Annotated in this window: 40 protein-coding genes and 3 pseudogenes; 25 read left to right on the top strand and 18 right to left on the bottom strand. The window is 45.3% G+C overall.

The annotated features are described in order from the left end of the window. Positions 1 to 78: 78 nt before the first annotated feature. From LEP1GSC194_RS03535 to LEP1GSC194_RS03525, 3 genes and pseudogenes are all read right to left on the bottom strand, one after another. Entirely contained in the window at positions 79 to 615 is a 537-nt protein-coding gene (locus tag LEP1GSC194_RS03535) for a DUF1564 domain-containing protein (protein ID WP_020772307.1), read from the bottom strand. Between the two features lie 191 nt (positions 616 to 806). After that, positions 807 to 1,708 (bottom strand): annotated as a pseudogene (locus LEP1GSC194_RS03530) (alcohol dehydrogenase catalytic domain-containing protein). A gap of 50 nt (positions 1,709 to 1,758) precedes the next feature. Continuing rightward, on the bottom strand, positions 1,759 to 2,541 hold the full coding sequence (locus tag LEP1GSC194_RS03525) for a crotonase/enoyl-CoA hydratase family protein (RefSeq protein WP_020772314.1): 783 nt from the start codon (positions 2,539 to 2,541) through the stop codon (positions 1,759 to 1,761). A 121-nt stretch (positions 2,542 to 2,662) separates the two neighbouring features. On the opposite strand from LEP1GSC194_RS03525, the gene LEP1GSC194_RS03520 reads away from it, so the two are divergent. Further along, positions 2,663 to 3,280: a TetR/AcrR family transcriptional regulator gene (locus LEP1GSC194_RS03520; protein ID WP_017809061.1), complete on the top strand. Its 618-nt coding sequence runs from the start codon at positions 2,663 to 2,665 to the stop codon at positions 3,278 to 3,280. 482 nt (positions 3,281 to 3,762) lie between these two features. On the opposite strand, the gene LEP1GSC194_RS03515 is transcribed toward LEP1GSC194_RS03520, so the two are convergent. After that, a complete protein-coding gene (locus tag LEP1GSC194_RS03515; RefSeq protein WP_020772315.1) occupies positions 3,763 to 4,941 on the bottom strand; it encodes a MaoC family dehydratase in 1,179 nt (392 codons plus the stop codon). Positions 4,942 to 5,005: 64 nt separating this feature from the next. Then, positions 5,006 to 5,617, bottom strand: a complete 612-nt coding sequence (lsa23, locus tag LEP1GSC194_RS03510; protein ID WP_017809059.1) for a surface adhesion protein Lsa23 — start codon at positions 5,615 to 5,617, stop codon at positions 5,006 to 5,008. Positions 5,618 to 5,765: 148 nt separating this feature from the next. Here lsa23 and LEP1GSC194_RS03505 point away from each other — a divergent pair, with 148 nt between their 5' ends. After that, positions 5,766 to 7,721: a M3 family metallopeptidase gene (locus LEP1GSC194_RS03505; protein ID WP_020772310.1), complete on the top strand. Its 1,956-nt coding sequence runs from the start codon at positions 5,766 to 5,768 to the stop codon at positions 7,719 to 7,721. 11 nt (positions 7,722 to 7,732) lie between these two features. Here LEP1GSC194_RS03505 and LEP1GSC194_RS03500 read toward each other — a convergent pair whose 3' ends face one another. After that, positions 7,733 to 7,969: a hypothetical protein gene (locus LEP1GSC194_RS03500; protein ID WP_017809055.1), complete on the bottom strand. Its 237-nt coding sequence runs from the start codon at positions 7,967 to 7,969 to the stop codon at positions 7,733 to 7,735. Between the two features lie 75 nt (positions 7,970 to 8,044). Further along, a complete protein-coding gene (locus LEP1GSC194_RS03495) occupies positions 8,045 to 8,710 on the bottom strand; it encodes a glutathione S-transferase family protein (protein WP_036041274.1) in 666 nt (221 codons plus the stop codon). Between the two features lie 386 nt (positions 8,711 to 9,096). Between LEP1GSC194_RS03495 and LEP1GSC194_RS03485 the strand changes: the two genes are divergently transcribed. From LEP1GSC194_RS03485 to LEP1GSC194_RS03475, 3 genes are read left to right on the top strand one after another with little or no spacing between them, the layout of a single operon-like run. After that, positions 9,097 to 9,882, top strand: a complete 786-nt coding sequence (locus tag LEP1GSC194_RS03485; RefSeq protein WP_020772329.1) for an SDR family NAD(P)-dependent oxidoreductase — start codon at positions 9,097 to 9,099, stop codon at positions 9,880 to 9,882. 6 nt (positions 9,883 to 9,888) lie between these two features. Beyond that, on the top strand, positions 9,889 to 11,088 hold the full coding sequence (locus LEP1GSC194_RS03480; RefSeq protein WP_020772313.1) for a sterol desaturase family protein: 1,200 nt from the start codon (positions 9,889 to 9,891) through the stop codon (positions 11,086 to 11,088). Positions 11,089 to 11,112: 24 nt separating this feature from the next. Then, on the top strand, positions 11,113 to 13,257 hold the full coding sequence (locus tag LEP1GSC194_RS03475) for a 7TM diverse intracellular signaling domain-containing protein (protein ID WP_020772322.1): 2,145 nt from the start codon (positions 11,113 to 11,115) through the stop codon (positions 13,255 to 13,257). A gap of 13 nt (positions 13,258 to 13,270) precedes the next feature. On the opposite strand, the gene LEP1GSC194_RS03470 is transcribed toward LEP1GSC194_RS03475, so the two are convergent. Continuing rightward, entirely contained in the window at positions 13,271 to 14,143 is an 873-nt protein-coding gene (locus LEP1GSC194_RS03470; RefSeq protein ID WP_020772326.1) for an LIC_11366 family protein, read from the bottom strand. A gap of 64 nt (positions 14,144 to 14,207) precedes the next feature. Between LEP1GSC194_RS03470 and asd the strand changes: the two genes are divergently transcribed. The 19 genes and pseudogenes from asd (at position 14,208) to LEP1GSC194_RS03380 (ending at position 32,643) form a co-directional block, all read left to right on the top strand. Beyond that, positions 14,208 to 16,439 carry an archaetidylserine decarboxylase gene (gene asd / locus LEP1GSC194_RS03465; RefSeq protein WP_017809481.1) on the top strand — a complete coding sequence of 744 codons (2,232 nt, stop codon included), beginning with the start codon at positions 14,208 to 14,210 and terminating at the stop codon, positions 16,437 to 16,439. A gap of 52 nt (positions 16,440 to 16,491) precedes the next feature. Next, positions 16,492 to 16,821, top strand: a complete 330-nt coding sequence (locus tag LEP1GSC194_RS03460) for a DUF971 domain-containing protein (RefSeq protein WP_017809480.1) — start codon at positions 16,492 to 16,494, stop codon at positions 16,819 to 16,821. A 144-nt stretch (positions 16,822 to 16,965) separates the two neighbouring features. Beyond that, positions 16,966 to 18,030 carry a flagellar motor switch protein FliN gene (gene fliN / locus LEP1GSC194_RS03455; RefSeq protein ID WP_020772323.1) on the top strand — a complete coding sequence of 355 codons (1,065 nt, stop codon included), beginning with the start codon at positions 16,966 to 16,968 and terminating at the stop codon, positions 18,028 to 18,030. A gap of 20 nt (positions 18,031 to 18,050) precedes the next feature. Beyond that, a pseudogene (locus LEP1GSC194_RS23530) lies at positions 18,051 to 18,225 on the top strand (flagellar biosynthetic protein FliO); the annotation flags it as partial. Positions 18,226 to 18,278: 53 nt separating this feature from the next. Then, positions 18,279 to 18,827, top strand: a pseudogene (gene fliO / locus LEP1GSC194_RS03450) (flagellar biosynthetic protein FliO); the annotation flags it as partial. A 37-nt stretch (positions 18,828 to 18,864) separates the two neighbouring features. Continuing rightward, complete coding sequence (fliP, locus tag LEP1GSC194_RS03445) at positions 18,865 to 19,659, top strand: flagellar type III secretion system pore protein FliP (RefSeq protein WP_036041268.1); 795 nt, start codon at positions 18,865 to 18,867, stop codon at positions 19,657 to 19,659. Then, on the top strand, positions 19,656 to 19,919 hold the full coding sequence (gene fliQ / locus LEP1GSC194_RS03440) for a flagellar biosynthesis protein FliQ (protein WP_020772328.1): 264 nt from the start codon (positions 19,656 to 19,658) through the stop codon (positions 19,917 to 19,919). Before fliP ends, fliQ begins: the two co-directional genes overlap by 4 nt. A gap of 6 nt (positions 19,920 to 19,925) precedes the next feature. Then, positions 19,926 to 20,708: a flagellar biosynthetic protein FliR gene (fliR, locus tag LEP1GSC194_RS03435; protein ID WP_020772312.1), complete on the top strand. Its 783-nt coding sequence runs from the start codon at positions 19,926 to 19,928 to the stop codon at positions 20,706 to 20,708. Positions 20,709 to 20,782: 74 nt separating this feature from the next. Then, positions 20,783 to 22,414, top strand: coding sequence for an EscU/YscU/HrcU family type III secretion system export apparatus switch protein (locus tag LEP1GSC194_RS03430; RefSeq protein WP_408605325.1), 1,632 nt, complete (start codon positions 20,783 to 20,785; stop codon positions 22,412 to 22,414). A gap of 9 nt (positions 22,415 to 22,423) precedes the next feature. Next, the gene (gene flhA, locus LEP1GSC194_RS03425) at positions 22,424 to 24,547 is read left to right on the top strand and encodes a flagellar biosynthesis protein FlhA (protein ID WP_017810169.1); all 2,124 of its coding nucleotides are present in this window, start codon (positions 22,424 to 22,426) and stop codon (positions 24,545 to 24,547) included. 50 nt (positions 24,548 to 24,597) lie between these two features. Continuing rightward, the gene (flhF, locus tag LEP1GSC194_RS03420) at positions 24,598 to 25,899 is read left to right on the top strand and encodes a flagellar biosynthesis protein FlhF (protein WP_020772311.1); all 1,302 of its coding nucleotides are present in this window, start codon (positions 24,598 to 24,600) and stop codon (positions 25,897 to 25,899) included. A gap of 27 nt (positions 25,900 to 25,926) precedes the next feature. Beyond that, complete coding sequence (locus LEP1GSC194_RS03415) at positions 25,927 to 26,838, top strand: MinD/ParA family protein (protein ID WP_017810313.1); 912 nt, start codon at positions 25,927 to 25,929, stop codon at positions 26,836 to 26,838. 3 nt (positions 26,839 to 26,841) lie between these two features. Continuing rightward, complete coding sequence (locus LEP1GSC194_RS03410; protein ID WP_017810314.1) at positions 26,842 to 27,315, top strand: hypothetical protein; 474 nt, start codon at positions 26,842 to 26,844, stop codon at positions 27,313 to 27,315. Between the two features lie 149 nt (positions 27,316 to 27,464). Continuing rightward, positions 27,465 to 28,265, top strand: a complete 801-nt coding sequence (whiG, locus tag LEP1GSC194_RS03405) for an RNA polymerase sigma factor WhiG (RefSeq protein ID WP_017810315.1) — start codon at positions 27,465 to 27,467, stop codon at positions 28,263 to 28,265. Between the two features lie 30 nt (positions 28,266 to 28,295). Beyond that, positions 28,296 to 30,281: a FapA family protein gene (locus tag LEP1GSC194_RS03400; protein ID WP_020772316.1), complete on the top strand. Its 1,986-nt coding sequence runs from the start codon at positions 28,296 to 28,298 to the stop codon at positions 30,279 to 30,281. Positions 30,282 to 30,289: 8 nt separating this feature from the next. Next, positions 30,290 to 30,643 (top strand): hypothetical protein, encoded by a 354-nt coding sequence (locus LEP1GSC194_RS03395; RefSeq protein WP_036041253.1) that lies wholly within the window; start codon positions 30,290 to 30,292, stop codon positions 30,641 to 30,643. Between the two features lie 49 nt (positions 30,644 to 30,692). Beyond that, entirely contained in the window at positions 30,693 to 31,793 is a 1,101-nt protein-coding gene (locus tag LEP1GSC194_RS03390; protein WP_020772337.1) for a hypothetical protein, read from the top strand. Continuing rightward, positions 31,793 to 32,074: an extracellular matrix/biofilm biosynthesis regulator RemA family protein gene (locus LEP1GSC194_RS03385; RefSeq protein ID WP_020772308.1), complete on the top strand. Its 282-nt coding sequence runs from the start codon at positions 31,793 to 31,795 to the stop codon at positions 32,072 to 32,074. Before LEP1GSC194_RS03390 ends, LEP1GSC194_RS03385 begins: the two co-directional genes overlap by 1 nt. Beyond that, a complete protein-coding gene (locus LEP1GSC194_RS03380) occupies positions 32,071 to 32,643 on the top strand; it encodes a guanylate kinase (protein WP_081605027.1) in 573 nt (190 codons plus the stop codon). The genes LEP1GSC194_RS03385 and LEP1GSC194_RS03380 overlap by 4 nt, the downstream gene beginning before the upstream one ends. A gap of 35 nt (positions 32,644 to 32,678) precedes the next feature. On the opposite strand, the gene LEP1GSC194_RS03375 is transcribed toward LEP1GSC194_RS03380, so the two are convergent. From LEP1GSC194_RS03375 to fliF, 10 genes are all read right to left on the bottom strand, one after another. Further along, on the bottom strand, positions 32,679 to 33,095 hold the full coding sequence (locus LEP1GSC194_RS03375; RefSeq protein ID WP_020772325.1) for a type II toxin-antitoxin system VapC family toxin: 417 nt from the start codon (positions 33,093 to 33,095) through the stop codon (positions 32,679 to 32,681). Further along, on the bottom strand, positions 33,096 to 33,323 hold the full coding sequence (locus LEP1GSC194_RS03370) for a type II toxin-antitoxin system Phd/YefM family antitoxin (protein WP_020772319.1): 228 nt from the start codon (positions 33,321 to 33,323) through the stop codon (positions 33,096 to 33,098). It abuts the gene before it with no gap. Positions 33,324 to 33,409: 86 nt separating this feature from the next. Further along, positions 33,410 to 33,802: a TOBE domain-containing protein gene (locus LEP1GSC194_RS03365; protein WP_020772331.1), complete on the bottom strand. Its 393-nt coding sequence runs from the start codon at positions 33,800 to 33,802 to the stop codon at positions 33,410 to 33,412. A gap of 12 nt (positions 33,803 to 33,814) precedes the next feature. Next, entirely contained in the window at positions 33,815 to 34,462 is a 648-nt protein-coding gene (locus tag LEP1GSC194_RS03360; RefSeq protein WP_020772333.1) for a periplasmic-type flagellar collar protein FlbB, read from the bottom strand. Positions 34,463 to 34,621: 159 nt separating this feature from the next. Further along, a complete protein-coding gene (gene fliJ / locus LEP1GSC194_RS03355; RefSeq protein WP_020772336.1) occupies positions 34,622 to 35,194 on the bottom strand; it encodes a flagellar export protein FliJ in 573 nt (190 codons plus the stop codon). 3 nt (positions 35,195 to 35,197) lie between these two features. Next, positions 35,198 to 36,562 carry a flagellar protein export ATPase FliI gene (gene fliI, locus LEP1GSC194_RS03350; RefSeq protein ID WP_020772309.1) on the bottom strand — a complete coding sequence of 455 codons (1,365 nt, stop codon included), beginning with the start codon at positions 36,560 to 36,562 and terminating at the stop codon, positions 35,198 to 35,200. Between the two features lie 208 nt (positions 36,563 to 36,770). Then, positions 36,771 to 37,127: a hypothetical protein gene (locus LEP1GSC194_RS22525; RefSeq protein ID WP_081605026.1), complete on the bottom strand. Its 357-nt coding sequence runs from the start codon at positions 37,125 to 37,127 to the stop codon at positions 36,771 to 36,773. Between the two features lie 24 nt (positions 37,128 to 37,151). Then, on the bottom strand, positions 37,152 to 38,075 hold the full coding sequence (gene fliH, locus LEP1GSC194_RS03340) for a flagellar assembly protein FliH (protein ID WP_020772318.1): 924 nt from the start codon (positions 38,073 to 38,075) through the stop codon (positions 37,152 to 37,154). A 3-nt stretch (positions 38,076 to 38,078) separates the two neighbouring features. Further along, positions 38,079 to 39,047: a FliG C-terminal domain-containing protein gene (locus LEP1GSC194_RS03335; protein ID WP_017808373.1), complete on the bottom strand. Its 969-nt coding sequence runs from the start codon at positions 39,045 to 39,047 to the stop codon at positions 38,079 to 38,081. Beyond that, positions 39,047 to 40,747, bottom strand: coding sequence for a flagellar basal-body MS-ring/collar protein FliF (gene fliF, locus LEP1GSC194_RS03330; protein ID WP_020772332.1), 1,701 nt, complete (start codon positions 40,745 to 40,747; stop codon positions 39,047 to 39,049). The genes LEP1GSC194_RS03335 and fliF overlap by 1 nt, the downstream gene beginning before the upstream one ends. Before the next feature lie 294 nt (positions 40,748 to 41,041). Between fliF and LEP1GSC194_RS03325 the strand changes: the two genes are divergently transcribed. Then, positions 41,042 to 41,336 (top strand): transposase family protein (locus LEP1GSC194_RS03325; protein WP_036041249.1); only part of this gene is annotated, 295 nt, incomplete at its 3' end.

Raw genomic sequence — 41,336 nt, 5'->3', positions numbered from 1 at the left:
TTGCAGTATTTCCACCTCGATCGCTCACGCGTTTTGAGGACCCGGATTTTTGTCGTTTAACGCGAGTGAGACGGTTTTTTAGAGGTCGGGTTTTGGTAAGAAATACAAATGTTCGCTCGTGATCGGGTTGGGTTCGAAGAATAGGGCCCTGGAAATTTGATTTTTTCGTAGATTTAAGGTCCAAGTCATCTTGTAGGTCCCGTGAAATTGAGGAACTCCCCGGTTCATCGTATTCACGATAGAATCCCCGACTCCGACGTCTTCCAACCAAAGAAGATAATTAAAAAGAAAACATCTGGAAACCCCGTGCGCGGCTGCCAAAGCACCCAAAACCGCCCAAACCCCCGAATTCACATGAATCGTCATCTTCTTCAACTCGCCCACGCCCCAGTTGTATTTGATCTTCCCGGCCCTCCAATGAAGGCGATCCAAGGAAGCGACATACTTCGTATATCTCTTCAGTAAAAAGGGAAGTTTTTTGGAAAGGGCCTTCTTCTGAAGCGCATCCAGCCGGTTCCAATAACTCATCGGAATCAAAAGGGAATCGGTGCCAACCGTTCCTTCATTCAAAGAGGATTGAATTTTTTTCTCGCAAGAAAGTAAAAGAAGGTCCATACCCGAAGCGGTTCCGCAACTCGGTATAACGGACGGGATTTACGAAAAAAAGTGAGAGAAGAATATTCGCCCGAAAGGCGAAATTTTTTTGTCGTTCCGATTTGTTGATCTCGCTTCAATCGCTTTCGCATCGGTTAAACCGAAGTCGCGTTAAAATAACGAAACACGAGGCGGCGAATCGATTTCAAAGTTTAAACGTCCATCTTTACGACCAATTTGATCGCGGGTTCGAACCAGGCGTCTTTCGCGTCTTCGAAGGAGCAGGTTCTGGTTACGATTTTCTCCGGTTCAATTTTTTTCTCGGCGATCTTATTTAAAATCAAAGGAATATGTTCTCTCGAATCGACCCGGCCGATTTTCAAGGTCGCGCCGGTATTATACAATTCTAAATAAGGAATTTCTAATTTATTCGTCCAGAATATGGAAGCGGTGCCGTAGATTCCTTCCGTACAAAGGGATTTTAAAGAAAAATCCATTCCTTCTTTGAGACCGTGACAGTCCGCGATCAAAGGAAATTTTTTATTCCAGGCCTTAGGGAGAGTCGTATAGGAAACGGCTGTCGCTCCCAGATTCTCCGCGATTTTCAGTCTTTCCGGATCGTTATCCAGATACAAAACTTCGGACGCGCCCATTCCGACCGCGAGAGAAGCGGAATAAAGACCGATACTCGAAGCCAACCCGCCCAGGATCATCACGGGAGAATCCGGATTTTTTCGGATAAGGCTCCGCCGAATTCTTTTGCGGAAGGCCCCATACCGTAGTGACCGTAAGGAACAGTCGTGCAGGCCTTGGAATGACCTTCCCTACAATCGGGACAGAGACCGCAGGAAATTTGAAAGGGAATGATTACCTTGGAACCTTTCGGAAATTTGTTTGCGATTTCGGGACTCGTTTCTTCGATCACTCCGACGAACTCGTGGCCGATCGGAAATCCGGGACGAAAAGGAGTGTGACCTTTTATGATGGCGAGATCCAGGTCGCAACGGGAAACGGCAATCGGTTTAACGATTGCCTGATTTTCGCCTTCGATGGACGGTTCAGGGACGTTTTCCCATTCTAAAACATTCCTTTTCTTGAATACGATTCGTTTCATAGCTCACCTTAGTTTGTAATTTAGAAAAGCAGAATCGATTTATAGAATATTCATTTTCCTTTAAATACCGCCTGTCTTTTTTCCACAAAGGAAGCGAGTCCTTCTTTCGCGTCTTCCGTATCCATCAGAGTCAAAATTTGCGGAAATAAGTCTTCCGCCGCTTGGAATTCTCCAATCCTAATGGAATCTAAGGCGGACTTTAGAGTCGCGTAAACTCCGAGCGGAGCCTGGGCTGCGATTTTTTCGGCGAACCAGATTCCTCTTTCAATCAGTTCGTTCTTTTCCACGACTTCCTGAACGAGCCCGATACGAAAGGCTTCGTCGGCCTCGAAAGCTTCCCCCGTGAGAATGTATTTCATAGCGTTTCCCCAGCCGCATTGCGCCGGCCAACGCATCGTTCCCCCGCCGAAAGGGAAAATTCCCCTTTGTACTTCCACTTGTCCGAATAACGCGCGTTTGGCGGCGATTCGAATGTCGCTTGCGAGCATAAGTTCGATTCCCAAGGTGATACACATTCCGTGAACGGCAACTACGACCGGTTTGGTTCGAATTCGGCCCGTCGTTCCCCAGGGATTAACGCTTTCCGGAGGAAGGGGAAATCTTCTCTCCTTTCTTAAAAATTCAGCGACGTTCTTAAGATCCAGTCCGAGGGTGAAATGTTTTCCGTTTGCGTAGACGAGACCGACTCTGACTTCTGGATCCGCTTCCATCTGATCGTAGGCCCGGCTCAAAGCGAAGAGCATATCGACGTTGAACGCGTTTCTTTCTTCGGGACGATTGAAAATGATATGTAAAACGTGTCCTTTTTTTTGGGTGAGAATGAGTTCCGACATATGTGACTTCCTTTGTAGACTATTTGGTCTATTCTTGATGGAATTAAAATAGACTATTAAGTCTATCATTTTTTTAGTTATTGTTGAACATTTTTCGGACTTATGGATTCTGATTTTTAGAATGGCTCAAAATTTCGACAAACAAAGTAATCCGTACGATCGCCTGATGACTTCCGCATTGGATCTTTTTTATCAGAGGGGATATTCGGGGACTTCCACAAATCAGTTGATTGCCGATTCCGGAACTCATAAGGCCAGTTTTTATCGTTACTTTCAATCCAAGGAAGAAATCGCTCTGGAATACTTAAAATTGCAAGGGGAGAATTTTGAAAACGGTCTGCAAAGGATGATGGAACGTTCCGCATCTTGGGAAGAATTCATTCATACTTGGAATTCACTTTTGTTAAAACAAGTGAAAAGCGGAAAGTTTATCGGTTGCCCGATCGCTCGTTTTTTAAACAGCGTGGAGGAAAGAAACGAAGAATTCGAACTCGTGGCCGAAAGAATTTTACATAACTGGATTCAAGTTTTTGAATCTTATTTCGAATCCGAAAAGAAAAAAGGGCATCTGGATTCCGCTCTGAATTCTCTCTCCGCAGCCAAAAAAATTCTGAAACTTTTTCAAGGGAGCTCTCAACTTTTTCGGATTACCGGGAAACACGAATACTTTCAAGAACTGAAAACGGAGATGGTGGAAGTTTTGGGCGGGAAGAAAAGTAAGGTCGCACCATCGTCTTGACGATCAGCCTTTCCAATCGGAGTCCTCATTTTTAAAATGTTGTAAAGAATCCCGACGTCGATCTAAGTGTTTGTTCCAAAACCTCAAAGGAAATTTGCAGGAGCGTTCTAGGGATCAGGATATTAGGGATCAGTGAATAGGAGTTAGATGTCAGGTGTTTTTCTGTAATTCGGGAGTTCCTGCTTTTACAACAATGTAAAGTCCTAAAATCATGTTGGCAGAAATCAGGCAGCTTGATGAACAAAATTAGGAGTTAAAAGACCTAAATGCTGGTGAAGCCGAACATTTTTGTGAAACTAAGGCGTTTTGTTTCTATTAGCGTTCGACGGATTTTGGGAAAAGTTCTTATTTGATTCTGAAAACATAAAAGCCCCCGTCTTAGACGGAGGCTTTCGATGAGAGCTGCGCAATCGCCCGAAAGAGATCGCGGTGAAAATTTCGCTCTCGATTTTTATATCCTAAAATTGAAAGCGACCGAAAAATTAACCTTTTTTCTTGATCAGAATTTTTCTTTCGATTTCGAAAATCTTTTCGGCGAGTTTTTCCTTTCCGTGTTTTTTCTTATCGTTCTCTTTTAGAAAAAGGTCCTCTCCGAATTTATCGAAAGCGTCGTTCGCCTTTATGTTTTTCAAACCGATGATTTGGAGATGAACCGCACCCGCAGGAATTCCGAAATCGTTTCCTCGGTCTTCGACTGCCAAAACTCGGGTAATCGCCGTTACAGTGTCCCCGCTGAAGGAAGGTTGGGTGTGATAACCTTCCGTGAATCCGAGATCCCAGATCATGTTTTCGGTGATATCTCTGGACGCCATTCCGCATAACCACGCAAAGACGAGACCGCCGTAGACGACCGGTTCCCCGCCCATCGGACCCGAGATTCCTGCGGAATACAATTTATCGTAGTGAAGCGGGTGTGTGTTTCCGACTCTGTAAGTCCAAGAAAAATGTTCGTCGGTGATCGTTCTTCCGTTTTGATGAATGTAGATCTGGCCCGGTTGAAAGTTCTCGAAGTAAGTATCAGACCAAGTCGAGGATTTGAATTCGGTCGGAAACTTGAGGGAAGGAAGTTCGATTACGGGGTTGTCCGTTTCGGGAAAGAAGGCTTCTTTGACAACCGGCTTCGGAGTTCCTTTCGGTTTTCCGTTGGAACGATAGATCATGATCTTTCTTTCATACTGTAGAACCAATTCTTTCTTTTGGTTCAAACAAATCGTACGGACGCTTACGATTCCGGGTTTGTCCGCGCCTTTATCATCAATTTTTAATATTTTGGTTTTTGCGGAAAGAGTATCTCCCGGATAAACGGGTTTTAAAAATTGAACGTTGTAGTAGCCTAGATTTGCGAGTGCTTTTTCGGAATCGTTTTGAACTCCGAGAGAAAGGGCGATGTTAAAAACTTGAAGCGAGGAAACCAACATATCCTGAAAGCCGTGCGCTTGCGCGTAAGCCGCGGACAAGAAAAGAGGGTTTGCGTCCATAAACACGGTTGCAAATTCCTGAGCAAAGGCTCTGTCGATCGTGATCTCTCTAGGGTGTTCGAAAATTTCCCCTTCCGTAAATTCTTCCAGATATCTTCCGTAAATATTCCGTTTTACCTGATCTTTGGAAACCGCAGTGTTCGGCGCCAACTCCGCAAAAGGTTTGTTTGGAATTTTGGTCATATAAGGCCTCTTGGTGTTTTCGATTTTTTCCAGTCTTGCGAAACTGATCTTTCGGAAAAGTGTTTTATTTTCCGGAATAAAACGCGTCGAGTTCTTCTCTGCTTCCGGTGCGGAGTTCAACCGAATCCAATTTTTTTTTGGAGAGTTCCGGATTCAGATCCTTTTCCGAAAGCATATGATTCCAAGTATTGATAAATAGAACGGGCTTCCGTTCCTCTTTCATCAGTTGTTCCGATTTCAAAACGGAATCGAAATGACGCACCGGATCTTCGGCAAATCTCTGTTCGCCGGAATAAACGTTCTTGAGATGCACCGTCGACAATTCTCCCGTTTCCGAAAAATGCAGACGAATACTTTCAATGTCTTTATGTCTGCCGTATTTAAAACCTCTATAGATTCTATAAACTTCATCCTTCCAAAAGGACGGATGTCGCTCGTCTTGAAAGACGAGACTCAGTTCGATTTTTTTTCCGGAAGGAGTTTCTCTTCGATTGCAATAGATGATTTCCAATCCGTTTCCGTCCTCGATATCCCGGGTCGGCTGGATAAAAAGAGGAAGTTCCTCCCGCGAACATTCCAAATTTTGGGAAAAGACGGGAAGTTCGTTTTTTGCGTGTGAACATCCCGCTAAAAGAAAAATGAAAAATCCGAATCGCAGAAGAGGAGAGGCAAACATAGATTCGTGTTATAAAATATAACCCGACCGAGTCAAACAGGAAACGAAACCGATCGGGCTGGAAGAAATTCGAAACAGTCCGTTCGGTTTTTTAATCTCGTAAAAAGTGGATGAAGTTTCGAAGGGTAAAAGGAAATTGGCGGAAGAAATGCTACCCGAATTCAAAACAGACGATCCCGAAAAGACTAAAAATTCCATCTTGGAAAAGATCAAAACGATTCGGGAGGAACTTCCGATTCTACTTTCCAAAAAGGAAAGAACTTACGAGCACGTTATTCGTCCTTTAAACGATCTTTTTCAAGAGATGCAGGCGGAATTTACGATTCTCGCCCATCTCAATAGCGTAAAAAATTCCAAGGAAATTCAGGCCCTTTATACGGAAGTGCTTCCGGAGATCACCGCTTTTTATTCCGATCTGGGACAAAACGAGGAGTTGAATCTCGTATATCAGGAAATTCTAAAAAACGAAGAAAATACTCTGAGCGTTCCGAGGAAAAAAACGCTTCAAGATTCCATCATACAGTTTAAGTTGAGCGGAATCGGACTTCCTACGGAAATCAAAAAAAGAATTCAAGAGATTCAGATTCGCCTTTCCGATCTGGATAATCGATTCTCCCAAAATCTGCTCGATGCGACAAACTCCTTCGAACTCGTCTTGGATCGTCGCGAAGACGTGGAGGGAATTCCCGAATCCGACTTGAACGCCGCTAGAACGGAGGACGGTAAATTTCGTTTCACCCTTCAAATGCCGAGTTACACGGCTTATATGACTCACGGACCCAATCGCTCCATTCGAGAATCCTTATATAAGGCTTATACTACCAGGGCCCCTCAGAACGGAAAACTGATCCAGGAGATTCTTGCCTTAAGGAGCGAACTCGCAAAACTGCTCGGTTATCCCGATTACGTGGAACTTTCTTTGGCGACTAAGGTGGCCGATTCCGGAAAAACGGTTCTAAAATTCTTAAGAGATCTCGCCGAGCAGGCAAAGCCGATCGCCGAACAAGAATTTGTCGATCTTTCGAACTTCGCAAAAACCCTGGGAATCGATTCTCTTCAGGCCTACGATACGGCCTTTGCGAGCGAGAAGTTGATGAAATCCAGATTCGATTTCGACGAAGAGGAAACCCGTCCTTATTTCGAAAAGGACAGAGTCGTTTCCGGAACATTCCAATTTTTGAATGAACTTTTCGGTTTGGAATTTCGTAAAACTTCCGCTCGGGTCTGGGAAGAAAAGGTTCAGGTCTACGATCTTTATAAAGCGGGAAAACTTCTTTCCCGTTTGTATGTCGATTTGGAAGCGCGCAAGGACAAACAGGGCGGGGCTTGGATGCACAACTGGCATTCCAGAAATCGGATCGGCGGCCGGGAGATTCTTCCGACGGCGTTCGTTGTCTGCAACTTTCCGGTTTCCACGAGCACGTCTCCCTCTCTTTTGAAACACAGGGACGTGATCACTTTTTTTCACGAGATGGGACACGCGTTACATCACCTTTGTACAAAGATAGAAGAACCTCCGGTCAGCGGGATAAACGGAGTCGAGTGGGACGCGGTGGAGTTTCCGTCCCAGTTTTTGGAAAACTTTGCGACTACGGCGCGCGTTTTAAAGATATTCGGAAAACATTATATAACCGGCGAGACGATTCCGGATTCCATGATCGCAAAACTCAATGAGACCAAAAACTTCCTTTCCGCGATGGGAATCGTAAGACAACTCGAGTTTTCCCTGTTCGACATCCTCATTCACGAAAAAAGTTATACGGAAGAGGAAGTTCATTCCATTCTCGGAAAGGTTCGCAAAGAGGTCGCGGTTGTGATTCCACCCGAATACAATCGTTTTCAAAACGGATTTTCGCATATTTTCCCGGGAGGTTACGCGGCGGGATACTACAGTTATAAATGGGCGGAGGTGATGAGCGCGGACGCCTTTTTTGCGTTTGTCGATAAGGATATTTTCGATCCGGAACTCAGCAACGCATACTTTACGGAAATTTTGGAAAGGGGAGGAAGCGAAAACGCGATGATTCTTTTCAAACGATTTTTAGGAAGAGGACCGGAAGTAGGATCGCTTCTGAAACTCTACGGATTCAAAAACGCGGCTTGAAAGTTTGAAGATTAGGAAAGGCTTTTTCTGAAACTTTGTAGCAGGGATTCCTTTCCCGCGAGAAGCACTTCTACCTGATCCTGATCGATGTTATAAACTACGTTGCTTCTAAGTGCGTCTTTGAATTCGTTCTGGTCGATCCGTTTTTGATCGTAATTTTCCTTTAGAAAATTATACCAACCCGCCAAGAGAACTTTGAGATGCGGAAGTTCCCGGATCGGGATCGAAATTACTTTTTCTGGTTCCATAAAGACCAGCAGGCTATTTCCCGTACCGGGAGAGTCAAATCAATTTTAAAAATCAGCGGTAAGAATTTCCGGCGTTCATTGGATTTTTACTTTGGCTCTTGCGAGAATTTTCCTGAGAGTTTGTTTTTCCTTTTCCACGAGCGCAGGGCCTTCTTTGGTTTTCATAAATTCAAGATATTCCTTACAACCTTTTAATAAATCCAACGGGTGATTGTCCGGATAAAAGGGTCGCAGTTCTTCGTCGATCACTGTTAGGTGGGCAAAACCGGAACAATCCGCCATCGTAAAAACGTCCCCGGCGATGTAGGGAGAAAATCGAACCACCCTTTGAAGAGCCCGTATTCCCCTTGTTAAAATCGGGTGAACCTCTTCGATCAGTTCGGGAGAAACTTCTTTTCCTCTTGTGGCGGGAAGAAGAACTTTTCTTGCCGGAATTTCCAGATACGTTTCTATAATCGTCGTGATTTCCCTTACTCTTGCGGCTTCCCAGGGATCGTCGGGGATGAGTTTGGGCGATTGCGGAAAAATCGTATCTAAAAATTCTAAAATAGCTCCGGACTCGAATATGAATTTTCCGTCCAGTTCCAAGACGGGAATTTTTCCCATCGGACTGATTTTTAAAAATTCTTCGTCTTGAGAAGGGGAGATTCGGAGTTGTTCGTATTCCAATCCTTTTTCTAAAATCCCCAGCTTTACTTTGTTTACGAAGTTGCTGACGCTTGCGCCGTGAAGTTTGATCATGGAAAGGAATATTATGGATTGGGTTTTTTTGGAAAAGTTTTTTTTAGGATCGGAGAAGCTATTACCTGGAAAATAGATTCTTAAAAATCGATCTTGCAACCCGGTTGGTAGAGAGCGTTGCATTGAGTTTCCCCAGATTTTGGGTGGTGGGGCGGAAGTGGAAAGGCTCGGGAGGCTTTTCTATATCAGAAAATTATACTTTTTGCAAGTAAAAAGCCGCACTCTTGCCGGAACACTTGAAAAATATGAGTTTTTGATCCTTCCGATTCCAAAATCCTTCTCAACTTGTGGGGTTGTTATCACTGCATCGGAAGAGTTCGGCGGCATAAAAAAGTCTTTCTCTCTTTTTTCCCGCGATTAATTTCGACCGCAAAAGGAAACTGGAAATGACAAAAACGGCAATCATTACGGGCGGTACGGTCGGAATCGGCTACGAGCTCAGTAAACTCATCGCGGCGGACGGTTACGATCTGATCTTAGTCGCAAGGAATGAAAAAACCTTAAAGAAGGTAAAGAAGGAAATCGAATCGTTAAACAAGGTAAAGGTGGACATTCTTTCCGTGGATCTCGCGGACCCGAAGGCCCCCAAAAAGATTTTCGACTTCGCAAAAAAATCCAAAGCGGTGGTGGAAGTTCTCGTGAACAACGCGGGTTTTGGGACGAACGGAAGATTCGATCGAATGGATCTGAAAAAGGAACTTCAGATGATCCAAGTGAACGTAACTTCCTTGGCGGAGTTGACACATCTCTTTTTACAGGGTATGGTGGAACGTAAGAACGGAAAAATTCTGAACGTGGCGTCCATCGCGGCGTTTCAACCCGGACCGAACATGGCCAATTATTATGCGACGAAGGCGTACGTGTTGTCTTTGTCGGAAGCGATCTACGAAGAGGTTTATAAGGACGGAGTGACGATCACCACTCTTTGCCCCGGACCTACAAAAACCGAATTTTTTGAAAGGGCGGAGATCACCAACTCGAAACTTTTGAGTAGTCCCATGGCTCCGATCATGAGCGCAAAAGACGTGGCTGAAATCGGGTATGACGCTCTGAAAAAAGGAAAACCGGTCGTGATCTCGGGCGCTTTGAATAAGATACTGGCTCAGAGTGTGAGGATCACACCTCGATTTATCATTCGTAAAATCGCGAAATTTTTCAATCAAAACGGCTGAACCGAAATGCAGGGATCCATCCTAGATTTAGCGGTGCCTTTTTTTCTGATCTTGATCGGACTTGAGTTTTTATATTCCAAAATCGTCGGAAAAAAAGTATATCGCTGGAACGATACGATCGCCGATTTAAGCACCGGAATCCTGTTCTCCTTGAACGGAATTCTTGTGACGATCGTTTCCCTTTGGATCTATGAGAAGTTTAGAATATACTGTTCTTTGCAAACCTTATTCGGGGTTCCCTCAATTCCTTTGGGATCTCCCGTTTGGTGGGATGATCTCGTGGGAATACGTTGGAACTTCCGGGATCTCGCGGGATGGGTTTTCGTATTTTTGATCGTCGACTTCGTTTATTATTGGTTTCATAGGGCGACCCATGAAATCAATTTTCTCTGGGCCTGTCACGTAACGCATCATTCTAGCGAAGAATTCAATCTTTCCGTTGCTCTGCGACAATCGAGCGTTCAGAGAATTTTCGAGTATATGTTTAATCTTTTGATCGCATTCTGCGGGGTTCCTTGGCAGGCGTTTTTATTGGCTCACGGAGTTTTAAAAATCTACCAATTTTGGGTCCATACGAGGTTGATCGGAAAGCTCGGATTTTTGGAAGAAATTTTAGTCACACCGGCGCATCACCGCGTACACCACGGAAGGGATCCCAAATACATCGATAAGAATCACGGAGGAATTTTGATTTTTTGGGATCGGATGTTCGGGTCCTTTGCAAGAGAGGAAGAGGAACCGATTTACGGACTTACAAAACCGGTGACAACGTTCGATCCGGTTTATACGAACTTTCACGTTTACGAAGAGATTCTTTCTTTGGCGCAAAAAGCGAAAAGTTTCAAGGAGAAAGTTCTCATTTTTTTCAAACCTCCCGGCTGGAGACCCGTGAGTTTGGGGCCGTCCGTTCTTCCGGCGGAAATAGATCGAAGCCGATATACAAAATTCGATCCGGTCGTATCCAAACAAAGGACCGTTTTAGGAGTTCTGGAATTTTTTCTTTGGACCGTTCTTTCCTTACTATTGTTGAAATTTTTTAAATCCGGAAACTTGGCTCTTTGGAAAATTTTACCCGCCGTCGTATACGTCTTTTACGGATTCAGACATACAGGCCTCGTTTTGGACGGAAGTCCCCTAAGAAGATCCCGGATCGGTTTTCTTTTGATCGGAGGAGCGATTCTTTCCTGGATTTTGTTTTTTATCTGAAACGATCCCATTTGAAATCGTGACATGGGAGTCGTGTTTCTGCGAAAAAAAACGATTTATACGTTTGTCTTTTGGATCCACTTCGTTTCCTATCCTTTGACTGCGATCGATCTCGCACAAATCGACGATTCTTCCGTCGGTTTTGGGGATTCTTTCGAATATTACGAGGATACTTCCGGAGTTTTAAGTTTTTCCCAAATCCGAACCTTGGCGGAGGAAGGTAAATTCAATTCTTCGAATATAAGTTCATTAGGATATACGAATTCTGCAGTCTGGATCCGATTGAACGTCGTGAATTCCTCGGATCGGTCGATTCGCTGGGTCATAGAATATCAGTTTCCCAACGCGGATCTCGTGGAATATTACGATTTTAAAAAGGGAGAATCCCCTTTTTATCGAGCGGGGGACGGGATTCCGTTTTCGCTCAGGCCGGTTCAATACCGGAATCCGGCCTTTCCATCCGTAGGACTTCCTAAAACGAACAAGTCCGTTTTTTTAAGAATCAAATCGGATTCGAGGATTCAACTTTCCCTTCGTTACTATTCGGCCGTCGGATTTTACAAAAAAGTGATCTTCGAACAATTCTTGTTCGGTCTATTTTTCGGTTCGATGTTGATACTTGCGTTTTACAATCTTCTTTTGTATGTGTATATAAAGGAAAAAAATAATTTCTACTTTGCCTTGTATATCTTCGGATTTTCCTTTTTTCAGTTCGTATTGGAAGGTTGGGGTTTTCAGATTCTTTGGCCGAATGCCGTAAATTGGACGAATTCGAGTATTCCTTTCTTTCTTTTGATTTCCATTTCCCTCATGTGTTTATTCGTGAACGTTTATCTGGACTTGGAAAAACGTTCCAAGATGTCCTTTCGTATATTCCAATATTCTCAAGCTTTACTTTTGTTTTTCGCCCTCGTTTCCTTGTCTCTTCCGGAAAGATTCGGAATTTGGGCGGGTATATTTTTTACTTTCGGTTGTGCGATTCTCCTTTTTATGGAAGGGATTCGAAGTCTTGTTTGGAACCGGGCCTTTTATTTTCTTTTTGCCTGGGGAGTTTTATTTTCCGGTGTGATTTTGTTTTTATTTTTACAAAGCGGCTGGTTCAAAAATTTCCCCTTGCGGTTTTGGGTGATGGAGATCGCCTCCTTGTTTCACGTGATTTTGATGGGGCTTGGTCTGGCCGATCGTGTGAAGGTTTTGTCCCAAGTTTTATCCGAAAGAATTCAGGAACTAGACATTGCAAAACTCGTAGCGGAACGATCCGAAAAACGTTTTAAAAATCTTTTCGAGGAATCGGAAGAATTTCTTTTTACCATGGATACGGGCGGAAAAATTCGAAACGCGAACAAGTCGCTCGGAAGACTTTTAGGATTCGAGCCGCAAGAAGTGATCGGATGGGATTTTTTGGACTTGATCTTTGTTTCCGGAGACGCTTCTTACTCGAAAATTTTGGCTCGGGAAAAAATCGAAGAACTTTTTAGAACGGGAAAAAGTTCGGAGTTCGCCTCGGAGTTCAGACAGAAATTCGTTTTGGAGCCGAGACAGATTCGGGTTCGCCTTCAGCTCTTGGATCTCGGGGATAAAAAGGGTATTTTAGGAAAAGCTTATGAACTAAACGAGGACATACTCGCAAAATTTATCGTGAACGAATCCATGCATTTCACCTTGAACAACTATCTCCGAAACGCGGATCTTTTGAGCCGCCTTTTGACCGTAAATCTTTCCCGTTTTGTAGGAACGGAAATCGTAATCGCGATTCGAACTTGCATCCGAGAGATCGTCATCAACTCGATCGAACACGGAAATCTTGCGATCGGTTTCGACGAAAAAACCAAGGCTCTAAACGAGGGCCGTTATCTCGAATTCATTCAGGAACGTCAGAAGGAACCGTTTTACAATTCCAGGACCGTGAAGGTTTCGTATTCTTTGAATGCCCGTAGGATCGGATTTTTGATCCAGGACGAGGGGGACGGTTTCGATTCCAAGAAAATTCTAAACTTAGACATCGAGAAGTTGAATGAAACGAGTTTGACGCACGGCCGGGGAATCGTAATGACCCGCCGAGTATTCGACATCGTTAAGTTCAACGAAAAAGGAAACAGAGTCCTTTTGATTAAGTATTTGAAAAAACCTCTCCGTTACAAACGGGAAAAAACTCCTTTCGACGTTTGAACGGAAACGTTATTTAAAACTTTCGGGCGACTCCCAAAAAGAGCGTGGTCGTCAAAACTTGAAATTCCAATTTCCGGGAGAATTGGTTTGTGACTAACATCGCGGTTTGATTCGTGGATTCCGTAAGAAGAGTCACGTTTCCGTTTTCTCTCAGATAAAAACTCGCCGACTCTCCGTTGAAGGTTCCGGATAAGGAAGGAATGTTGATCCAAGAAAGTGCGATCCCCAGTTGAAGACTTACGGACTCTGTGATCCTTCTACTGACGGTTCCCTCCAGACGAAATTCGATTCCGGTTCCCGAAAGAGAACCTTCTTGGCTGAAGGTTTCCTTTCCCGAAGTAGCGTAACCTTTGGAATCCCAATACACCTGAGACATTCCGATTCCGAGGCCGCCTTGAAAGATCCAACGTTTGTAATTCCATTCGTACCAATACGCCAAAAGGAAGTAAGGATTTGAAAGTTTAAACTTCAGATCCGTGTAAAAGGGTTCGGAAGAAAATTGTTTCAACCCGAACGTTTGCCATTCTCTATAACCGCCGATGAATCCCACCCGACTTTCGGAAGAGATATTTCTACGAAGAAAAAATTCTCCCTGAGTAGTACGTTTGGGAGGATCGAGTTCCGTTTTGGAGGCGAACCGCGGATCATACGTGTCCGTAAAACCTCTCAGAAAGGAATTGAGTCTGTCTTCTCCCTTGTAGCCGATTCCGGCTCTGAGTCCGATTTCCCAGTTCTCTTCCTCGCGGCCCGGGATTTCAAGTGCGGGTTTGGAAGAGTGGGCCTTTGTTTTTGGAAACTCGCTTTGCGCCTTTAAAACGGATTTTGGACAAAGGAAAAAAAGTAGGACACAAAATGAGATCCCGAAAATTTTGCTGGTAGTCCGCATAATAACAGGATTTCTAGCAAGGACTTCCATAAAAAGCGGATTTTCTTTCCTATCGGGTAGGGCCATGTTTCAATTTCATTATTTTCAGTTTTTCGATTGGGATTTACTCAAGTTCTTTTTCTACTTCTTGAGTTTTATCGGAATCTTCTTAACGTTCCGACTCCGGTTCCCGCAACTTCGGTTCCTATTTCTCGCCGTAAAAATTTTTTCGGGCAACATGGACTACAAAGGTTCCCGAGGAAGGTTGATTCATTCCCAGGCGTTCTTTTCCGGAACCGCTTCTTCCCTCTTACCGGGTGCGGTGATCGGATCGGCTCTGGCGCTTATGATCGGAGGACCGGGAGTTTTAGTTTGGATTTGGATCGCTTCCTTTTTTATCATGCCTCTTCGATTCGTTTCTTCCACACTCGCGATTCGTTTTAGAACCAAAACCGCATCGGGAAGATATCTTTCCGGTCCGATGTATTTCATCGAAAGCGCTCTTAAGGCGAGATGGCTCGCGGTGAGTTTTGCGATCGCGGGACTTTTGACCGTACTCGTGATGGGTGGGGCGGTCCCGATGTTGTATGTGACTCATATCGCAAACCGAGCCTTCGACGTAACGGGAATGACGGTTCCGTTTTTGTTATCGGTGATTCTCGTATTTATCGTGTTAGGCGGGGTCAGAAGGGTCGGGAAAATTTCGGCGTATTTGGCTCCGATCGGGATTTTATTGTTTTTTTCGGGATATTTCTTTTTGTTCAAAAATTCCCTAATGAATTTCCAGGATTTTCTGCGGATGACGTTTCAGGAAGCGTTTCAGCCGACGACCGCGGTTGCGGGAGGAAGTTTCGTTCTTGCAAGGATTTTCAGTATGGCTTCCGGAATCTTTTTCGTATCCACCGAAACCGGGATCGGCAAAAGCGCGGGTTTGTCCGGAGTCGTAAGAACGGATTATCCCGCCAAACAAGGTCTGGTGAGTATGCTCGCCACTTTTTTCGAAGGTTTTATCGTATCGACTCTTGTGATTTACGCGCTTTCTTCTTACGGCGCCTTTAAGATGGAAGAGCAGCTCGTGTTTTTAAACGCCTTGTTTCAAGGACATACCAATCCGGTGAACCTCGCATTTTTCGGTTCCTTTTTGCTTTTCGGAGTCGTTTCGATCACGGGTTGGTTTTACACGGGAGAACAGAACGCGCTCTACGTGTTCGGAGAAAAATTTGCGAACTTTTTTAGAATTCTTTTCTTGGTTACGATTCTTGCGGCAGCCTATCTTTATGGGAAGGATGGGGATCGGATTCTTTTCGAAGCCTTCGGTCTGGGATATTCTCTCTCAATCATAACCGCGGTTCCTGTGTTGATCTCGCTCGTGTTGCTTGAAAAGATCGCGAGAACCGAGCTGAAACGTTTTTTGACGGAGAGCGGGGCGAGATACGAGGTCTTAAAGGATTTTTATCTTCTGCTACTTTCCATTCTCCCTAAAAACTTATTATCTCGATTGTTCGGACTTCTCGCGTCTTCCCGACTTCCTCGTTTTGTGATGATCCCGATTTTAAAAGCGTTTGCGAGAATGTATAAGATCAACGTGGACGAGGCGGAACTCGAAATCCAGGAATTCAATTCTCTCAATGCGTTTTTCACAAGAGCCTTAAAGGCGGAGGCAAGAATCATCGATTCCGCCGACAACGAGATGGTTTCTCCCGTGGACGCAAGGATTACCGGTTACGGAGATATCAACCAGAGAATCATCATCCAAGCGAAAGGTGTGGATTACAATCTGAAAGAATTGCTGGGCGGAGGCGGTTCGAAATACATAGACGATTTTACGAACGGGAAATACATCACTTTCTATCTATCCCCTCAGGACTATCATAGAATTCATTCTCCCGCGTACGGAAAAATTTTGGGATATTACTACGAGCCCGGAAAATTATTTCCTGTAAACGAGCTCGCGGTTTTCGGGATTCGAGGACTTTTTCCGAAAAACGAAAGATTGATCACGTATCTTCAGACCGAATACGGCAAAGTAGCGGTCATCAAGGTGGGCGCTTCCAACGTAGGGAGAATTCGAGTGACATACGACAATAAGATCGTAACGAACACACTCATCCGCACGGCGAGAACCGTCGAATACAAGGACGTTTCGATCATGATCGATAAGGGAGCCGAGCTCGGACGTTTTGAGATGGGATCGACCGTGATTCTTCTGATGGAAAAAGATACGTTTCAATTCGATTTACTTACCGTGAACGAAAAGATTTTATACGGAACCGCGATCGGAAAATTTAAAGAGAAGAAGTGTAAACTTCCTAAGTGATCGGGAATTTTGACCGTACCGTTTCGGTATTGAAGGATGATTGTAAAAAAGAATGACACAACTCAGTTTAAAAGCGACGACGCCGGATCGGATTGATTTCGACGAAAATCAACTGAAGATCACCTGGAAGGACGGAGTCACTTCGGTCTTCGAGGCCTTGGATCTGAGAAAACGTTGTCCCTGTGTCGTTTGTAAGGGCGGGCACGGAGGAAAGGTCGGAACTACAACCGGAAACATCCAGTCGATCCGACTCTATTCCGTTAACAAAGTCGGAAGATACGCGATCAATCCGGTTTGGAGCGACAATCATCAAACGGGAATTTATTCTTACGATTCTCTTCGGATGCTCGCGGACGGGCTTGGAGGCGACCTCACACTTTAGAGGGACAGTTGAGAAGAGGATTTTTCGAAAAAAGGTTGTTTTAACCCGAAAATTGGGTGGAATCAGGTTGGGAAGAAAAAAAGGAGGTGACAAAAACCCTTTTCTTATGTCCCATTAACTAAAATTCCCGGGAGAGTTCCCAAAATGGGTGAAGGTTCCCTTTCACAGGAAGAGATTGACGCATTATTAGCCGGGGCGAGCGATTCGTTTGACCCGGGTACGGTTGCATCCGCGGCCGCACAAAAAGAAGTTCCGGGAATGTCCCCCGTGGATCGGGATATCCTGTCGGATCTTCTTTCTTCCTGTTTTCAAGTTGCCGGGAACACGTTAGGCGCCGTTCTTTCCCGTTCTTCCGCATTCTTAAATCCGAATGTGGAAACCAAGTCCCGCAAAGACGTGGAATCCGAACTGAAATCCGGGTCCTTCCTTTTGTATTCGACTCTTTCCGGAAGCGTAAACGGAAGAGTCATTCTTACCATGTCCGCGGAAAATGCGGTAAAGATCGCAAATTCTATGATGGGCGGTTTTGATTCCGGAGAATTGGACGAAGCTCAGATGCAGACTCTGCGCGATTCTCTGACTCCCGTGATGGGGGCTTTGATTTCTCAGATCAGTACAAAAACCGGGGGCGGGGTGAACGGATCTCCCTCCGAAACCAGAAACGTAACTTCACCGGCCGCGCTGGTTTTACCGGACGGGGAAACTCTGGTTCGAGTCTTTTTCAATCTTACCATCGAAAGTATTCCTTCTTTTCGAGTTCAATTCTTACTCTCTCTTTCCACTGCGGCGGATTTGTTGAACTTATACCGCCGTTCCGGAAGTTCCGGCGGCGATATGGGTGGGATGGGAATGAGTGGGATGGGCGGCATGGGAATGTCCGCCGGTTCCATGTCGGTCAAGTCGGTTGCGTTTCCGAACTTAGGAACCGCGAGCGGGGCGTCTAGTACTCCGAACTTAAATCTTTTGATGGACGTTCAGATGAGCGTCACAGTGGAACTGGGAAGAACCAAGATGTATATCAAGGATATCCTAGGTCTGGGCGAGGGTTCCATCATAGAGTTGGACAAACTCGCGGGTGAGCCCGTGGATCTTTTGGTAAACGGAAAGCTGATCGCGAAGGGAGAGGTTGTGGTCATCGACGAAAACTTCGGGGTGCGCGTAACGGATATCGTAAGCCCTATCGATCGGATCAAGCCGGAGGGTAAGTGAGATTTTTCGAAACCTTCCGAATGGATGGAAGGATCGCACTTCTTGCGATTTTCATTATATTCCATTTTACTGTTGTTTCTTTATCGGCTCAATCCGAAAGGGAGCTGATGGACGAGGCTCTCAAAAAAGAATTGGGTCAGTCTTCTTCCAAGGATGAAAGGAAAAAACCGGAAAACGATTCCGGAGAAAAAAAATCCGAGACGACAACTTCCGCTTCCGATGCAAAATCCTCCGGGGAATCGGCGCCGCCGGAATCCAATCCGGTTGCGGAAAGATATCGTCCCGCCGACGACGGACCCGGAGTTGCGGGAACTCTTTTAAGGGTCGTTTTTATACTCGGGTTACTTTGTTTAGCGCTTTATTATATTCTAAAATACGTATCTAAAAGTCGGGAAGGCAGTCTTCCGGTTCGAGGGGAGATGAACGTCCTTTCCAGTCTGATGTTGGGTCCGAACAAACAGCTTCAGATCGTGGAGGTTTCGGGAAGGTTACTCGTTCTCGGAGTCGCGGATAACGGAATCAATTTGATTACGGAAATTTCAGATGCGGAAGTGAAACATAGGATTCTGCAAAAGAAAGAAAATTTCCAACCTCCCGAAGGCGGATTTTTGGTAACGGTTCTGGAACAGATCAAGGACCTGAATTCTCGGATTTCCGGAAATCAGGAGGGTCCGCCGGAAACATACGAGAAGGGAGGGTCCGCTCGGGAAGAAAAACGAAGGCAGGCCCGTAAGAAATTGGACGAACTCAAAGAAAAAACAAGCTCGCTCGAAAGCGGGCTTTTCGATTTGAGATAGTACGGGAAAATCGGAAATTTAGGGAAAATTCCTTTTGGTGAAAATGAGACATAAAAAGTTTATCAAGAACATAACGTGGATCTTCTTGCTCGTGGCGGGTTTGTTCATAGGTTCTTCGTTGGAGGCTCAATCTTCGGGAACTCGAATTCCCATTCCGAATTTGAACTTCAACGTAAACGAGGCAAAGGGTCCGAGAGAAACGAGTCTTTCTCTGATGGTTTTGTTTTTGGTTACCATTCTTTCCTTGGCGCCCGCGATCGTAATGTCCCTGACCTCTTTTACGAAAATCGTGATCGTTTTGGATTTCGTAAGAAGGGCCCTTTCGATTCAGAACCTTCCACCTAACCAAGTGATGATGGGGCTCGCACTTTTTATGACCTTCTTTATCATGGCTCCGACTTTGAATATCGTGAACGAGAGGGCATTAACTCCGTATTTGGAAGGTAAGATTGATACGAACGCATTTTTTGAAAAGGGAATGGTTCCCATCCGTGAATTTATGATGCGTCAGATCGGAACCTCGGGCGCCAAAGACGTGGCCTTATTTTTAAAAATCGGAAAGGTTGAAAAGGTGGAATCTTTCGACGACGTTCCTTCTTACGTTTTGATTCCCGCGTTTATGTTAAGCGAAATCAAAAAGGCCTTTTGGATCGGGATCATCATCTTCATTCCGTTTATCGTAATCGATCTTGTTGTCGCCTCGGCGCTTCTTTCCATGGGTCTTATGATGTTGCCGCCCGTGATGGTCAGTCTTCCGTTTAAACTGATTCTGTTCGTTCTTGTGGACGGATGGAACCTGATCGTGTACGAACTTGTCAGGAGTTATAAATGACGGAACTCGATGCGATGACTCTCATACGGGATTCGCTTTACATCACCCTGAAGATTTCGTCTCCGATTCTTCTCACGGCGTTGGTCGTGGGTTTGATCGTAGGGATTTTACAGACGACCACCTCGATCCAGGAGCCGACGATCGCCTTCGTCCCCAAACTCGCGGCGATTTTTATCGTGATCGTGATCTTTTCATCTTGGATGATTCAGACGATGACGGATTATACTCGGAATTTGTTTTTGATGATCGAGAAATTTTAGAATATTATGGAATACTTTATCAATCATTTTCAGACGTTTCTGCTGATCCTTTCTAGATTGATGGGGTTGTTGTCCGTCGCGCCCGTATTCTCCTATCCTTCCATCAGCGTTCCTCAGAAGATGATTTTTTCTTTTTTAGTTTCCGTGATTTTATTTCCGGTGACCGCCGGTTTTTTACCTCCGGTTCCCGGAGATATGGGAAACTACGGACTTGTGGTTATCGCCGAGGCCTTGATCGGAATGTTACTCGGCTTTTTGATCAGTTTGATCTTTGCCGCCTTTCAGATGGCGGGGGAATTTTTTAACGTTCAATTGGGATTCGGTTACGCGGAGATTCTCGATCCCGTGACTCAGACCAGTTTGCCTGTGATCAGCACCTTAAAGAACCTGCTTGGGATGCTTTTATTTTTAACGTTAGGCGCTTATCGAATCATGTTCGAGAGTCTCGCGTATTCATTTGAAAAGATTCAGGTTTTGAAATTTGCTCCCGAGATTCAAAACGGAATTTACAAGGCGATGGAAGACGCGGTCGGAGCGATGTTTCTCGTCGCGTTTAAGTTGTCTCTTCCGGTTCTCGGTATCATTTTGCTTGTTACCGTTTCCGAGGCCTTGATGGGTAAGGCGGCTCCGCAGCTCAATGTCTTGCAGCTTTCCTTTCCGATCAAGGTTACGATCGGTTTGATCGTGATGATTTTTATCACTCCTTATCTGGTTTCTCAGATGGGGACGGCCTTTGATTTGTCCTTTGACAAAGTCAATCTCATGCTTCAGGAGTGGCCGAAACAATGAGAGGTCGAAAATCGTTTCATGATCAATTCGATGCGGTAGTTCCCACAGATCGCAAACTTCGTGGGAGTTTCCACATTTTAGGGGGAAGAGTCCCCCTCGCAAAAGCCGCGTTTTTTAAAGTCGTGCTACGCGTCTTTTGCTACCCCCTCTCCGGGAAATTTTTTAGTAAACTCCCCGGACCCGGCGAACGACCCGTAGGAAGTGAGCCGCTGAGTTGTAGAGAGTACTTTGTTGAAAGATGTAGTACTTCCTACGTCTTCTGTAAAACGAAGATTGCCCCGTCCTGCTGCGGAGCGATCCGTAGAGAGCGATTCGCTGAGTTTTCTGGATCGTTCTTTTTCCCAACTAAGTTGGGAGCCACTCGTAAACTCAACCTCTCTTCCTACGGGTCGCTCGGTAATGCTCTGCTGCTCCTTGGCTATTTCGCTTCCTATGGGTCGCTCAATAAATATTGGGGAAAGGGTAACTCAATGCAACACTTCCTATGGGTCGTGTTGCAGGGAAGAATCGGGAAATTTTTCTTTATCATAAAAACAATATTCTCTCAAGCAAAATTCTCTCTTACCGATTTTGTAGGAACTCCCACAAATCCTTGTTTGACGAGCGCGAACCCGGCCGACTTCAAAATCGATCTCCAGCTCTTCGCCGCCGAAGACGAGGGTAGAACCGAACCCGGGTCCGAACGAAGAAGAAGAGAGGAACGAGAAAAAGGAAACGTTCCCAAATCTCCCGAGCTTCCGGCGGCGGTCGTTTTACTCGCCGGGGTGATCCTCGTGTATCTCATGGGCGAATATTTTTTCATGAGAACGTTTTACATTCTCCGCAAGTACATACACGGGGTCGGGCTTAGAACGGATATCAGTTCCGAATCGGTCACCGAACTTTTGAAGAACGCGTCCGCCGATCTTTTCACACTTCTGTGGCCCTTACTCGGAATTACGCTCGTAGGCGCGGTCATCGGAAACGTCGCACAAGTGGGATTTATTTTCACACCGAGAGCGCTGAGTTTTAACTTCAGCAGAATCAGACCCAACTTTAAAAAAGTCCTTCCGACACGTCAGACGCTCTTTAACTTGGGAAAGTCGCTCGCAAAGGTCGGGCTCATCGCGTGGGTTTCTTACATCATCATCAGTAAGGATTTTTTCCCGATTCTTCTTTCGGGAGAAATGGGACTCGAACAAGCGGTGGCTCTCGTGATGAGCAGTTCCTTCAAAATCTTTCTCGTGGTCGGAATCATTCTACTCGCGATCAGCGTGGTGGACTACTTATATCAAAGATACGAATACGAAGAATCCTTGAAGATGACTCCATCCGAGGCAAAGCGGGAAGCGAAAGAATCCGACGGGGACCGTTCTCTCCAAGCCAGAAGGAGACAACTCGCTCGGGACATGATGAATAAACGAAAGATGCTCGCGAAAGTTCCCGAAGCGGACGTGGTCATCACGAATCCGACTCACTTCGCCGTAGCGCTGGAATATAAACCGGGAATTCACAAGGCTCCGATCGTAATCGCAAAGGGTGTGGACGACTTCGCGCTTCTTATCATTCGAATCGCGAGGGAAAACGGAGTTCCGACCATAGAGGATCGTCTTCAGGCGAGAGGACTTTATGAGGAAGTGGAACTCGGCGCGGAGGTTCCGCAACAATTCTATCGCGCTATCGCCGCTATTCTCTCTCGTTTGGAATCTTTCCGGAGAGCCGTGTAAGAGGAAACTATGGAAAAAAAGTGGTGGAATCAGTCCGATATTATTTTAGGAATCGGAGCCGTGGCGATCGTCGCTATGCTCGTCATTCCTCTTCCGGGATTTATATTAGATATTTTGATTATTGTCAGTTTGGCGATAGGACTTCTGGTGCTTTTGACGTCCCTTTCCGTCAACGAGCCCGCGGACTTTTCGATTTTTCCGAGTCTTTTGCTCATCACCACGTTGTATCGACTTGCGCTCAACGTTTCGACGACGAGACAGATTCTTTCCAAGGGACCGGCGATGAACAGTCACGTCATCGACGCCTTCGGTTCGTTTATCATCGGAAGCGAATCCGGACTTTCCAAATACGTGGTGGGATTTATCATCTTCATCATCTTAGTACTCGTTCAGATTCTCGTGATCACAAAGGGTGCGACAAGGATCTCGGAAGTTGCGGCTCGATTTACGTTGGACGCCTTGCCCGGAAAACAGATGGCGATCGATATGGAACTTTCTTCCGGAAACATCAACGAGGAAGAAGCCAAAAAAAGAAGAAAGAAAATCGAAGCCGAAGTGGACTTCTACGGTTCCATGGATGGAGCGAGTAAGTTCGTTCAAGGGGACGTACGAGCGGGCCTCATCATCACCGCCATCAACCTGTTAGGTGGAGTGATTATCGGCGCATCGATTCGGGGAGAATCCTTCACGCAGGCGATCGAAACCTACGGAAAGTTCACGATCGGGGACGGGCTTGTATCTCAGATTCCCGCGCTTCTGACGACGGTTGCGACCGGTATCATCGTAACCCGTTCCGGCTCCGAGTCCGATCTGGCGACTCAGTTTAAGAGCCAGCTCTTCAGCAATTCCAAAGTTCTGTACGTGGTCGGGGGAAGTTTGGGATTTTCCGCGTTTATACCGGGACTTCCTTTCATTCCTCTCGTGATTCTTTCCGCGGGAATCGCCTACTTGGGTTATTCGCTCGAACAAACGGTCAAGGAACAACTCGAGTCGATCGAGAAAAAGGAAAAAGAGTCCGGTCAGGATCGCAAACCGAAGGATTTTTACGAGGAACTCAGAACCGATCCGATCGAGATCGAAGTCGGTTATCATTTGATACCGCTCGTCGACGCTTCCCAGGGCGGGGCGCTTCTGGATCAGATCAGCAATCTCAGAAAGAAGTTCGCTCAAGACAACGGAGTTGTCATTCCTCCCGTGAGAATATTAGACAATCTTGATTTAAATCCGGATACGTATTCGATCAAAATCAACGGAACCGAAGTGGGAACTTCCACGGTAAAACCGGACAAACTCATGGCTCTCAATACGAGCCCAGGCGCCGCGGAGTCGATTCAAGGAGAGGATTTCTTAGAACCGTCCTTTGGACAAAAGGCGAAGTGGATTTCTTCCGAAGACAAGTCCGAAGCGGAAGCGAAAGGTTACACGGTGGTCGACGCTTCCACGGTCGTGGTCACTCACTTGAAGGAACTTCTTGCGACACACGCTTCCACCCTGCTCGGAAGAGAAGAAGTCAAAAAACTTCTGGATCACTACAAGGCGACTTATCCGACTCTTGTCAGCGAGTTGGACGCGGACAAACCCGGCAACCTGGGAATCATTCAACAAGTATTACAAAATCTTTTGCGGGAAGGACTTGGAATCCGAAACCTCGTTCCGATTTTGGAATCGATCGCGAACAATTTGTCTAAGTATCAAAATCCGTACATACTCACCGAACTTGTGCGCCAGTCGATTTCGAGAACCGTGGTAAAGGATTATCTTTCCATGGACGGCAAACTGAGAGTGATCACGCTGGAAAGTAGAATCCTAGACCGACTTAACAAGTCGATCACACAGGATAGAATCGAAAACAGGGACGTTCTTTCTCTGGCCCCCGATTTTTACAGAAGGTTGATCGACGGAGTGGCCGAACTCTATCGAAATTTTAGAACCGAAGGAAAGTTTCCTATCTTTGTCGTGAACCGGGAAGTGCGTCTGCCGTTCTCGTATTTGCTCGCAAAGGAATTTCCTCCCCGCAACTTCGGAGTTCTCGCCTACGAGGAGATTCATTCTTCCGTGGATTCGGTCATCGAAGCCGAACTCAAACTTCCTCAGACACAAACCGCGACGGCGGGAGTCGGGGAAGAAACATGAAATGATTAGAATATTCGATCTTTCTAAAGCGAAAGGTCAGGGAGCTGAATATGGAATTCGCTAAAATTCGCGGTAAAAGTTACCAAGACTGTTTGATGGAAATGAAAATGAAATACGGACCGGAAGCGACCGTGATTTCCCAAACTGTGATTACAGAAGGCGGAGTGATGGGAACGGGACTTCTCGCAAAGAAGATGATCGAAATTCAGATCGGAATTCCGGAAAAGCAGGCTTCCCGCGAAAAGATAGAACGCAAACTTCAGGACTTAAAGGACCTGTTGAAACAAAAGTCGTATGCGGCTCCGGAAAGAAAGAAAACTCTTCATACCTTAAAACCTCTTTCCAGAACTTTGGAAGAAAAGGAAACCGCGACCGCAACCGTTGAAGATTCTTGGGAATTGGAAGAGATCACGACGGAACCCGAAAGAGTCGGTCTTTCCTTTGAGAAAGAACTTTTTGACAGAAATTCTCCGAGCCGAAAAGAAACGTTTCCCGTTCGAGGGAGAAAGGATTCTCCCTTGACGAGATTGGGGGAAAAATGGGTTCGGGAGGGAATGAGTCAAGGTTATGTGGAAGAGATTCTCTCCAAGATCGAAGAAAGGCTTTCTCCGATCGATCAAGGGCGTAACCACGCGGTTTCCGAAAGGGCGATTGAAATGTTCAAAGAAAGGGTCAGCGTCGACTCGGACCTATTTCGGGGAACCGGAAAGAATCAGAGAAAAGTAGTGTTCCTGGTCGGACCTACGGGCTCGGGTAAAACGACGAGCGTCGCCAAACTCGCGGCAAAATACTTTCTGCATCGGGGTAGATCCGTGTCGCTTTATACGACGGACAACTATAGAATCGCCGCGATCGAACAACTCAAACGTTACGCGGACACAATGGGAATGCCGTTTTATCCGGTTAAAGACATAAAAAAATTCAAGGAAACCCTGGCCCGGGACGGTTCCGAATTGATCCTGATCGACACAGCCGGTTACAGTCATAGAAACCTCGAACAGCTCGAAAGGATGAACTCATTGCTTTCCTGTTTCGGGGAAAAAGACTCTGTGGAAAATCTTCTTGTCCTTTCCGCGACTTCTTCCTACCATCATACGAGTACGGTATTGAAAGCCTATGAGTCCCTAAACTACCGAAGAATTCTTCTCACAAAATTGGATGAGGCGGATTTTTTAGGTGGTTTTCTCGAACTGGCCGATACATACTCTAAGAGTTTCACTTATTTCAGCGTGGGGCAGGAGGTTCCTTTTGATATTCTTCCTGCGGATAAAAACCTGATGGCTGAATGTGTGGTAACTCCGGAGAAAATTGCTGAGCTGAGAGGAGAAGTTTTCACCGTCGCGGGTGACTGATTCGATCGGCTTTCGAAGAGGTAAAGAATGGACCAGGCGGCTCATTTACGGAAACTCACCGAAGGGAACACGAGTCTAAAAGTTCTGTCATCCAGAAAACCCACGACTAAGATCATAGCGATCGCATCCGGGAAGGGAGGAGTCGGGAAAAGTACGATCTCGGTAAATCTCGCAATCTCCATGGCAAGGGCCGGGCAGAAAGTCCTAGTGTTCGACGGGGACTTGGGACTCGCCAACGTAAACGTAATCCTCGGGATCATTCCCAAATACAATCTTTATCACGTTGTCAAAGGACACAAAAGCCTAAAAGATATCGTCATCCAAACTCCGGAAGGAGTGGATATCATTGCGGGAGCCTCCGGATATTCCCAACTGGCCAACTTAAACGACACGCAGAGAAACTCACTGATCAAAGGTTTTTCCGAATTAGACAATTATGATATTATGATTATCGATACCGGCGCCGGAATCAGTTCCAACGTCATCGGTTTAACCCTTCCAGCGGACGACGTGATCGTGATTACGACGCCCGAACCTACGGCGATCACCGATTCTTACGGACTGATCAAAGCCATCGTATCCCAGAGCAGAGACAAAAATCTCAAGATGGTGGTAAACCGAGTCAGAAGCGCGATCGAAGGAAAAAAAGTCGCGGACCGAGTCATCGACATCAGCGGACAATTTTTGGAAGTGAAGGTCGAAAATCTCGGATTTATCTTTCAGGATGAAGAGGTGGAAAAGAGTATTCGGGAACAAAAACCGTATATCATCAATTCGCCTAAAAGTAAGGCGGCGGCGTGTCTCAATCGCATAACTTATTCCCTCTTAAATCAGGAAATAGAACCCTTGGAGGACGCCGGTATCGGGGGGTTCTTCAAAAAGTTTTTCAATTTTATGGACGTCCGAAATAAAGAATTCGATAATAGCGACGAAGAATAGTCCTTGAACCCTCAGATTCTTTTTATAGGCGTTTTTTCCGTCTTTGCAATGATCGTAAGTCCGCTCTGCGGATTTCTTATCGGAAATTCCTTCGGACACATCCTTTTCATAACCGTCCTTTCCGTGGTTGCTTTTGCCGTTCTCGGATTCGGAGTTCACGCGATTTTGGAAATGAAAGTACCCGAGTTTTTGGATTTTCTTTCCAATCTCGGGGGAGATTTTGTTCCGACCGCTTCCGATTCGGAAAGTTCCCGTGGAGGAGGATTCGATTATACAAGTCAGACAAACGAAGAAGAATTGAGCGGCGGCTCTTCTTCCAACAAGGAAGTTTTTGCGTCGGCGACTCCTAAACGTCAGAAAAGCGGAAACTTCGGGGATCATATTATGGTCGAAAATATAGCGATCAAAAACGAACCGAAGCTCATGGCGGAAGCGATTCGTACGATGTTGGCTCGAGACGACATGGCTGAGAAGTAATTGTTTCTTTCTAAATTCGTTCCATTCGGTTATAGAAAGTGAATGAGACAAAAAACTGCTTGATTTCCCCGTTTTTGGCTTAAAAAATGCTATTGCAATTTTCTGAGAAGCTCGACACTTTAGAATGAAGGTCTTCCAGATCCGAGCTTATGTCCAAAAAATATGAGAAATATAACCAGCAGGATGAGACGGAACTATGGAAATCCTATCGGGATACCAAAGATCAGGACATCCGAGCCTACCTCGTGGAGAAATACTCTCCTTTAGTCAAACACGTAGCCGGTAGAATCGCAATCGGAATGCCGCAGAATGTGGAATTTGACGATCTCGTATCCTACGGAGTTTTCGGGCTCTTAGACGCGATTGAAAAATTCGATCCGGACAGACTGATCAAATTCAAAACGTATGCGATGACTCGAATCCGAGGAAGTATCTTCGACGAACTTCGTTCCATCGATTGGATTCCGAGATCCATCCGTCAAAAAGCAAAACAACTCGAACAGATTATCGGAATGCTGGAGAACAAAGAAGGCCAGCAGGTCGACGACGACGCGATCGCAAAAGAATTGGGAATTTCCATGGAAGAGTACAATTCTCTTCTTACGAAGATCAGCGGAACCTCTCTCGTTTCCTTAAACGACATTTGGTTTCTCGGAGACGAGAACGACGAAGTTTCCTTTATGGAAACCCTCGAATCTCCGATGAACATGAATCCAGACACGATCATCGAAAAGGAAGAGATTAAAAACGTGATCGTGGAAGCGATCAAAACCCTTCCGGAAAAGGAAAAGAAAGTAATCGTATTATATTATTATGAAGATCTAACTTTAAAGGAAATCGGCGAGGTATTGGAAGTTACGGAATCCAGAATTTCGCAACTCCACACGAGAGCCGTTTCCAGACTGAGAAGTAAACTCGGTAAAGTAAAGTCCGTCATTTCTCGCAAGTAATCTTCGATTTACTACTAGGACGGAGAATATATGGGTTCTCTAATACCATTCTTACAAGACCAAGGCCGGGAACTGGATCGAGTCCAGAAAGAGCAGGTGGAAGTTTACGGAGATACTTTGGAAAATTCTCTCCGTCTCGCCTCGAAACATCTTAAAAAACAAATCCACGAACTCGACTACGTCGTCCTAAAACGCGGAAAGAAAAAACTTTTCGGGCACGAACCCTGGCATATTCGGGTTTCGATTCTTCCCGAAGACAATTTCCTAGACGAACTCACCGAACTCGATCAAAAACTCACCGGCGGTTCCGGCAAACTCGTATCCAAGGATCTCAAAGAATTCATTCAACCGAAGGACAAAAACGGAAAAGCTCTGGTTCAAATTCTTCGAAACGGAGTTTACCTGACCGTCTTTGCGCCGTTAGGTGAAGGTCATTCCGTGGATATGGACGAGATCTCTAAAAAACTCGCGTTAAAAGGAGTTTCCGGCGAAGACAACAAACTTGTTCGCAAAATCGTGAAGGATGCAAAGGGAGAACCGGTTCTGATCTCGGAACAAAAACCGAAATCGGGTATGGAGGCGAAACTCCTTTTGGATATTTCTTCGGATAAGATGAAAGCGAAAGTCACCATTCTTCCTCCTAGGCCGGGCGGAAGAGACTTTGAAGTTCGGGATATCGTCAATCATCTTAAAAACGCCGGTGTCAAATACGGGTTTAAAGAAGAAGAGATTCAAAGAAAACTCGAAGAGGAATTTTTCAATCAACCCTTTATCGCCGCGGAAGGAGATTATCCGATCAACGGTAAAAACGCTCAGATCATCTATCACGTTCGAACCTCCAAAAACGTTTCTTTCCGAGAGGACGAAACGGGAAGAGTGGACTTCAAAGATTTGGATCTGATCGAAAACGTAGTCGTCGGTCAGTTGCTCGCTGAAAAAATTCCCGCCGAAAAAGGAAAATACGGGCGTACTCTTTTTAGCGAACTTCTTCCCGCAAAGGACGGAACGGATACCGATCTCAAACAGGGTAAGGGAACCATTCTTTCCGAAGATAGAAGCAAACTGACGGCGGAAGTGAACGGTCAGGTCGTTTTTGCGACCGGAAGACTTTCGGTGGAAACCGTTTACAGAGTTAACGGAGACGTCGGTATCAAAACCGGTAACGTTACCTTCCTCGGTTCGATCGTGATTACGGGTAACGTGGAAGATAATTATTCCGTTAAGGCCGCGGGCAATATAGAAATCTACGGAACGGTTCAGAAGGCGAGAGTCGAAGCGGACGGAGACATCATCATCCGCCAGGGAATTTCCGGTCGCGAAGAAGCACATATTGAATCCACCGGAGGAAACGTGATCGCAAAGTTCATCCAGAGCGCGACCGTGATCACGGAGAAGGACGTTCTGGTTCAAGAGGGAATTTTACATTCCTTCGTGAGTGCGGGCGGAAAAATTCTCTGTAACGGAAAACGCGGTCAGATCGTGGGCGGGACCGTTCGCGCTTCCGAACTGATCGGCGCGAGAAGTATCGGCTCTTCCGCAAACCCCGCGACAGAACTGGTGGTCGGAATCGATCCGAAGATTCTCAAACAGATCGCCGACTACGAAGCGAAGATGCACGAGAGCCAGTCCAAACACGAACAGGTTTTTAAAAGTCTCAAAACCCTCCAGGCCAGAAAAGAATCCGATCCGGCGTCTTTTACGGAAGATCATGAGAATCAACTCGGCAAAATGCAAAAGGCCGTGGACAAGCTCGAGTCTCGGATTCGAGAATTTGAAACGGAAATTAACAATCTCAAAAACTACATGGAAGAGAAATCTTCCCACGGTAAGATCAGTATCGAAAAAGTTCTCTACGGCGGCGTAACGATGAAAATTCGAAACTCGGATTTCAAAACGAGAAACGAGATTAAGAACAAAACTTTTGTGGAAGAGAACGGCATGATTCGCCAAGTGCCTTACGAGGATCCGGAGCCGGACAAAAAAGACTGGAGAAAAAAACGAAACCGTGGTAATTAAACCATAGGATGAGGCTGAGCGATACTTTTTTAGGTTATGGTCAGGCTCCGGACATGATCCGGAAGCAACAGGTGGAAAATCCTTTCACCATGCCTCATATGATCTCCGAAACCGCTCGGATGGTCAAAGAATATAACGATACGCGCAAATACGCCGTCGAGTTGTATACCGACGTTTTTTCCCTTTCTCCGGAATCCAGGGAAAGAATGGCTTCGGCACGAAATCAAAAAATAGATCAGATTAAGGATCGGTTAAAAACATACAAACCGGCTTCGGACGGTAGGACCGATACTTATTCCGCCGACGGTCAAAAGGTGTCTAACGCGCCGACCAATCGAGGTAAAATCGAATTTTTCGCTTAAACTTTTTTCCGAAGGAATGTTGTTGGAGACGGTACCGGGAGAAAAGGGTATGGAGTTATTTGCAGTTTTAGCGATCAACGCGGTCGTTTCCGTAGTTTTATATTATACGATCACTTCGAAAGTTACCGAAAGGATTCGTACCCATATGCTCAAACGGATCAACGAGGAAATTCGGGACTTCGTGGACGAGTTGGAAACGGAGTCGCTCAGACAGGTCGATCTGATGGGTTCCAGAATTCTTACGTTCAAAGAGATAACTTCCAAGGCGGAAGAACTCGTCAAAAGAATCGAACAGGCTACGACTCCGGATATCTTAAATAAGATTCAGATCCAAAGGGAATTTACGAATCTTTCCGATCGGGGGGCCGCCGATTTTGAGGAAGGGGAAAGGCCGACTTTAAAAAATGCGAGCGTTGCGGGTGGAGAAAAACCGACTCTCAGAAATATCAACGCGGCTAAGGTTCCCGGTTCCGTTCAACAAGGGATCGGACATATTTATAAAGAGAATCTGGATCTCGTCGGAGAAGAGGGGATTACGTCTAAATCGCGCATCGACTCCGTTTTAGTAGCTCGAAAAAATACAACACTCAATTCTTATATTCAAAAACCGCAAAGTAGGTCCGCGACTTCGACTAAAGATTCCGGGTCCCAAAACAAATCCGAGCCCCAAGGTTCGACTTCCAATCTCGTTCTGGAAACGATCGGTAGGGGGGTCCGTAAATTTTTCGGAATCCAGGAAATCAAAACGATCCGCGAAGAAGAGGTTTCGGCTGTGAACGATTTTTTTCCGGGAACTCGAAATTCCACCTTGGATATTTCCTTGGACGAGGATCCGTTTGCGCCGGTTTTGGATTCCGCGTTAAGTGCAACATCGACCTTCAAGGACAATCTCAAATCGACCGAAGGGGATTTTACGAAAATTCTCCGGGAAAACGTGACCGGCTACGTTCCTCCCAAACCGGATTCGACCCGCATTTCCGCAGAGGCTGCGTTACTCGAAATCGGGGAAGATTCCACAAAAATCGAGAAAGTTGTTTTCCTTTTAAAAAGAAAATATACTCATGAAGAAATTTCGGAAGTTTTGGACCTTGCGCTCGGAGAAGTGGATATCATCGAAAGGTTTAGGTTGGACAGAAATAGGAGGTTCTGATGTCGCAGTTTAGAATACTCAACGTGGGATTCGGGAATATCGTTCTCGTCTCCAAGATCGTCGGCATCATTCACTCGGATTCGGCGTCGGCTAAACGAATTCGGAACGAGGCGAAGAGTAATAACAGTTTGATCGACGCCACTCAAGGAAAAAAAACCCGTTCAATCATCGTTACCGACAGCAATCATCTCATTCTTTCCAATCTGAGAGTGGAATCTCTTACAAGAAGAATCGAAGCCAGCGATAACTCAATCGCTTCCGAAGAGGAAGATTTAGACTGAACTCCCCCAAACTTTTTGTTCTCTCATCCGTGGCGGGAGGAGGGAAGTCCACACTCATTCAAAAACTCAGGGAAAAACATCCCGAGATTCTTTTTTCGGTTTCTTGCACGACCCGCGCTCCTCGTCCCGGAGATAAAGAGGGCATAACGTATTTCTTTTTGACAAAGGAAAAGTTTCAAAAGGGAATTTCGGAATCCGCGTTCTTAGAATGGGCTTTGGTTCACGACCAATACTACGGTACTCCTTTGAAATTTATCGAAGAAGCTTTCGCTAAAGGTTCTTCGGTGATTATGGACATAGACGTTCAGGGAGCCAAGATCATCAAAGAGAAACTTCCGGAAAAAATCGTGACGATTTTCATTCTTCCGCCTAACGAAATTGAATGGGAAAGACGTCTTCGAGGAAGGGGAACCGACTCGGAAGAATCTATCTCGAAAAGAATCCGAAACGGTAAGTTGGAACTGAAACGTCAGGACGAGTTTGATTATAAGATCGTAAACGACGATTTGGAGAAGGCGCTTCGACAATTGGAAGAAATCATCGTTTCGAATTCAAAATCCGTTTTATAGGTTAATTTTTCGTTAAAAAATTTGAATATAGGAACTCACACAAATCTGAATACCTTAAGATATCCTGATTTACTATATCGAATTATTTCCTTATCTGCAGTAATTAATTCAGCGCCTAATAGTCTCGAAGTGGATACTATTAAGCGATCGGAAGGATCGGCGTGAAATTTTCCGGGTAGATTTACACTATCAACGATGATTTTAGGTGTTAAATTGATACTTTTTATACCGGGAGCGCTGAAGGCTTGTTCCAACCAATCTTCGATCGGTTCATTGAGTTTAATTCTTCCCTTCGATTCCAACATCGCAATTTCCCAAGCGGAGATTTCCGATACGAAAATGGTTTGGGTCGGTATATTTTTTTCAATTAAACCGACGAGTTTCTTATTTTTAGTTATTTTGGCGTCGCCTTCCATAAGCCAAACGAAAGCGTGAGTATCGAGTAAGATCATTTATTTTTCAAAGTTCCAACTTACTCCTAATTTTTCAACAATGTCGCTTTCTGTTTTGATTTTTCCTTTTAGATATCCGATCGGGCTTTTGATCCCGTCGTCTCCTGTCGGTACTAACTTTGCAATCGGCTTACCGTGTTTTGTAATTATTATTTCCGTGTGTTTCGATTGTACAAGATCCATCAAACTGAGACATTTTGTTTTGAAATCGGTCGCACTAATTTTCATGGTTCAACTAAATCTGACCAGTTTAATCTGTCCAGTATTATTCGAGCCGCTCCGCCTAATACACAATATGCGAAATGATTCTATGATTATCTACAATCGGGAGAATCGACTAGGATAAAAGGCATCGTAGTGGGGACCCCGTTGGTTTTCAGTTCCCGATCTTTGAGATAAAACCCGCAGACGGAAACGCTACTCCCGACTTGGACGTTGGAGATTAAGGAAGGCGAATCCGAATCCAAGGCGACCGGTTTGCCGGAAAAATAGACGACAAAACGAATCGAGTTTCCTTTATACAAAATCTCCGAAACGGTTCCCGCAATTTGGATCGTCTTTCCGAAAGCCGCGGAAGGGTTGGAAACAAGTTCATAACCGTTGACTTTAGGAGGAGGTGAATTCGTTTTCTTTTTTGTAGCGATGGAAGAATCAACTAACAGTAAAAATGCGAAGAGAATAAAAAGTGATCTTATTTTAAAATTCATGATTTCTCCGGATTATGGATTGGCTTCGATCGCGTCGTCGGGGATACCGGGGGTTTTGATTCCACCGGAACGGCTTAGCCATTTGTTGGTAATCATGGCGCGTCTGTCCGCGGGAAAAAGAGTCAAGAGATAAGTCGTAATCGTCGGTCTTCCGTCCTCTTCCGCGTCCTTGTCCATTTGAATAAAAACGTCGATGATGTCTCCGTCGGGCCAATTGATCAACATTCCGACCGAGGATTCGGGAGGCATATTTCCCACCTTATCCGCGAGAACTTTCACGAGTTTTTGACGACTGTTCTTTTCAGAATCTGCCGATTTCATTTCCTTTTCTTTTGCGATGAGACCGTTACGCATTTCCTCGAGTTTTTCCATCTCGGAATCGAGTTTTCCTTTTTCTGCGAGAAGTTCCGTTTTTCTTTTTTCAAGTTCGTCCAATTCTTCCGCAAACCTTTCTTGCGCTTTGGAGAATTCCAGTTTTTGGAGCGCGGTCGGAGATTCGTTGTCTTGATTGACGAGCGCGGGTTCTTTTCGGAGAAACGGAAAAATTTCGGAAGCGTTGATGATTTGGAAGTAATCAAAAACGAAAAAACCGATGGCCAAAAGAAATAGAATCAAAAAGACGAGATACGTAGCTCTAGCCTTGTCGCTTAACGATGCCATTTTTAAGCCCTTAAATCGATTCGATTTTCGTTGATTTTATTTTCCAATTGTTCCGCCTTTTTTTGAAAATCGGTGATTTTCTTCTGAAGATTAAGCATGGAATCGGTCGCCTGAGAAGAATTTCCGGCGGTAACGTTCAGGATCTTCTGAAATAGAGATTCATTTTTTGAATCGGTCGTAGAGTTTTTTAATCTCTGAGGCTCCTGAGTCTTCGTTTGTGGATTCGGCGTTCGATCCTGTGTCGTAAGTAAAGATTCTAGGAGCCGGTTCGGGTTCAGAGGATTCATAAATTTCTCTCCATTGGATGGACTTTAGCTGATTGTAATGTTCTTCGAGTTCGAACTTTTCTTTTTTAAAGTATAACTTTTTGTAGGCCTTAAATTGATTCTCCTTGAGAATCTCCAAAATTTTACGATCTTTCTGAGCCGAAATCAACTCGGCCCTTTTAGCGTCGAGTTCCGGTCTTCTATTTTCGATGTCGGATTCGAGGTTTTCGTTTTGAGTGATTAGAGAGCGGATATAACCCTGGTGAAGTTGATAATCCCTCAACGAAGCTCCGTGAAGGGAGACGGACTCGCCGGTGAGAAGTTCAATTTGCCTTTCGTTTTCTTGAATGGAATTGCGGATCTGATTGATTTCTCCCGCTACGAGGGAGAAGCTTTTTAGTTTTTCGTCTTCTTTTTTCTTTCGAAGATTTAAAACCGGTTCCAGACTGAATTGAAAACGTTTCAAGGATTAGAATTCCTCTTCTTCCTGTTCGTCGTCGAGAACTTCTTTCAGACCTTGTAACGCCTGGGAATAAGTGCTTCGTTCCTGGATCTTTTGTTTTAGATAACGATCGATTTTATCTTTTTTACGAATCGCGAGATCCACTCTCTCGTCGGAACCGGAAACGTACGCGCTCAAGCGGATCAATTCTTCCGCGGAAGTATAAACGCTGATGAGTTCTCGAATCATACCCGCCCTCAGATTCTGATCTTCGGGAGCGATCCTCGCCATCACCCTGGAAAGGGAAGCGGGAATGTCCACCGCGGGATAATGATTTTTTTCCGCGAGTTTTCTACTTAAGATGATATGTCCGTCTATATAACCTCGAACCGCGTCCGCGATCGGATCCTCCATTTCGTCGGCTTCGGTAAGGACCGTATAAAATCCGGTGATCGTTCCTCCGGATTTGGACGTTCCGGAACGTTCAACAAGTTTTGCTAATTTAGAAAAAACTGATGAACTAAAGCCTCTCGTAATCGGAGGTTCGTGATTGGACGCCGAGATTTCCCGGTTCGCCTGAGCGAAACGAGTCAAAGAATCCATCATAAGGTTTACATGTTTTCCTTGATCTCGAAAGTATTCCGCGATGGAAGTCGCGAGTAGGGCGCAATTGACCTGTTCCATCTTAGGCGCGTCCGATGTTGCCGCAAGGACGATCGATTTTTGAAGACCTTCTTTCCCGAGATCGATTTCAATGAACTCGTTCACTTCTCGACCCCTCTCTCCGACGAGAGCGATCACGTTTACGTCCGCGTCGGTATAACGGGCGATCATTCCGAGTAGGCTGGATTTACCGACTCCGGAACCTGAAAAGATCCCGACTCGTTGTCCTCTTCCTACGGTGAGAATTCCGTCGATGGCTCGAACACCCGTGGCAAGAATATCTCGAATGATGGGTCGATCCAAAGGATTGGGTACGTCGCCGTCGGGAGGCCGTTCTTCCTTGGTGATGATATGGCCTTTTTTATCGATCGGTCTTCCGACTCCGTTCAAAACTCTTCCGAGGAGTTCTTTTCCGACGGGGATCGCGAGTTTTCTTCCGGAGGAAAATACGAACGCTTCCGGATAAATTCCTTCCACAGGACCGAGGGGCATAAGAGTGTAAATGTGGCCCTCAAAACCCACGATTTCGCACTGGAGATACCCTTCTTTCCCGCTCTTTTGAACGTCCATGAGTTCTCCGATTTTAGAATCGGGCGGGCCTTCCGAATAGATGACATTTCCCGAAACTCGAACAACCTTTCCCGATTTTCGAATCGTTTCGGTGCGATCCATGATCAGGAAGTATTTGGACATTACGTCCACTTTTTCGTGAAATTTCTTTTCGATCATAGAAGCTTATTTCTTGGTAGCTGGAATTTGTGGGAAAGTCAAGTATCTATGCGAAAATAAAAGAATTATGTCGCGTGAGAAAGAGAGGTTGAAGGAGTTCCTAGGCAGATTCTGTCGTGGTCGCGGATTTTGTGGGAACTCCCACAAGAAAGGGTAAGTCTGGAATGAGATCTGAGCTGCTTTCATTCTGTGGGAACTCCTTTATTTTTCATTTGCTTTCGATTTCAAAACGTGCCCAATTCAGACTTAAAAAGTTCGGTTGATTGCAAATTCCCTCAAAACTCCATTTGTTTGGAAGTGTTTCTATCGGGCCGAGAACGCACCAGTTCCTACCTAATTTTTGAGAAAGCAACAAGGACTGGAATACTGTATTTGTTATATTTTTTGAATCCAACGAAATTCTAAAGTTCGCTTCATAGAGGGTTTCGTCTTTCCAGTATTTTTCACAAGTGGACGTCAGAATCGTACGGTCGAAAGTCTCTTCCATCTTAGAAAGAATCCGAACTGCATTCTCTTTTTTACTTACTTTTAAGAATACTTTCCATCGCAACGAGTATGGGTTCAAACAGTCATTCACTGATGAATCGAATCAAATCGGCTCCGCATTCCGAATCGCTTCCTCGATTTCTTTGAGCTGAGTGGAAATTCTTGCGTCGATCGCACCCACGTCCGTTTCGATGATGACCCCGCCCCGGTCCACACGAGAATCTTCGTAGATATTGACCTTGCGAAGAGATTCCATGAGTTTGATCAGTTCGTCCTTGTGTGCGGTCGTAAGTTCGAGATCCGCGAAGTTGACCCGAATGTCCACGCGGTCCCTGTCTTTGATTCTTTTTAAGGCTTCTCTAATATTGTTGAGAACGATTTCCTTTCTTTCGATGATTTCGTCTTTGATCACCTTACGCGCGATGATAAGAATCATCTCGACCATTTGTTTTTCGGATGCTTGGATGATTTCTTCTCGAATGTCGATCGCCTTACCGACGATGGTTCCCAAACGGTCGATGAGTCGCCTTACTTCTCCCTGACCTTTTTTGAAACCGACTTCTCTTCCGGCGTCATAACCTTTTAGGTAAGCCTCGTGTTCGATCTCCGCGACCTTCATTTCGGCTTCTTTGATCATCCTCTCGACTTCCATCTTTGCGCGGTCGAGAATTTGTTCCGCCTTTGCTTTGCCGGTGTCCTCTTCGAGTTTTACTTTTTCTTTGGAGTCTTGGATCATCTGGAAGGCGCGTTTACGTCCTTCTTCCTCGATCTCTTCCGCCTTTCTTCTCGCTTCTTCGAGAAGTTTGCGAACCTGTTCCTCGTTTTCTTCCCGATAACGGCTCAGTTCCGCTTCGATCTCTTCGATCGAAGGTCCCTGATACTGTTCGATGATATTCCCTTCTTGATCTACCTCGAACTCTTCGGCGTCCTCGTCTCTGTGAAATTTTTTATATTTATCAGGAATTGCTAATTCAACCTGATCTTTGATGTCCGCGATTTGGATCGGTTTAAAGACGAGTTTGGCCATGGATTAAGTCGCTCTCCAAAATTTGATACTTCCTTCCTCGATCTCATTCCGGAGTCTTTCTAAAATTCCGTTTTGAGCCGTCTCCATTTCTGCGAGACTGATCGGACCCATGGAATCGGATTCCAATCGAATCGAAGCGGAGAGAGCGGGCTCTAATTTTTCAAGAATCCGCGTCTGAATTTCCGTTTCCGTGCCCTTCAAGGCGCAAGCGAGGACGATCGGATGAAAGGAAATAAAGAACCGATTCAACGGTTCTCTTTCTAAGAATAACAGATCTTCCATCCGAAAGAAGTGTTCAATTATATTTTCGGCAAAACCGGGCCGCTTCTCGCGGATTCGATCGAAGATTTTTTGCGAATCTCCGGGCCTTAACCTCCCCAAAAGATCGGCGGCCTTTTTTCCTCTTGGATTGTGGATCGGGAGACTTTTTTCCTCAAGGGCTAAGGCCTCGAGTTTGAACTTCAAAAATCTTTCCAAACGATTTTTCTCATATTCGCTGGAAAGGTCCAAATCGTGGATTTGGATCAGGATCTCTTCCTTGATCGTTTCGGGAAAGTCGTTTAACACCGCGGCGGCGGCGTCCGGATTTCCGAAACAAAGAACCAGCGCGATCATACTCGGTTTTTCACCGGATACGATTCTCGAAATTTCTACCGCGTTTTTTTGTTTGAGTTCTTGGAGAAGATCTCTTTCTTCCTTTTCTTCTCGGAGTAGCGCCTCGAGTTCTCGGATGAGATTTAAACTTTCGGGATCAATACTTTCTTCTTTTTGAATTTTGGAGAGAGAGTTTAAAAAAGAAGAGAGAACTTCTCTCTCTTCTTTGGAATCCGGTTTTCCGGTTTTGTGAAACGTCTCGAGAAGTTTCCCCGTCGTTTCCGGACCCAGATGACGGTAGACTTCCGGAGGGAGGTGTTCTCCCAAGATCCGGAGAAGACTTCCCGCTCTGTTTTGTCTGGAAGACAGGGAGTTCATCAGCTCGCTTCCTCTTCAGAGAGCCATGTGCGGAGAAGTTGTGCGACTTCTTCCGGTTTTTCCCGAGCGAGGTTGATCGCGTTTTCGAGAAGTTCTCTTCTGTATTTTTCGTCGAGAGAAAGTTCCACTTCCGCTCCGCCTTCGTCCATCACTCGAAGCGCCGCTTCTCTCATCATTTGTTGTTGAGCTGCAAGTTCTTCCTCTCTGAGTCTTCTTCTTCTTGCGATTTCTTTTTTAACCGCTCTGTAAACCAGGATGCTTACGATCAAGAGTAGAACGATGATCAAAGACGCGATGATCATCTGACGGATCGCTTTTTGTTTGCGGAGTTCTTCATCTTCCGCCGCGAACTGAGCCGATCTATCTTTGGGAATCGTGATGACTGAAATTTGATCGCCTCTGGCCTTGTCGATCCCGACAGCGGATTCTAGGTTTTTGCGGATTTGTCTGAGTTCATCCTCGGAGACCGGAACATACTTACGATCGAAGCCGGTTCCGTCTTCCTTTTCTTTCTTTTCCCACATTCCGTCGATGACAACCGAGAGGTTGACCTTGTCCACTTTCCAAGGTTGTTTTTGAACCTCGGAAACTCTTCTGTTGAATTCGTAGTTGTTGATGTTCTCGGATTTGCTATATTCCGATTTTTGATAGTCCGTATCCTTGTATCCGGGAGGAATGTTCGGCTCGGTTCCGGCGGGACCGTCGGGGGTGAATCCTCTTCCTTGGAATTTTTCATTGGTCGTTTTTTCGGAAACCTTTAAAGAATAACCGTCCACGAGTTTCAATTCGGAGTAAGGAGTGTTCGGGTTATCTGGAATCGCGACAACCGGAGAAACCGAGTTGTCCTTGTAGGATTCCTTATCCCAATTTAAGTTATATTCAAAACGTGTAATATCGACTCTTTCCTCTCCGCCGAGCAGCCAGCGAAGTGTGTTTCTCATGTCGATCAATCTTTGGATTCGTTGTTCTTCGCCGATTCTCAGTTTTTCCTGAACGATTCTGAGTTCGAGTCTTTCTTTTTCGAGATCTTCTTCGAAGTCGCTGATGATCTTTCCGTCCGCGTCCGCGACGCTTACGTTTTCCGGTTTTAACTTGGGAACCGCTCTGGAAACCAAGTTCACGATCCCTTTGACTTCTTTTCTGGAAAGAGATTCTACGCCAGGAATGTAGTGGAGAATGACGGACGCTTTAACGGGAGACGCGTTGGACGTGAATAGTTCGTCTTCCGGAAAGGCGATGTTTACGTAAGCCTTGTCCACGGAACGAAGCGTCATCAGCGATTGTTCGATGGCGCCTTTGAGAGCTCTGTACTTTTTGATGTCCTTGTCGAACTGGGTTTCGGTGAACTTATCTACGTTAAAAAGTTCCCATCCTTGAACTCCCGAAGGAATTAAATTTTCCTGGGCGAGTTTGGTGACGATCTCTTGTCTTTGCTCCGGATTAACGGTGATTATACTCGTATCGGAACTCCCGTACTGATAACCGAGTGAATCCAATTTTTTCGTGACTTCGGCAAAGTCTTTGTTGGTTAAGTCTTTAAACAAAATCACACGATCCTTTTGCAGAGAAACGGTGGATAGGATCCCGATCGCGACAAGAACGGTTAACGCGATCCCGCCGAGGATTAGTTTTTTAGTCGTATCCAGAGTTGTGAAAAACTCCCGGACGTTGTTTAAGATTTTCTGTAGCTGCTCAGGCATAACGAATCTCCACCGAATTTACAATACGGGACATAATCAAATATCGGAAAGAAAGTACAATCCCTTTTCGAATTTTTTTAGAAAATTTTCTTTCGGTACACAAATGTTAAGCGTAGTAAAACGGCTATATTCTCTATTTTGAATGTGTTTATGCGTACTGAACTTTTGTGGCCCTTCGGAGAATTTCGTGGGAAGAAACTACTTCATAAATGACGGTGAGAAGAGGTTGCAGATGAGTTTCGAGCAAATTTCGTCATTGCAAAATCATAACATAACCAATGAATAATATTCCTAATGAACGCAAACGAAAACTTAGAAAAACATTACTCTCTCCTTTTAGGAATCTCATCACCTTGGTCGGTTGAAACCGTAGAATTAAATATCGCAGCAAAGAAAGTAGATATCGAAGTCTCATACGATGAGCGGGAAGCTGTAGAGTGTCCGGATTGTGGTAAAAAATGTCCTCGGAAAGATCATACAGAAAAAAGAACCTGGCGCCATTTGGATACGATGCAATTCCAGACATTGATTCATGCTCGAATCCCACGCGCTCAATGTGAAGCTCACGGCGTAAGAAACGTAAAGTTAC

This window comes from Leptospira alstonii serovar Sichuan str. 79601 (genome assembly GCF_000347175.1).
Classification (GTDB): Bacteria; Spirochaetota; Leptospiria; order Leptospirales; family Leptospiraceae; genus Leptospira; species Leptospira alstonii.
This window is presented reverse-complemented; position numbering and strand designations above follow the sequence as displayed.

Bases quoted from the DNA above. Each gene is read 5' to 3' on its own strand.
- fliH (WP_020772318.1), bottom strand. From the start codon at position 38,075: ATGGCCAAACTCGTCTTTAAACCGATCCAAATCGCGGACATCAAAGAT.
- LEP1GSC194_RS03375 (WP_020772325.1), bottom strand. From the start codon at position 33,095: ATGATCTTACTCGATACTCACGCTTTCGTTTGGCTTATGGAAGGCGAC.
- fliF (WP_020772332.1), bottom strand. From the start codon at position 40,747: ATGCCTGAGCAGCTACAGAAAATCTTAAACAACGTCCGGGAGTTTTTC.
- LEP1GSC194_RS03525 (WP_020772314.1), bottom strand. From the start codon at position 2,541: ATGTCGGAACTCATTCTCACCCAAAAAAAAGGACACGTTTTACATATC.
- LEP1GSC194_RS03480 (WP_020772313.1), top strand. From the start codon at position 9,889: ATGCAGGGATCCATCCTAGATTTAGCGGTGCCTTTTTTTCTGATCTTG.
- flhA (WP_017810169.1), top strand. From the start codon at position 22,424: ATGGAAAAAAAGTGGTGGAATCAGTCCGATATTATTTTAGGAATCGGA.
- LEP1GSC194_RS03470 (WP_020772326.1), bottom strand. From the start codon at position 14,143: ATGCGGACTACCAGCAAAATTTTCGGGATCTCATTTTGTGTCCTACTT.
- LEP1GSC194_RS03395 (WP_036041253.1), top strand. From the start codon at position 30,290: ATGAGGCTGAGCGATACTTTTTTAGGTTATGGTCAGGCTCCGGACATG.
- asd (WP_017809481.1), top strand. From the start codon at position 14,208: ATGTTTCAATTTCATTATTTTCAGTTTTTCGATTGGGATTTACTCAAG.
- LEP1GSC194_RS03335 (WP_017808373.1), bottom strand. From the start codon at position 39,047: ATGAACTCCCTGTCTTCCAGACAAAACAGAGCGGGAAGTCTTCTCCGG.
- LEP1GSC194_RS03485 (WP_020772329.1), top strand. From the start codon at position 9,097: ATGACAAAAACGGCAATCATTACGGGCGGTACGGTCGGAATCGGCTAC.
- LEP1GSC194_RS03515 (WP_020772315.1), bottom strand. From the start codon at position 4,941: ATGACCAAAATTCCAAACAAACCTTTTGCGGAGTTGGCGCCGAACACT.
- LEP1GSC194_RS03500 (WP_017809055.1), bottom strand. From the start codon at position 7,969: ATGGAACCAGAAAAAGTAATTTCGATCCCGATCCGGGAACTTCCGCAT.
- LEP1GSC194_RS03475 (WP_020772322.1), top strand. From the start codon at position 11,113: ATGGGAGTCGTGTTTCTGCGAAAAAAAACGATTTATACGTTTGTCTTT.
- LEP1GSC194_RS03360 (WP_020772333.1), bottom strand. From the start codon at position 34,462: ATGGCATCGTTAAGCGACAAGGCTAGAGCTACGTATCTCGTCTTTTTG.
- flhF (WP_020772311.1), top strand. From the start codon at position 24,598: ATGGAATTCGCTAAAATTCGCGGTAAAAGTTACCAAGACTGTTTGATG.
- lsa23 (WP_017809059.1), bottom strand. From the start codon at position 5,617: ATGTTTGCCTCTCCTCTTCTGCGATTCGGATTTTTCATTTTTCTTTTA.
- LEP1GSC194_RS03535 (WP_020772307.1), bottom strand. From the start codon at position 615: ATGGACCTTCTTTTACTTTCTTGCGAGAAAAAAATTCAATCCTCTTTG.
- fliI (WP_020772309.1), bottom strand. From the start codon at position 36,562: ATGATCGAAAAGAAATTTCACGAAAAAGTGGACGTAATGTCCAAATAC.
- LEP1GSC194_RS03390 (WP_020772337.1), top strand. From the start codon at position 30,693: ATGGAGTTATTTGCAGTTTTAGCGATCAACGCGGTCGTTTCCGTAGTT.
- LEP1GSC194_RS03415 (WP_017810313.1), top strand. From the start codon at position 25,927: ATGGACCAGGCGGCTCATTTACGGAAACTCACCGAAGGGAACACGAGT.
- LEP1GSC194_RS03365 (WP_020772331.1), bottom strand. From the start codon at position 33,802: ATGAATTTTAAAATAAGATCACTTTTTATTCTCTTCGCATTTTTACTG.
- fliR (WP_020772312.1), top strand. From the start codon at position 19,926: ATGGAATACTTTATCAATCATTTTCAGACGTTTCTGCTGATCCTTTCT.
- whiG (WP_017810315.1), top strand. From the start codon at position 27,465: ATGTCCAAAAAATATGAGAAATATAACCAGCAGGATGAGACGGAACTA.
- LEP1GSC194_RS03460 (WP_017809480.1), top strand. From the start codon at position 16,492: ATGACACAACTCAGTTTAAAAGCGACGACGCCGGATCGGATTGATTTC.
- fliQ (WP_020772328.1), top strand. From the start codon at position 19,656: ATGACGGAACTCGATGCGATGACTCTCATACGGGATTCGCTTTACATC.
- LEP1GSC194_RS03495 (WP_036041274.1), bottom strand. From the start codon at position 8,710: ATGATCAAACTTCACGGCGCAAGCGTCAGCAACTTCGTAAACAAAGTA.
- LEP1GSC194_RS03505 (WP_020772310.1), top strand. From the start codon at position 5,766: ATGCTACCCGAATTCAAAACAGACGATCCCGAAAAGACTAAAAATTCC.
- fliN (WP_020772323.1), top strand. From the start codon at position 16,966: ATGGGTGAAGGTTCCCTTTCACAGGAAGAGATTGACGCATTATTAGCC.
- LEP1GSC194_RS03520 (WP_017809061.1), top strand. From the start codon at position 2,663: ATGGCTCAAAATTTCGACAAACAAAGTAATCCGTACGATCGCCTGATG.
- LEP1GSC194_RS03400 (WP_020772316.1), top strand. From the start codon at position 28,296: ATGGGTTCTCTAATACCATTCTTACAAGACCAAGGCCGGGAACTGGAT.
- LEP1GSC194_RS03385 (WP_020772308.1), top strand. From the start codon at position 31,793: ATGTCGCAGTTTAGAATACTCAACGTGGGATTCGGGAATATCGTTCTC.
- LEP1GSC194_RS03370 (WP_020772319.1), bottom strand. From the start codon at position 33,323: ATGAAAATTAGTGCGACCGATTTCAAAACAAAATGTCTCAGTTTGATG.